Source organism: Hydrogenophaga sp. (genome assembly GCF_031426985.1).
Lineage (GTDB): Bacteria > Pseudomonadota > Gammaproteobacteria > Burkholderiales > Burkholderiaceae_C > Hydrogenophaga.
In genome coordinates this window covers 56247-110541 of the sequence record NZ_JASJOY010000014.1, presented here as the reverse complement: position 1 = coordinate 110541, position 54295 = coordinate 56247, and the positions used below count along the sequence as shown (strand labels likewise).

Genomic DNA, 54295 nt, shown 5'->3' with positions numbered 1-54295 from the left:
AAGCCACCCATACCCCCAGTCTCTAACCAGAGGCTGGGGGTTTGGGCTTTCTGGAAACCGGTTTGTTGAGCGACGGGATGAGCAGCTGAATCAGCCCAAGAATCATGGCGGCCGCTTGGCTTAAGTCAGACCTCCGCCGAGAAGGACTGAATGACGAGTTGCCGATAGCGGTTTGCTGTTGGCGCAGACCGAAAGCTGAGCTGCCGAGGCGATTGGGTCGCGCAGGTTATTTCGAACGCCGGGTCTTCGCGGACGTACGGAACGCGACCGCCATGTCGAAGGCCTGCCGGGTGAACCCGAGGACATGGGCAAACTCGCCGTCATCGAGGCTGCGAGCATGGTCGTTGGCGCGGTAGATGTTGGCCAGTTCGCGCTCGCGTCCGGCTTGCACGACCAGCTTGCCCAGGCCGAGCTGTTCCAGCGTCGCCCAGAGGTCCGGCTTGTAGGCGCGGGTCAGTCGCATCATGGCGGTGACCGGGTCATCTCGACCCAACACCGCAGCCAGACGCAGGACGAGTTCGAAGGGCAGGGCGACGACGCCACCTTCGGCGCTCTCGAGCACTGCGGGGTCGCGCAGGTCCAGCGCCTGGCTGACGTCTTGCAGGGTCAGACCTGCGGATTCACGCATCCGGCGCAGCACGATGCCCGCCTCGTGGATCGTCGCGCGCTGCTGTGGATCTTCGGTGCGAGCACCCACGGCGGCGACCGCCAGGTCGGCGGCAGGGCCTGCCATCGCAACCATCGAGTCGGTCCAGCTCCTTAACTGACGCGCCAGCGTCAGCAGACTGCCCACACCAGGGATCTCGGTGAGGCGCGCCGGAGGTGTCGCCTTCGTCGTGCTGCGGCGAGCGCGACTGCCGGTATTTCGGGTCTTGGTGCTGGTTTTGTTCACGGGCATGGCTGGTTCCTGTTTCAGGCCGCTGGCTGGACATGGGTGTGGTGGTGGCGCTCGCCCCGCTGCGAGACGCTCTTGAGAGTGGCTTTCCCCGAGTGAGCGGCTGAGTTCGACGCCGTCATCGTTTGCCATCGCGTGGACTTAGTGTCCTGCGGATCGCAGAGGGATCGAATGCGATCGCCCTTGCGTTGATCAGGCCCATTGACCGGATATCGAGCGTCTCGGTGCTGCGGAAGCAACCCTTGAACAGAACCTGCGGCCGTTCGCTCGACGCCTCAGTGGCGCGACGCGCAAGGTCTGGCAGTCCAACGTTCGAGGCACTCGGACGATCGGTGCGAAGGTCCGTGACGTTCCCGCCCACTAGGCAGTTGATGACGAAACTGCTGAGTTCGACGCGTGACGGGTTCATCCGGACCGCTTCCTGCACGCCGACGATCCTGCCGCTCGTCTTTGAGCGGGGCGTCTGAACCAAGCTCGAATGGGCCATCGTGCTTCTCCTTTGGTGCGATTTCGCAGTGGCAAGGGGCGGCTGGGTTTGCGACACCCAGTGTGTCGACCGCTACCACGACTGGAAATGATCGAACCGGACAAACTCGGGTTCAAAACGGACAATGACAGCGTTCGCAACCCAATCGTTCGCCCTGCACCAGGGGTTTCTACGGAGCGAATTTTCTCTGTAATTTGTGCGTCGGATTCACTCAGGGTTCGTCCTATTTGCATCCGCCGTGACTGCGCTCAGCATTTGATATGTTTTCGGACATATGGGAGTCAAGTCATGACAGACATCGCCACCGCCGCTGCTGTTCCCTCGCGTCGGTTCGCCATCCGATCGTCCGATGCCGTGGCGGCCATATCACTGGCAGAGAAGCGCTTCTCTCCGTCCAAGATCGCGATGCTTCTGGAGGTGGCGTCCGAGTTCGGCGCGCGGCCGGAATCCGTGCTGGCGCAGACCGGTCTTGACGCAGTGGCGGTTGCGAATCCATTTACGCTGACCTCCTCGCTGCAGTTTCTGACGGCGGCACGCAACGCCCTCCGACACTGTGCGGCCGACGATATCGGCCTTCGGGTGGGCGGTCGCCTACGTGTGTCGAGCTATGGCATGTACGGCTACGCGCTTTTGTGCTCGGAATCGATGGGGCGGGCGTTCGACACGGCCGTCAAATACCACCAGCTGGCCAACGGGATGATGTCGATCCATTGGGTCGAAACGGATGGGGTGGCGTCATGGTCGTTTCCCGACCATCGAATGATCGATTTGCCCGATATGGACTTGAGGCTGTACCGTTTTCTGCTCGATCTGCAGTTCGCGGTCCACATCACGGTGACCAAGGACGTCATGGGTTCATGGTGCGTTCCGGCCAGGGCGTCCTTCTCGGGGCCGGAACCGACGCATGCGGCTGCGCTGTCCGAGATGCTGGAGTGTCCGATCGCATTCAACCAGCCGCAGAACCTGCTGAGTTATCCGGCGGCGTGGCTCACCCGGGCCCCGCAACTGGCCAATCCGATCACGGCGGCCCAGGTGTCCACGCAGTGCGCGCGCCTGCTCGAAGAGTTCCGGTGGCAGGCCGGCATCACGCGGCGCGTGTACCACGAACTGACGCGCACGCCAGGACATTTCCCGGAGATCGAGGCGATTGCGGAGAGTCTGTGCATGACCTCGCGTACGCTGCGGCGCAAGCTGGAACTGGAAAACACCTCCTACAGCGAGCTGCTGACCAGTGTGCGCAAGGCCCTGGCGATCGACTACCTGATGACGACCGTGCTCAGCACCGAGGACGTGGCATTGACCCTCGGGTTCAGCGACGCGGTGAGTTTCCGGCATGCGTTCAAGCGCTGGACCGGATCGACGCCGAACGAGTATCGGCGTGAACGGACCGCCTCGGGCAAGTCGAAGGTCGCCAGGTACTGACCCGAAGCCGCATGCGAGGGCCGAGGCCATTCGGCCGTGGCACCTCCTTGGCTCGGGGTGGATCACGTCCCCCTGGGTTGTCGAAGGACCCCTGTGATCGCGGCGGCGAGCTCAGGCCGCTCCTTGCGCCCGCAGCATCTGCTCGGCCCCGAGGTTGAACAGCGCCGAACCCACCAGGTTCTGCCCGCCGTCACAGACGACGACACAGCCGGTGATGAACGAGGCCAGCGGCGAGGCCAGGAAAACGGCGGTCTGCCCGATGTCGTCGACCGTGCCCATGCGGCGCAGCGGCACAGCTTCGAGGAATTTGTCCTTCTGCACGGGGTCGGTCAGGCGCTTCAAGCCTTCGGTGCCTTCAATCGGCCCAGGCACGATGGAGTTGGCGCGCACCCCGTAGCGGCCCCATTCGATGGCCAGGTTCTTCATCAGCATGTCGATGCCTGCCTTGGCCGCGCCGACATGGGCCTGGAAGGCATGGGGCATGTAGGCCATGCCGGCCGAGATGTAGATCAGGCTGCCGCGGGTCTGTTGCAGTTGCGCAAAGGCGCCGCGCGAGGCGTTGAACGAGCCGATCAGGTCGATGTCGATCACGGTCTTGAAGCCGTTCGGGGACAGCTTCTCGGCCGGCGCGAGAAAGTTGCCGGCCGCTCCGCTAACCAACACATGCATGGGGCCCAGTTCATCCTGGCTGCGGGCAAAAGCCGCGTCCAGCGCGGCAGCGTCGCGCACATCGGCGGCCACGGCGCAGACCTTGGCGCCGACCGGGTCCGCGATGGCGCGCAGCTCGACGGCCGCAGCATCGAGCTTCTCCTGCGTGCGGCCGCAAATGGCCACGTTGGCCCCCAGGGCCGCGAAGTTCTTCGCTACGCCCAGGTTGATGCCACTGCCACCCCCGGTGACAAACACGGTCTTGTCGCGGAACAGGTCACGCGGCAGCAGTTGATTGACGAGCATGGTTCAAATTCCTCGGGGTTGACTCAAAGGGAGCCTCGCGCAGGGGGCCCGTGACGGCATTCCCTGCGCAAAGGGCCGATCAGCATCGCGCCAACGTCAGGCCGGCTTCATCGGCGCACGAGCTCCAGCACGGGGCCCACGCGTGCACGCGCCACGTCGGCCGCATGGAAGGGCAGCACGGGCCATTCCTTGCGGGAGAACAGGCGCAGCTGGTCGGTGGCGTGCGGCGACGCCGGGTCGGTGGACTGGCCGTAGGTCAGCAGGCCCTGCGCCACCGGTCCCCGGTCGTCGAAGGTCACGGTCTGGATCCAGCTGCTGCCGTAGTCGATGCGCAGGCCGTCTTTCGAGACCCCGCCGGGCGCCAGGCGCCCGAGGTTGTTCAGCACGCCTTCGATCTCGTCGCCGCCGTGCAGCGCGATGGCCTCGTCGGTGATGGCCGGTCGCTGCACGCTGCCCAGCGTGGCGTCGAGCGCGAAGCCGGCGGTGCGGACCTTGTCCACGGCCTGGCCCAGGGTGGCCCAGACCTTGGCCGCGACCTCCGCGTCGGCCATGTTCAGCCCGTGCGGCGTGGCGACGGGCTGAGCCGGGTCGAAGGGCACGCGCCACAGGCGGGGGATGGCCAGCGCCGGCCGCCAGAACTCCCGGAACAGATGCGCCCCGCGGGAGTCGAGGTTGTTGTGCCGGTCCCAGGTGGCCAACGCGCCGCAGCCGTCGCGCGCCTGCGGCGTGGGCGCCGCGGCACAGGCGGCCAGCAGGTCGGGCAGCACCACCGACGAGATGAAGTGGCGGTTCTGAAACAACTGCTGTTGCACGCCCTGCGGCATGACCTTGCCGCGCGCGAGCAGCTGTGGAATCTCGGTCAGGCCGGCGCGGGTGCGCGGGCGGCGCACTTGCGCGTCGCCCACCAGCGGCGAGATGCCTTCGAAGCGTTGCCCCGGGTGCGTGTAGAAGAAGCTGTCGTTGCTGTTCTGCACCCAGTCGCTGCGCACGGCCACCGGCATGCGCGCGATGGGCGTCACGCCCGGTACCGGCGATGCGGTGTCGCGCTGCCAGTCGCAGTCGCTGCGCGAGCCGTCGAGCACCACCAGCCCCGCGGCGCCGAACAGGGCCGCCGCCGGTGCACTGGGTTTGCAACGCTGCAGCTGCGCGGCATCGACATCGGGCACCACGCTGGCGTCGGCATAGAGGGCGTGGCCCTGGCGGTCGACGGCCAGGGTGTTGACCCAGGGCAGGCCGGCGTTGGACATGGCTTGGCGCAGCCCGTCCACGCTGGCGGCGCCGGCGAAGCCCAGCCAGGTCTCGACCCAGCGCGAGTTGCCGGCGTTGGCGTCCTGCAGCGCGTAGGCCTTCTGACCCGTCCACGTCAGGCCGGCCTGCGGCACCACGAGCAAGGGCCCCCAGCGGGTCGACCAGACGGTGCGGGTGCTCTCCTGCACGCTGCCGTCGGCCTGGCGCACGTCGATGCGCAGGCGGCGCGACGTCATCTTCTCGGGCTGACCGTCCACCAGGTAGCTGGTCGGGTCGTTCGCGGCCAGGGTCAGCTCGCGGATCGTGAAGCGTTTGCCGGTGGACACCGTGTGCGTCCACGCGATGTCTTTGTTGAAGCCGATCTGCACCACGGCGCCATGCCCGAGCCCGACGCCCATCACGTCCAGCTGTCCCGGGACCGTCAGGTGCATTTGCCAGAAGCGGTTGACCCCGACCCAGGGGAAGTGCGGGTTGCCCAGCACCAGGCCGCTGCCGTTGGCCGTGCTGTCCTTGCCGAAGGCCCAGGCGTTGGACCCGAACGACGGGTCGAGCAGGCCGGCTTCGCGCATGGCCTGGGCGGCGGCGGCCAGGTCCACGGGGGGCTGGGCTGCGTCGCCGGTGACCGTGGTCGGCGGGGCGGCGCCGACCACCGCGTCGGCCAGCGCGCCGCTGGAGGCCAGCACCGCCAGGCCCTCCTGGATGCGGCGGTACTGCGCCAGCGTCATCGGCTGGACCCAGGGCTTGTCATTGCATGCTGCGGGCAGTTGCCCCGCGTGATCGGCCAGATAGCGGTTGTAGCCGGCCACGTAGCCGCGGGCCATGGCCTGCGCCTGCGGGCTGCGCGCGGCCCAGTGCCGGGACAGGGCCGCGTCGTCCATGTGCGCCGCGACGAAAAAATCGAGCACGGTGTTGGGCAGGTGGCGCAGGCCCAGCATGCCGGTGGCCTGGCCGCCAAACCAGCGTGAGCGCTCGCCACGCATCGTGACCAGGTGGTCGGCGGTCTGGCACACGTTGTCCTGCGCGTGCGCGTAGGCCACGCCGTAGGCGAGGGTCTCGAAGTCGGGCGCGCTGACGTGGGCCACCCCATGGGCGGTGCGCTGGATGGTGGCCCTGGGTGATGAAGGCCCACCCGTGGGTGTGGCACAAGCCGCGAGCAGCAGCGTCGCGGTCAGGATCGACAGTTTGGCGAGACGTGGAGGCATTTCTCTCTCGATGGGTGAGGTGGCCGGAGCGGTGCACCGCGTGAGCGGTCCCTGTCGGTGGGGCCGCGGGCCCTTGCCCTGCGGAAGGCATCAATATGCACGAGAGCCCCGCCGCGCAGGAAGTGCCGCGCCGGACACATCCATGCCCACTGCGGACACACGGCGGTCGCGGGCCCGTGAAGTCAGTGCTCGTGGACGTAGGTGCCCGGCGCCGCGCCCAGCGGCTTGTGCTTGCGCGAGCCGAGCTTGGTCGGCGCCTTGACGGTCTCACCGGACATGCCCTGGATCCACAGCCGCCAGTGCGGCCACCAGCTGCCTTCCTGCCGCGCGGGCTGGGCCGCCTCGGCCCACTGCATCGGGTCTTCCACGTTCGCGGGGGCGGCGAAGTAGTACGACTTGGGCACACCCGGTGGGTTGATCATGCTCTGCAGGTGGCCCGCGTTGGCCAGCACGAAGGTGGTCTTGGGGCCGAACAGCCGCGCCGTGCCGTAGCAGGCGCGCCAGGGCGTGATGTGGTCGGTGATGCCGGCGATCACATAGGCGCCCAGATCGACCTGGCGCATGTCGATGGGCAGCCCGCCAATCTCCAGGGTGCCCGGGTTCATGTACGGGTTCTTCTCGACCAGGTCGAGCAGGTCGCAGTGGTACTGGCCGGGCAGGCGGGTGGTGTCTGCGTTCCAGGCCAGCACGTCGTAGGCCGGCGGGCTGTTGCCCAGCAGGTAGTTGTTGACCCAGTAGTTCCAGATCAGGTCGTTGGGGCGCAGCCAGGCGAACATCGAGGCCATCTCCTCGCCGCTGACGATGCCCTTGCGGCGCGAGCGCGCCTTGGCCGCGCGGATGGTCGCGGGCGAGTTGAACAGCCCGAGCGTTGAATCCTCGATCGCCGCTTCGGAATTGAGCACGCACACGGCCCAGGTGGTGTTGGCGACCTTCTTTTCGCCCTGGGCCGCCAGCCAGCCCAGGTAGGCCGCCAGCGTCATGCCGCCCGAGCACGAGCCCCACATGTTGACGTCGGGGCTGCCGGTGATCTGGCAGGCCACGTCGACCGCGGCGTCCAGCGCCATCACGTAGTCTTCCAGGCCCCAGTGGCGCTGTTCGACGGTGGGGTTGCGCCAGCTCACGACGAACAGCTGGATGCCCGAATCGGTGGCCCACTTCACCAGGCTCTTGTCGGGTGACAGGTCCATGGCGTAGTACTTGTTGACCTGCGGCGGTGACATGACCAGCGGCCGGCGGTGCACGTCGGGCGTGGTCGGCGCGAACTGCAGCAGCTCGAACATCTCGTGCCGGTACACCACCTGTCCCGCTGACGCGGCCATGTTCTCGCCCACTTTGAACGACTGGGCGTCGACCATCGACGGCATCATGTTGTTGTGCCGCATGTCGTGCACGAAGTTCTTCAGGCCTTTGACGAGGTTGTCGCCGCCGGTGTCGAGGATCTTTCGGACCGCGGCCGGATTGCCCAGCAGCCAGTTGCTGGGCGCCAGCGCGTCGGTCACCAGGGACGCGAAAAATTGCGCGCGACCCTTCTCGATCTTGTCGAGTTCGGATGCGTCGATGAAGTGCGACAGCTCCTTTTGCGTCGTCAGGTAAGCCTGCATCAGCCGCGTGTAGAGCGCATTGGTCTTCCACGCCGGGTCGGCGAAGCGTCGGTCCTTGGGTTCGGGGGCCAGGGCCGATTTGCCCTGCATCACCTGCGCCAGTTCCTTGAGGTAGCGGCCGTATTGCAGCGAGGCTTTTTTCGGCGTGGCGGCCACGGCCTTGAGCAGCGACTTCGCAGCGCCGGCCACGTCGCGGCGGGACAGGCCGAGCAAGGGGTTGATCGCCAGCGTGTTGTGGCTGGCTTCGGCGACCAGTTCCGTCAGGTCCCCGGCCACGGCCATGGCGGTGCCTGCGGCGCCGGCGGCCGTGTCCTTGAGGGCCTTGGCCGCGCTGCGCCCCGAGCGCAGGGTGCTGGAGGCCGACGCGGCCGCTGTCTTGCGCGCCGGCGACCGGCTCTTGGTCGCGGCCGTGCGCCGTGCGGGCGGCGGGGTGGCCTTGCTGGGTGCTTGCTTGGTTGCCATGGTGGGGTCCTTCGTGCGCTCAGCTCATCAGCATCGCCAGCGTGGTGGCGATCAGTGCCGGTTTGTCTTCGCCTTCGATCTCGACCGTGTTTTCGGTGGTCAGCAGCCAGCGGCCGCTGCCCTTGTCTTCGACGGCGACGACCTTGACGCGGTTGCGCACGCGCTTGCCGGCGCGCACCGGCGCCAGGAAGCGCACCTTCTCGAGCCCGTAGTTGACGACCTGCTTGGCGTCGATTTGAGCGATCAAGGACTCGACGCTCATGGGCGCGAGCAGCGCCAGCGTCAGGTAGCCGTGCGCGATGGGGGCCTTGAACGGACTCTCCCGCGTGGCGCGCTCCACGTCGACATGGATCCACTGGTGGTCGTCGGTGCAATGGGCGAACTCGTTGATGCGCGGCTGATCGACGGTGATCCAGGACGAAACGCCGATCTCCTGGCCCACTTTGGCGGCCAGGTCGGCGGGTTTGTTGCGTGAGGTGTTCATCAGTTGTCTCCTGTTGTTTTGGGGCGGATGCAAGGCTCAGGGCCGGCCGAGAAACTCGTTGATCGCGCGCGCGCACTCTTCGGGCCGCGTCATCAGAAACAGGTGCCCGCAGTCGAACACCTTGAGCTCACTGCGCGGAATCATCTTGTGCAGCAGCTTGGCGTTGATGAGCGGAATCAGCGGATCGTCGTCGCCGGCCATGACCAGCGTCGGCTGCTCCAGGCGGTGCAACCAGTGCACGCTGGTCCAGCCCGCGGCCGCGGCGATCTGCAGGTAGTAACCCAGGCGCGACTGCCACTTGATGTGTTTGAAGTGTTTGGAGGCCAGTTCGGGGTCGCGGCGGTAGTCGCCGCCGTAGATGTCGCCGCTGATCGACTTGGCGTAGCTCTTGCTCATGTAGCGGCGCGGCGTCGCCATCTTCCACAGCACCGAGGGGTGCGCGGGCACCATGAACATGCCGGTGGCGGTGGCGCACAGGATGAGGCGGCGGCAGTGCGCCGCCTGGCTGTGGGCAAACTGCTGCGCCGCCGCGCCGCCCCAGGACACGCCCAGCACGTCGGCCTGCGCGTGGCCGTAGTGGTCCAGCACACCGGCGGCGAGCCCGGCGATGCCACGCAGGCGGTAGGGCAGTGCCGGCAGTGGCGAGTGGCCGACGCCGGGGATGTCGAAGGTGATGACTTCGCGCTCGGGCATCCAGGCGGCGATCGGGCCCAGCAGCTCGATGTTGCCGCCGATGCCGTTGAACAGCAGCAGCGGGACGCTGCCCGCCCGCCCGCCACCTCGACCGGCCTGGCGGCCGACACGCACCAGTTGCCCGCCAACGTGGACCATCTCGATCGAGAACGGATGGTCGCCGTGGTGGAAAGCCGCGACGGTGTCGGCGGATGCGTCGGGGGCATGGTGGCCCTGGGCGTGGGTTGCTGGCATCGAGATAGGGGTGCTGTGGCGTATGGGGTGGGGGGTCAGCGCATCAGGAGCTGGGCCAGCGCGCGGTAGGCCGGCAGCGACGTGGGGTCGATCTGGGCGTTGGCCGCGGCCGGGTGGCTGGCAAAGCGCGCGATCACCATCTCGGCCTTCGGGTCGATGTAGATGGTCTGGCCGTGGATGCCGCGTGCCGCAAAGACACCGTCCTCGCCGGGCGACACCCACCACATGTCGCGGTAGCTCCAGCCAGGCAGCGTGCCGTAGCCGGCCTGGGCAAAGTCGGCCTTGTTGCCGCCGCCGCGGATCCCGTCCACCACCGCCTTGGGCACGATCTGCTGGCCGTTGAAGCGCCCGCCCAGGCGCATCATTTCGCCGAACCGCGCCATGTCGCGCAGCGTGGCGTTGAAGCCGCCACCGGCGAATTCGTAGCCGGTGCTGTCGACCAGCATGTAGGCATCGTGTTCGGCGCCCAGCTTGCTCCAGATGCGGTCGGCCAGCAGACGGCCCACCGGCTGGCCGCTGGCGCGCGCGATCAGCCAGCCCAGCACGTCGGAGTTGACGGTCTTGTAGGCGAAGGCCTGGCCGTGCTCGCCTTCCTTCTTCAGCGTCAACAGGAACTGCTGAAAACTCTGTGGGCCGGCGTAACCCGGCGGGCGCGGAAACACGCCGCCGGCGCGCGCATGGTCCCAGACCTCGGCCTTGGGGTCGGCGTAGTTCTCCGAGTACTGCACGCCGACGGTCATGTCCAGCACCTGGCGCACCGTGGCGTCGCCGTAGGCGGTGTCTTTCAGCTCCGGCACGTACTGCGTGACCAGGGCGTTCGGGTCGAGCTTGCCTTCGGCCACCAGCATCGCGCCCAGGGTGCCGAAGAACGACTTGGTCACCGACATGGCCATGTGCGGCTGACCCGGGTTCATCACGCCGAAATAGCGCTCGTACACGACGCGCCCCTGGTGCAGCACGACGATGCCGTCGGTGTAGTTGGCCTGCAGCGATTGCGCCCAGGTCATGGTGTCGCTGCGTCCCAGCGGCTGGAAGCTGATGCTGTCAATGTCGCTGCGCTCGGCGCGCGGCAGCATCGCCACGGCGCCATCGCCCCGCGAGACATTGGTCGTGGGCATCAACTGGCGGAAGTTGGCGAAGGACCAGCGCAGTTGCGGGAAGCGGTAGTGCGACATGTCCGCCCAGCGGACCAGCTTGTCGGCCGGCGGCGGAGAGCCGACCATCCAGCCCAGCTGGGCGGGGTCGGAATCGGCTGCGCTCAACGGCGGCTTCGGTGCCTGGGCGTAAGCCAGCTGTGTGGCGAGGAGGGGGGCGACGGCCGCGCAGATCAGGCGATGCTTCATGAGATTTTCTGTGGTTGACGGATGAACGGCAATGAGGTGCGGGCAGCGCAGCGCCAGCCCGTGGCGCCCGGCCCGAAGCCGGGGCCAGGCTGCGATCAGGCCAGGTCGCGCAGTTCGCGCCGCAGGATCTTGCCGACCACGCTCTTGGGCAGCGCGTCGACGAAGCGCACGATCCTGGGCAGCTTGTAGCCCGTCATGCCGGTGCGGCAATGCGCAATCACCTCGGCCTCGGTCACCGTGGCGCCGGGCATGCGCACAACGAACAGCTTCACGGCCTCGCCGCTCTTCTCGTCGGGCACGCCCACGCAGGCGCACTCGGCCACGCCAGGGCAGCCGCTGGCCACGGCCTCTACGTCGTTCGGGTAGACGTTGAAGCCCGAGACGATGACCATGTCCTTCTTGCGGTCGACGATCTTGAGGAAGCCACGCTCGTCGAACTGGCCCACGTCACCGGTGCGGAAGTAGCCGTCGGCGGTGAAGGCCGAGGCGTTGGCCTCGGGCTGGTTCCAGTAGCCGCTCATCACCTGCGGACCCTTGACGCAGATTTCGCCGGCCTCGCCGATGCTGACCTCGTGGCCATCGTCATCGAGCAGCTTGATGTCGGTGGACGGCACCGGCAGGCCCGTGGTGCCGCTGAATTCGTTGATGAAGGCCGGGTTGAACGACACCACCGGCGAGGTCTCCGACAGCCCGTAGCCCTCACGGATGAACTGGCCGGTGATGGCCTTCCAGCGCTCGGATGTCGCACCCACCACAGCGGCCCCGCCGCCGCCGGCCAGGCGCAGCCGCGACCAGTCCACGGCCTTCAGGCCCGGGTGCATGGTCAGGCCGTTGTAGAGCGTGTTCACGCCCACGAACACGGAGGGGCGCGCGGCCTGGATCGTGTCGACGAAGGCATCCATGTCCCGCGGGTTGGCCACCAGCCAGTTCTCGGCACCGACCGAGAAGTAGCTGATGAAGTTCACCATCAGCGCGAGGATGTGGTACAGCGGAATGGCCGTGATCACCACCTCCTGCGTCGGGCGCATGGCCTCGGGCATCACGGCCTTGAACTGCTCGGTGTTGGCCACCAGGTTGCGGTGCGACAGCGTGGCGCCCTTGGACGGGCCGGTGGTGCCGCCGGTGTACTGCAGGAACAGCGTGTCGCCGCCCGTGATCGCCACGGGGCGGCGGGTGAGGTCCGCGCCTTCGGCCAGGGCCTGTGTGAAGGGCACGGGTGCGCTCAGGCGCACATCCACCGCCGGGCTGGGCAGGGCCTTGGCCAGGCCATCACCCGGGTTGACGGTGATGACCGAAGTGATGCCCGTGGAGGCGACCACCTCAGCCAGCGTGGCGGTGGAGCCGCTGAAGATGACGATGGTTTTGCTGCCCGAATCGTTGAGCTGATGCTCCAGTTCGCGCGGCGTGTACAGCGGATTGACGTTCACCTGCACCGCACCGGCGCGGATGATGCCCAGCAATGCGATCGGGAAGGCGGCCAGGTTGGGCATCATCACGGCGACGCGGTCGCCTTTCTGGACGCCCAGCCGGTGCTGCAGGTAGGCACAGAAGTCCGCCGAGAGTTTGTCCACCTGCGCGTAGGTCAGGGATTGGCCGAAAGACTGGAACGCCACCTTGTCGGCGTAGCGCTGCATGGCTTCCTCCAGCATCTCCGTGACGCTCGCGTAGCGGTCCGGATCGATCTCTGCCGGAATCGACCCATACGATTTCACCCAATGCCTGGCGGCCATGCTTGTCTCCTTTTAAGTTCGAATGTCGGGCACTCTTTTTGGGTGCCAAACTGGTTAGAACTATCGAGTGAAGCGGTGGCGCCGTAAATGATCGCGGAGGCCTTGTTTGGTATCAAAAAGGCCACGTACAAGGGGCTTACCCTGAGTACTTTAGGCCAGGTCAAGGAAGGGGAGGGCAGGCGGCTGTGAGGGAAAACCGCGCCGGGTCGCGCTTGTTGATGCGGGTTTTTGCTGTTAGAAGTCTTCGGGTTTCCGACAGTTGACTTCAAAAACCGCTGGGTCGTTAGCGACAAGGAGTGAAAGTGCGCACCTTCCTTTCAGGGGATGGCCTGGAAATTCACAAGCTGTTGGCTGCGACCCGAGGCGCGCCCAGAGAACATGTCGATGCGCAAGTGTTTCAGGTGGCGTGTGTTGACATCAACTCGGACGGGTTCTTGGCGCAAGTGAGGGCCTGGGCCCATGGCGCCGGCGCGCAGGCCAGTGAGTCTCAGCTCGTCCTCTGCGTTCAAGTCTTGCTGCAGTCCAGGACCATGCCGGGTGTGGCGGGTGAACTGCTCAGTCCAGTCGATCCCATCTCGGACACCCAGTTGCTGGGACGCGTCGCCGCATTTGCTGAGGAAGTTCAGCTCAGTGCTCTGCTGTTCTTGGCAGACGCCTTGCGCAAAGGGCAACCAGCGGATGCGCTGCATCTCGTCCGCATCGCGCTCGATGACCGGTTCGCGCCCGTGTTGTCCTGCAAACTGCCTGGGCCTGCACCGGCGATGGTGGGTCTGTTCTTGATGGCGCTGCAGGCCGGGGTCGAGTCCGGTCGCGTGAAGGAGCTGATTCGTCTGCACCGCCTCTCTCCGGACGCAGCCGATTCGCTGAACTGGCCTTGGCCGGTTCGCATTCACACGCTGGGCCGGTTTTCTGTGCTGTGCGACAACGAGCCCCTGGAGTTCTCCAGCAAATCTCCGCGCAAGGCGCTGGAACTGCTGCAATCGTTGATCGCCAACGGTGGCCGGGAGGTTTCGCCTCTGTTGATCATCCGCAACCTCTGGCCCGATGAGGCCGGCGGAGACATGAAGAACCTGTTCGACAACACCTTGCACCGGCTGAGAAAACTGATGGGGCCTGTGGAGGTGATCAAGTTGCGCAACGGCAAATTGACGCTGGACCCCGCCACCTGCTGGGTCGATGCGTGGGCCTTCCAGCGCCTGACGGGCGCCATTCTGACGGCCGGGACGCCGACCGATGCGACGCAGATCGTGGCTTTGCAGCGCGACGCGATGGCTGCCTTGCGGCTGTATTCGGGTCATTTCCTGCAATCGGAGGGGGATGATTCGCCCTGGGTGCTGGCCTATCGCGACCGCGTCAAGAGCCGTTACTTGCGCATGGTGTGGGCGTTGGGAACCCGGTTCGAGCAACTCGGCCAGTGGCACCTGTCCATCGAGATCTACGAGCGCGCGCTGGAGGTGGACAACCTCATCGAGTCGCTTTACCGCCAGTTGATGTTGTGTCACCAGCAACTGGGTGAGCACGCCGAGGTCCTGCGGGTGTACCGGCGCTGTCGGGAGTTGCTCTCGATCGTGCTGGGTTTGGCGCCTTCCGAGCGAACGGAAACCATTCGCCAGGCTTCATTGCGCGCCGACCGGGGGCGTACCACGGTCTAGGCGTCTGCGCGGCAGAAGGAGCATCGGCTGCAACACGCGACAAACCGGTCTCCTGTGATGCCCCCTCCTGCGCCCAGGGGGCCGCCCTGGGCTTGTCGGTCGCACCACACGATCCTCGGCTTTCGCGCGTGTCGCTTCGATGCCTTCTGCCGCGCAGGCGCCTGGGGACCTCCCCGATTCAATGAATGAACTGGCGATCTTCGGGATCGCTACGTCATCCCTAAGCACCCGCTCCCTACGATGCCCAGCAGGGATCTGTCGCTGGCGCAGAGGTGCTTCTGGGCCCCATGAAAAATCGCGATCCGCGCTGCAGATCCTGGATTTGCCGATGCTCGGGCGTTCTGCCGGGTACTTGAAGTGCTGTGCAACGACGCCTGCATGACCGCAAGCGACAGCGCACACAACCGGAGAAGCTCATGGACACGCCCGTCAACCGCAGCCGTATCGAGTCCGTCTGGCACCAAATCGGGTTGGCAAGAGCTTTGCGGCCCTCGACGCTGTGGTCCCGGCTGCAGGATGGTTACGGGCGCTTGATGCGACCGGCCAGCACCGTTTACCACGCCGCTCCGGTACCGCCGACCAAACACGGGCGCAGGCCGCAGGTCCTCCATATGGCGCGCGGGCGCACCCGCAGCCGGGCTCGCCCATTTGGCCTGGAGGTCATGGAGCCCCGGTTGCTGCTCTCGGCCGATGTCAGCGCCCTGGGCGTCTTGCAGGTGGTCGGCACGGAAAACGACGATGAGGTGGTGCTGACCCGGACCTTGACCGGTCTGGACGTGACCATCGGGGGCAACCTGGCCGGTTCGTTCTTGAGCAGTTCGTACCAGAGCATCGAAATCGATGCACTGGGCGGGCAGGACGCCATCCGCTTCGAGGGCGACATCGACCTCGCCAACCATGCCTTGTCGGCCCAGGGCGAAGAGATCACGGTGGCCGGCTCCATCATGGGCGCCTCGTCGGTCACCTTGACGGCACGCAGCGACACCCTGGCCACGATCACGGTGCAGGGCGACATTCAAGCCTCGGGTGCGGTGCAGCTGTCTGCCCAGTCCGGCGCCACCGAAACCATCACCAGCTTCACCAGCCACGCGGCAACGTCCATCGCCACGGTCAGCATCACCGGCGCCGGCACCACCGTGCAGGGCGAGACGCTCGACATCACCGCGCACAACCGTGCGGTCATCACGGCCCTGTTCGATGCGGCGGCTTTCACCCAGTCCAACCTGCTCATCACGCAGGACAACACCACGGCGGTGAGCGTGGGTGATGGCGTCACGCTGGACGGGGCGAGCGGGGTGATCGTCGAGTCGCTGGACGACAGCTGGGTCCAGATCGAGCTCGACAGCACCGGCATCGACGTATCCGGTGGGATCGAGATCGAACTCGACTTTGCGCTGCTGTCTTCCCACGTGGTGCTCACCCGCAGCACCACCGTGGCGCTCGACGAGGGCAGCACGGCCGTGAGCGATGGCCTGGTGGCGCTGAGCGCACGCAACGACCTGGCCGCGCGCGCGGACGTGGCGCCAGAAGACCTGTTCAGCGTGTCCAACCGGGTGCTCGGCGGCCTGGTGGGGCAGGCCCGCAACACCGTCACCGACGTGGCCGAAGCCAGCGTCACCGGTGCCACCGTGAACGCTGCGCTCTCGGTGTTGGCGAGCAACGCCGGTGTGTACACCGCCCTGGGCCGGGTGGCTTCGAACACGCTGGACGGCAACACCCTGGCCACCATCGCCGCGGAGAGCGCCATCACGGCCAGCGGCTCGGTGTCGGTGGCCGCCATCGACAGCGCCCATCTCACGGCCGAGGCCACGCCGGTGCTGCTCGATGCCCAGATGGTGGTGGGTGAAATCGGCCTGCAGGCGGGCGTGGCGCGCAACAGCGTGGCGCGCGAGGTCACGGCCTCCCTGGACAACGCCGTGGTGAGCGCCACCAACGGCGACATCACGGTGGACGCCGATGCGGCGCGCCGCTTGCGGGCCACCGCTTCGGGCGTGGAGCTTTCGGACGCCGCGCTGCTGGGCGGGTCCGCCTTCGGTGCGCTGGAACTTGGCGGTGTGTATGCCGAGAACCGGGCCCTCGGCGACATCACGGCGGCGGCCGCCCACAGCGAACTCGATACCCTGGGCAGCGGTGAGGTGCGCGTGGAGGCCACCGACACCTCCCTGATCGATGCCCAGGCTGGCTTGAGCGGTGTTGCCACGACCACGGGCATCGGCTTCGTGGCCGGAGGCATCAGCGCCGGCGTGGCCGTGGCGTTCAACGCCATGGGCTGGAACATCGATGCGGACGAACAGACGCTGGAAACGCTGATCGGCACCAGTTTCGGCGCGGCTGCGGAAGACCCGCTGGACGTGACCGCGTCCCTGTTCAACACCCGTGTCAACGCCGTCGGCAACGTCACGGTGCAGGCCGACGCCGGGGCCCGTCTCGACGCCACCGTCAGCAACGCCAACACCGCCACCGGCGCCGGCCTGTTCGGCGCGCTCAGTGCGGGCGCCAGCGGCATTCTCACCAGCAACTTCGTCAGCGGATCGGCCCAGGCCTCGGTCACCAACACGGACGCCATCGACGACACGGTGGACATCACGGTCCAGGGAAACCTCATCGTCCGGGCCAGCGACACGACGCTGGTTGCCGCCAACACCCGGCTCGTGTCCAGCGCCGCCAGCACCTCCGACGGCGGTGCCAACGTGCTCAACGACCTGCTGGCCAGCCGGGCGCACGACCACACCAGCCTGGACGGATCGGTGGCACTGGCCTTCGGCGACCGTGTGCTGGTGGACGAGGGCCACACCGCCGGGGGCGAGACCGGTCGCGCCTACCAATACATGGGCACCGCCGGCCCGCTGGACCTGGGCCAGCAGGACTACAGCAACGCCGACTGGTGGAAAGAGATCCTGGAGACGCAGCTCATTCCAGAGGGCTACAACCTCGCCAACTCCAGCTCGGTGGCCATCGGTGGTCTGGTGGTGCGCAACGACCTGCGCACCGAGGTGCTGGCCCTGCTGGACCAGGTGGTCGCGCAGATCACCGACGGCGACATGGCCGTGACCGCCTTGCAGGCGGCGACGATCTCTTCGGTGGCCGACGCCGAGGCCAGCGCGTCCGGCGGCAGCGCCTACGGCACCGGTACGGTGATCGCCGCCAGCGGACTGATCGCGACCAACATGGTGCGCAGCCAGGCCGATGCCCGGGCCAGCAACAGCCGTCTCAAGCTGGAGAAGAGCCCGGCCGGCCCCGCCGGCACCGGTCAGCTCACCATCGACGCCAGCAACCACTCCAGCATCACCGCGCGCGTGCACAACGCGGTGACCACGGGCGACACCGGTGTCGGCGTCACGCTGGCCTTCAACACCCTGGGCTGGGAAGCACAGAACCTGCTCTACCAGACGGTGGATGCCCTCGTGTCCACCGACATCGCGCAGGAAGACAAGGCGGGCGCGCGGGCCGAACTGCTCAACACCACGGTCACCACGCATGGGGGGGTGGTGGTCACGGCCGAGATGGCCGCCCTGATCGACGCCACCGTCGACAACCAGGCCACCTCGACCGCCAGTGCCATCTATGGCGCCACCGGCCTGTCGGTGAGCGCGCTGCTGGCCAGCAACATGGTCAGCACCGAAACCCTGGCCACGGTCGGCGACGCGAGCGATGCCACCCGGGGCAGCACCATCACGGCCGGCGGCGCCATCGAGGTGCTGGCCACCGAGAGCAGTTCGGTCAAGTCCGGGGCCGAGATGCTGGCCAAGGGCTCCACCAGCAACGACGGCGGCGCCAGCCTGATCAACAACCTGGCCCGTGCACTGCTCAACGAGTACCGCTACACCTCGCGCTCGGGCACGCAGACCCTCCATCCGGACGACATGGTGCGTGTGGCGTCGGACAGCACCCTGGGCGTGCCGGGCGCGCTGTACGCGTACCAGGGCAGCGGCCCGATGCCCATCGATCTGGGCACGGAAGACTTCCGCAGCGGCGACTGGCTGCGCGTGGACGAACGCAACATCGTGCCGGCCCTGGGCAACGTGTCGAACTCCGATTCGATCGCCATCGGCGGCCTGGTGGTGCGCAACGACGTGCGCGGCGGCGTCAGCGCCACCGTGGCCGACAGCACCCTCACGGGGGCCGCCATCGGCATCCAGGCCCTGGGTCAGGCCGTCATCACGGCCAGCACGCTCAGCGCGGCCGAGGCCTCGGGTGGCAGCCTCTACGGCAGCGGCACCGTCATTGCGGGCAACGGCAGTGCCGTGACCAACCTCGTGCTCGGTGGCGCCGATGCACTGGCCCTGCGCAGCGCGCTCACCAGCGAGCTGGGCGATGTGACGGTCACGGCCGAGAACACCGCGCAGATCGACGCGACCCTGCTGAGCAAAACCAGCAGTGGCGACACGGCCGTGGGCGTGATGCTGGCCTTCAACAGCGTGGGCTGGACCTCGCAGAACCTGCTGATGAATGCGCTGGACGCGCTCATCGGGCGCCCGGTCGACTCCTACGACGCGCCGCGCGCCGATGTGGGTGTGCTGGCGCACGGCACACGCGTGCTGGCCGCCAATGGCAACGTGTACGAATACCTGGGGCCCACCGTCTCCGGTCAGACCCTGGGTGAGACGTTCTACAGCACCGCGCCCGCCAGCTGGAGCCTGGTGGCTGCAGGCCAGCAGGTCGAGACCTTCGACCTGCGCGCCGACGACGTGGGCAAGCTCAAGACCGGAGACCGCGTGCTGGCCGACGACGGCAAGGTCTACCGCTACCTGGGCGACACCGTCACCGTGTCGGCGCTGGGCGCCGACTTCCAGATCAGCGACGCGGCGCAATGGGACGAGGTGGTGTCGCCCTATGGCAACGAACTGCCCGCCACCACCCGTGCCCGCCTGCTCGACACCCTGGTCAACAGCGCCGGCGACGTGATCGTCGACGCCGTGGGCGAAGCGCAGATCAACGCCACCGTGAGCAACGCCGCCAGCTCGGCCGCCTCGGCCCTGGTCAACGCCACCGGCAAGTCGATCGGTGGCATCCTTTCGAGCAACAAGGTCAGCAGCGCCGCCGAGGCGTCCATCTCCTACGCCGAAACCTTCACCCACCCGGTGAACGCCGATGTGCGGGCCGCGGGCAGCGTTGCCGTGACGGCGCTGGACAACGCGGGCATCTACGCCAACACCCGGCTGGTGTCCGACTCGGTCACGGCCAACGACGGCGGCGTGGGCATCCTCAGCGGCGAGATCGACGCCCGCCTGCCGGTGGACCACCTCAGCGACGACCCGAATGCGCCCCTGGTGTTCGGTGACCGCGTGCAACTGATCGAAGGCTACGGCGACCAGGACCACAGCAGCGATGACGGCGAGCAAGCCGTTTCAACCGGCCAGCGGGTGCTGGTCGAAGCGGGCCACACCGCCAGCACCTTCGACTCGGCCTCGGGCGTGCGCCTGTTGCGCTACGGCGACGTGGTGCAACTCGCCGACGACCATGCCGACCCGTCCCGTGGCGACGCGGGCGCGAGCTACCGGTTCGTCGCGCCCGGCACCCGTGGCCAGCGCACCGATCTGCAGACCGAGGACTACACCGACACCTCGCGCTGGGTGCGCATCGGCGGCGAGGCCGACACGCTGTACGAGTACCTGGGCAGCGACGCCACGCTCGACCTGGCCCTGCAGGACTTCACCGACGAGACCCTGTGGCGGGTCATCTCCGGCAGCGCGGGCGAGATCTACCAGTACATGGGCCAGGCCGCCACGGTGAATCTCTTGCAGGCCGACTTTGGTGACGACACGCTCTGGAAGCGGGTCCCCGAGTCCCAGGTCATTCCCTCGGGGCTGAACATCACGTCGTCCGACTCGGTGGGGGTCGGCGGCGTGGTGGTGCTCAACGACGTGCGCAGCACGGTGCTGGCCCAGGTGAACCGGGCCGAGGTGAGCGCCGCATCGGTCGAAGACACCCAGGCCGCCGTCACCGTGACCGCCAGCGTGGCGGCCGTGATCCGGGCCGACACCGACGCGGCGCTGTCCTCGTCGGGCGGCAATGTGTTTGGCAAAGGGACCTCTCTGGCTCTGGGCGGCGTGCTCGCCACCAACCTGGTGCTCAGCGCCGCCGATGCGCTGGTCAGCAACAGCGTGCTGGAGACCACGGGCGCGACCGGTGGCGACATCGCCGTGTCGGCCGAAAACCTGTCGCAGATCGACGCCCTCACCAGCGTGGTGGCCACCTCGGGTGCCCAGACCGCGGCCTTCCTGCTGGCCTTCAACACCGTGGGCTGGGAAGCGCAGAACCTGCTCTACAACACCCTGGACGCGCTGCTCGGCACGTCGCTCTTTGCGGACGAACGCGCCGCGAGCGTGCATGCCACCCTGCTCGACACGCAGGTGCGCGCCAGCGGCGACGTCCAGCTGACCGCCGACAACGCCGCGCAGATCTTTGCGCGGGTGACCAATGACGCCACCTCCTACCCCAGCGCCTTTTTCGGCGCAACCGGTCAGAGCGTGAGTGGCGTGCTCGCCAGCAACCTGGTCAACAGCAGCGCGACCGCGCGCATCGCCTTCACCGACGGCTACACCCACCCCGTGCTGGGCGACCTGATCGTGGGTGGCCACCTGCTGGTGGAGGCGCTGGACGACGCCTCCGTGGACGCCGAGACCCGCCTGTCGGCCGAGGTGTCGCCCACCAACGACGGCGCCACCGGCCTGTTCAACAACGCGGCCAGTGCCTTCCTCGACGACTACCAGTACACCACCGCGTCGGGGCTGCAGGACCTGAAATTCGGCGACAAGGTGTATGTGAGTTTCGGTGCCTTCGACGCGGACTTCGAGAACGATGGCGAGACCGAACAACTCGTCGTTCTGGCGGCGGGCGACGTGGTCGAACTCAGCGCCGACTACGCCGGTGACGGCGGCACGGCCGAGAGCCGGTACCGCTTCATCGGCACGGTCAATGGGGCCGATGTCGACCTGGCCACCGAAGATTTCACCGACACCACCCGCTGGGTCGAGGTGGGTGGTTCGTACCAGTGGATGGGCTCCGATGCGCTGGGCGAGGGTGTCGACCTGACCCAGCTCACGCTGGACGACTTCACCGACTACGGGCTGTGGAAACGCCTCAACCCGGCCAACCTCATCACCGACTCCACCACCTACGCGGCGCTGTCCGTGCTCAGTGCCGCACAGAAAAAGGCCACTGGACGCGACCCCAGCCTGGCCGGCGCATCCAGCAGCCTGTACGGTCTGATCGACCGCAACGACGTGCGCAGCGAGGTGCTGGCCAGCATCGACGCGGCCGTGATGCACATCGGAGGTGACCTCACGGTGCAGGCGCTGGAGAGCGCCACCATCCACGCGCTGGACGACAGCTACGTGGTGCCCTGGGACGGGGTGGGTGGCGTCATTGCCACCAACCTCGTGCTCAGTGCGTCCAACGCCACCGTCACCAACAGCGACGTGGACGCGGGCGGCAGCGTGCTGATCGACGCCGAGAACCTGTCGGCCATCGACGCCGAGGTCACGAGCAAGGTCGAGGCCTGGGGCGCCAAGACCGCGGTGGTGGCGTTCAACACGATCGGCTGGCAGTCGCAGAACGTGCTTTTCAATGCGGTGGATGCCTTGATCGGTGACCCGCTGATTTCCGACGCTTTCAACGGCGAGCAGCCGGCCGAGGTGCAGGCCTACGCGCGGGACACCCGCATCGTCGCCGGGGGCGACGTGACCCTGGACGCCCGCTCCACCGCCCAGATCAGCTCGTATGTGGGCAACGACAACGAGATCGTGGCCGAGGTGGACATCATCATCCCGGGGGCCATGGAAGATGCCGAGGCGGTGGCCGGTGGCGGCCTTCTGGCCAGCAACAAGGTCAGCAGCTTTGCCAAGGCCTTCATCGAGTTCACGGGCGCCAGTGCCGGCACCGTGCAGGCGGGTGGCGCGGTGACCGTGCAGGCGCAGGACGAAGCCGGCATCGATGCCCGTTCCGTGGTGGCGCAACTGGCTGTGGCGAGCAACACGCTCGCTGGCGTGGTCGACCAGATCCAGGCTCTGGTGCCGGGTGACTTCGACTACACCACCGAGTCGGGCACGGTGGCGGTGGCCTCCGGCACGCAGGTGAAGGTCGGCCCCGACTTCGACCCCCTGCGCGGCGAGGCCGGTGCGGTCTACCGCTTCATCGGGTCGACCGGTGGCGAACGGGCGCTGTCGGCGCAGAACTACAAAGACCCGCTGGTGTGGGAGAAGCTCGTCGGCGGGGCCGACAACCTGGAAGACCTGTACCCCGGCATTGGCAACCTGACCGAGTCCAATGCCACGGCGGTGGGCATCCTCGTGGTGATGAACGACGTGCGCAGTGGCGTGGACGCCTACCTCCGCAACGCCGTTGTGACCGCGGCCCAGCCCATGGTGTGGGACCACAGCGCGCCGGCCTCGGGTGCCCTGGCGATCGAGATCGAGACCGGCCAGCGCGTGCGGGCCAGCGATGGCCGGGTGTTTGAATACCTGGGCGGGTCCGACAGCGCATTCGCACTGGAAGACACCGGCTTTGACGATGCGGACCTGTGGCGCCGGGTCGAGGCGGTGAACGTCAACGCCTTCGAGAATGCCTTCATCCAGGCCACGGCCGAGGCCAGCGTGGAAGCCTCGGGGGGCAGTTTCCTGGGCGACGGCTCGGTGCTGGCCGTCAATGGCCAGATCGTCACCAACGTGGTGCTCAGCCACGCCACCGCCGACATCACCGACAGCGACATCACCACGGCCGACGGTGGCAGCGTGTCGGTGCTGGCGGACAACCAGTCCACCATCGACGCCACCCTCCTGGCCAGCACCAGCACCGGAGAAACCGGGGTCGGTGTATCGCTGGCCTTCAACACCATCGGCTGGCAGTCGCAGAACTTCCTGTTCAACGCGCTGGACACCATCATCGGCCGCCCGATCGACCAGTACGACCACGAGAGCACCGAGACGGTGGATGCGCTGGCGGTGGGGGACCGCGTCAAGGACCTGGACAGCGGCAACATCTACTGGTACGCCGGCAGCGGCGAGAGCGAGCAGCAGTACACGCTCTACAGCACGCCCGCGACGCTGGCGGCAGGCGATCGGGTGCGCCTCGATGCCGACGTGCTGGGTGCCGACGGTGTCACCGTGCTGGCCGAGGCCGGCCTGTACGAATACACCGGCGCCAACCTGTCCGATGAGGCGGGCATCGATCTGCGCGCGCTGTTCAGCGCCACGGCGTTCGACAGCGCCGACTGGGCGCTGCAGGACCCGGTGCCGATCCACCTCGCCACCGACCTCCTGGCCAACCCGGATCGCTGGAAGCTGGTCACCAACCCGTTCGCCAACGAACAACCCGCGCGGGTGCTGGCCCACATCACCGACAGCACCCTGGACCTGGACGGGGACCTGACGGTCAACGCCACCTCGCAGGCCTTGGTCAATGCCACGGTGAGCAACGTCGCCCAGTCCAACGCCTCGGCGCTGTACGGCGCCAAAGGCCAGAGCGTGGGGGCGGTCGTCGCCAGCAACAAGGTCAGCAGCGACGCGCAGGCCTACATCCGCGGTGACGACAGCCTCACCATCGACGCAGGTGCGGTCAACGTGGGGTCCCAGGACGTGTCGGGCATCTACGCCAACGTCAAGCTGGTGTCTGCGTCGATGACCACCAACGACGGCGGTGCCGCCGTGCTGCAGGAGACGATCAACGACTTCATCGCCGCCGATCACCAGAGCGGTGACGGCACCGTGCAACTGGTCTTTGGCGACCGCGTGCGCCTGGCCGACGATTACGGGGACCCCGACTTCAGCAGCGAGGACAGTGGCGTCCTGCTGACCCAGGGCAAGCGGGTTGAGGTGGCCGATGGCTTTGACGCGACGCGCTACACCAACGAGTCCGGCAAGCGACTGCTGGTCACAGGCGACAAGGTGCAGCTCACCGACGACTACGACGACGCGGGCCTGAGCACCCGGGGCGACAAGACGGTCACCCTGAGCAGTGGGCAGTTTGTCAAGCTGGAGGCCGACTACACCGTCACGGCGGCCGACGGCGATACCCAGCTCGTGGCGCTGGGCACGGGCGACTTCGTCCAGCGCGCGGTGATGGGCGAACCCGATTCCGAAGCCGACGGCCAGGTGCTGAGCTCGGCGATCTACCGCTACCTGGGCGGGGCCGGCAGCGTCGACCTGGAACTCGAGGACTACGACGACACCGCCCGCTGGGCCCGCGTGCAGGGCGACGTGGGGACGGTCTACGCTTACCGCGGCGCCAGTGGCGCAGTCGATCTTGCGGCCCAGGACTTCACCGATGGCCAGTGGCAGACCGTGGCCGGCGGCGTCTACCGCTACGTGGGCGTCGGCGGTGCCGGCTTGCGGCTGGATCTGGCCGCTCAGGACTACGGCGACACCACGAAGTGGGTGCGCCTGGGCGGTGAAGCCGGCGTGGTCTACGAGTACCTGGGCAGCACGGCGGTGGCCGACACCGATCTGGGCCTGGTCGACTACACCGACAGCCAGCTCTGGAAAAAAATCGGCGGCACCGGTGCCATCTATGAATGGATGGGCACCGACACCAGCGTGGACCTGGCCAGCACGGACTACAGCAATCTCGACTTCTGGAAAGAGGTGCTCGTCACCAAGATCATTCCGAGCGGCTACAACATCAGCGACTCCGACTCCATCGGGGTGGGCGCGCTCATCGTGCTCAACGACGTGCGCAGCGACGTCGACGCCGAGGTGTCGGATGTGAAACTCACGGCCGACAGCCTGTCGGTCACCGCGGACCAGATCGCCGTCATCCGCGCCACCGCCGACAGCGCGGCCAGCGCGTCGGGCGGCAGTGCCCTCGGCGCGGGCAATGTGGTCGCCGTCAGCGGCGTGATCGCCACCAACCTGATCCTGAGCAACGCGCAGTCGCTGCTGGACAGCAGCACCGTCACCCTCACCGCAGACCTGGCCGTGACGGCCTCCAACGCCTCGCTGATCGAGGCGGTGAACCTGAACTCGACCACCAGCGGCGACAAAGGTGTGGGTGTGACCCTGGCCTTCAACACCGTGGGCTGGGAGCCACAGAACGTGCTGTTCAACGCGATCGACACCCTGGTCGGTCCGTTCGATCACGACCACCGCTCCGACGAGATCCTGGAAGACGGCATCTCCAGCGGTGCGCTGGTGCAGGACGTGGACGGCGCCGATGCCGTCTACCGCTACCTCGGCGACACGACCGCCAGCCGCGTGGACCTGAACACCGCCAATTTCAATGACCCGCTCGTGTGGGAGCGCACCCTCAAGGTGTTTGCGGCCGAGCGCCCGGCGCTCACGCATGCCACGGTGCGCGATACCGTGCTGTCGGTGGGGGGTGACCTCACGGTCGGTGCCGTGACCGAAGCCTCGATCGACTCGATCGTGAGCAACGAAGCCACATCGGCCGCCGTGGCGCTGACGGGGGCCAATGCCACGGCCGTGGGGGTGGTGCTGGCCAAGAACATGGTCAGCAGCGACACCCGCGCCCACCTGGAGAACATCACCGGGCTGGCCGATCCGGCGGCCAACCACGTGGGCGGTAGCCTCACGGTGACCGCCGACGACGCGGCCCTGATCAACGCCGAGACCACGGTCAAGGCCATTGCCTCGGTGGTCAACGACTACGGCATCAGCATCGCCACCAACCTGCTGCGCACCTTGATTGCCGACTACCAGTTCACCTCGAACTCCGGCGAACAGGCGCTGGACAAGGGCGCGCTGGTGCGCGTGGCCAGCGACTACGGCACCACGCCAGAGCAGATGGCCCTGCGAGGCCAGATCGTGCAGTACCAGGGGGGCCCAGCCAGCGTGGACCTGAGTTCCGCCGACTTCAGCAGTGCCAGTTGGTTGGTGCGCACCGTGGCGGGTCAGGACCTGAACACGGCGCTGGATTTTGTGCTCGATCTGATCCCCAGCAACCTGGGCGGTGGTGTTTCGACCGCCGCGGGTGCGCTGGTGGCCCGCAACGACGTGCGTGGCCTGGCCGACGCCCGCGTGAACGATGCCACGCTGCGCGTGCAGGACGCGTTCACGGTCAGCGCGCTGGAGACCGCGTCCATCCACGCCGCCCACCAGAGCGTGGTGCAGACCAAGGGCGGGACCGCCACCAACATCAACGGCGTGATTGCCGCCAACCTGGTGCTGAGCGAAGCCAACGCCATCGTCGAAGACAGCAACGTGCTCACCCGCGCGGGCGACATCGTGGTCGATGCCGAAAACATCTCGACGATCGACGCGACCACCACCAGCAGCCTCACGGCCAAGGGCACCAACGTCGGCGTCACGCTGGCCTTCAACACCATCGGCTACACCTCGCAGAACCTGCTGTTCGACCTGGCCGACGCCTTGTTCGGTCTGGGGCTGGCCGACGAACAGCCGGCCCAGGTGCGCGCCCAGATCCTGGACAGCACGGTGGCTTCGGGGGACGACCTGTCGGTGACGGCCGCGTCCGACGCGTCGATCACGGCCACGGTGGAGAACAGCGTCACCACCATTGCCAAGGCACTGTTCACCACCAGCGCCACCCAGAGCATTTCCGTGGGGGCGGTGGTGGCGCTCAACCGGGTCGCCACCCAGGTGCGTGCCGGCATCGACGGTGTGGACCCCAACGGACTGACCGGCGCGCAGGACCCGGTCAACACGGTGAACGCCCAGGGCCACATCACCATCGACGGCACCGACTCGGCCGTCATCGACGCCGAGGTGCAGGTCAGCGCGCTGGCCGTGGCGGCCACCCCCGCCGGCGACAAGACCTCGATCTCGGTCGGCCTGAGCGTGGCCCGCAACGAGGTGTTGACCGACATGCTCGTGGGCATCTCCGATGTGTCGCAGGTCACCGCCACGGGGGGCTCGGTCCGGGTGGGCGCGCACGAGGCGGCCTCCATCGACGCCATCTCCACCGCGACCTCCATTGCGCTGTCGCTGTCGCTGGCGGGCAGCAGCAGCACGGCCTTCAGCGGCGGCGGCGCCACCGCCGTCAACACCATCAAGGGCGGCGCCCAGTCCTTCATCCGCGATACCCGCGTCACGGCCACCAAGGCGGCCATCGACCCCGCGGCGAGCACCGGTGCGATCGAGGTGATCACCGTCAACAGCGCCGAGATCGACGCGCTGGTGCGTGCCATAGCGGCCAGTGCCGCGCTCACCTTCAAGGGGTCCGGCACGGCCGTGGCCATCGGCGTCTCGGTCGCGCGCAACCTCATCGGCTGGAACGAGTTCGGCGGCGCCGACCCGCTGGCCGTCAAGGCCTACGTGGCCGACACCGACGACGACGGCGACACCTGGCTGCTGGCCGATCGTGGTATCCGGGTGTCGTCCACCTCCAGCAACCGCATAGACGCCACCGTGCAGGCCGCGGCACTGGCGCTGTCCATCTCCGCCAAGTCGGCCATCGCGGCCACTGGCGCCGGCCTGTGGACCGACAACCGCATCGCCAGCGACATCCACGCCTACATCGACGGCGCCACGCGCGTGCAAAGCGATGGCGCGCTGAGCGTCACGGCGCAGGACACCTCGACCATCGATGCCGACGCCATGGCCGCCGCCATCTCGGCCTCGCTCTCGGGCAAGAACGCCATTTCGGTGGCCATCGGCCTGTCGCTGGCGGAAAACGACATCCGCAACAGCATCCGGGCCCACATCAGCGACGTGGACGCGGTGGACACCCACGGCGGCGCGGTCACCATCAGCGCCACCGACAGCGCCGCCATCAACGCCACGTCGACGGCGGTGGCGGTTTCCATCGGTGCCTCGGGCAAGCTGGGGGTGGCGTTCGCGGGCGGTGGGTCCGTGGCGACCAACACCATCCTGACCTCCACCCGGGCCTTCCTGGCCGACAGCGTGCTCGGTGCCGGCACCGACTCGGTGGGCGCAGTCGACATCGACGCGGTGAGCACCGCCACCGTGGACGCGCGCGTGCTGGCGGTCTCGGCGGCGGTGGCTTTCGGGGGCAAGGCCGGCGTGGGCGTGGCGCTCGGTGTGTCCGTGGCGCGCAACTTCATCGGCTGGTCGATCGACACCGATGCGGTGGCCGACTACCGCACCGAAGACGGCCTGCCCGCAGGCGACGCCCTGTCCGCGGGCGAGACGGTCAAGCTCAGCGAAGGCGCGCGTGCGGGCGACGTGTACGAATACCTGGGCGAGACCCTCGTTCAGCCCACGGCCAACCTCGAATCGAACGGCGTCAGGGACCTCGCAGCCGGCGACCTGGTGCAGGTCACCGCGGACCACACGGGTGAGGGCGGCACGCTGGGCGCGGTGTACCGCTACCTGGGCGGCACGGTGCCGATCGCATCGAGCGGCACCGGCGCCGATGACTCGCTCAACGATGACCGCGTCAACCTGACCACGGAAAACTACGAGGACAGCACCCGCTGGGCACTGGCCAGCACCGACCTGCGCACCCTCGACTACTCGGACCGGCGCGTCTGGCGCCAGGTCAACCTGGCCGCGCCGGTCGATGACGACGGAAAGTCCAGCTCACAGGTGCGGGCCTACGTCGAGAACACCAGCATCGACGCCACCGGCGACATCACGGTGGACGCCGAGGCCGCGCGCAGCGTTGAGGCGCTGGTCGTCGCCGGCGCGGTGGCCGTGGGCGGTGGCGGCAAGGCCGGCATCGGTGCCAGCGGCGCGGGCGTTTACACCGAAAACCGCATCCGCACCGATATCGAGGCCTTCATCCACGGCGATGGCGCGCTGGGCATCACCGGCGCGAGCCTCGCGCTGGATGCGCGCGACGATTCATCGATCATGGCCACGGCCGGCGCCGCGTCGCTGGCCGCCGGGCTCGGCGGTGGCCTCGGGCTGGCGGTGTCGGTGGGCATTTCGCTCGCACGCAACGAGATCGACAACCAGATCGCGGCCTTCATCGAAGACGCCGATACCGGCATCACAACCACGGCGGGCGAGATCTCCATCGTCGCCACCGAAGCCGCCTCCATCGGCGCGTTTTCGCTGGCCGCATCACTGGCCGTCGGCATCGGTGGCAAGGCCGGTATCGCGGTCAGCGGCGCCGGGGCCTGGTCGAGCAACACCATCCTGAGCGACGTCAGCGCGCACATCACCAACAGCCGCGTCGAGAGCGCCACGGGCGTGACGATCGATGCCAGCTCCACCACCAGCATCGACGCCACGGTCCTGGCGGCCTCGGTGGCGCTGGCCGGTGGCGGCGTGGCCGGCGTTGGCGCCGCCATCGGTCTGTCGATCGCGGACAACCGCATCGGCGATGCCGGTGATGCGTCGGAGGTGCTGGCCTACATCAACGATTCCACCGTGAACGCGAAGAATGGCGCGCTGGAGATCAGCGCCGACGGCAACCAGACCATCGAGGCGCTGGTGGTGGCCGGTTCGGCCGCCGTGGCGGCGTCGGGCGTCGCCGGCATCGGTATCGGTGGTGCCGGCGTCAGCGCCACCAACCTCATCGTTCAGCACATCAAGGCCTTCATCGACGGCGATGACAACGACAGCAATGTCACGGTGTCCGGCATCCACGCCGACAGCATCGCCATCGATGCCTTCGACAGCTCGGTCATCCTGGCCGATGCGGCGGCCGCTTCGCTGGCGGCGTCCTTCGCCGGCGTGGCCGGCCTCTCGCTGTCGATCGGCGTGTCGGTGGCGCGCAACGAGATCCGCAACGTGGTGGAAGCCGGCATGCGCAATGCCCGCCAGGTGGTCTCGCGCGAAGGTGACGTGCGCATCCACGCCGGTACCGTGGAAGACCCGACCGGGTTCCCCAGCCGGTACGGCGCCAACGATGTGGTCGCGCTGGTGAAAGGCGACACCGTCACCAGCGGTGGTGTGGTCTACCGCTTCCGGGGGGAAGACCAGCCCTTCGCCCCCGACTTCCTGTCCACGGACGGCGTCCAGCAGCTCCGCCACGGCGATCTGGTGGGCGTGGCCGACGACGACAACGAGGTGCTGCTCTACCGCTACAACAACACCGCAGCGACCTCGACGCCTGTGTCGCTCGACCTGGGCGCGCAGACCTACCCGTCGGCCCACTGGGTGCTGGTGAAGCAGCCGTCCACTTACAACACCAACGGTGGCGAAACCGATCTGGAGACCGGCGACATCGTCGAGGTGGGGCGTGGCTACACCGTCATTCGCAGCAGCGAAGAGAGCGGCGTGGACCTGGTCTCGGGCAAGACCTTTGTCACCTTGAGCGAGAACTTCGAGCCCGAGGAGGGGGTGCGCGACGGCATCGAAGGCGCGACCTACCAGTACATCGGTGCAGCGCCGATGGCCAACGTGGACCTGGGTGACCAGGACTACACCGACACGACGCGGTGGCGCCTGGGCGGCCCGGCCGACAACGCGTTTGGCGAAGGGGGGGTGTTCTACCGCTTCAAGGGCGCCGACATCGACGACCTGGACCTCGGCCTGGAGGATTACACCGATACCGCCCGCTGGGAAAAGATCACCCGCAACCTGGCGACCGAGGATTTCAGCGATGCCTCGCGCTGGATGAGCACCTCGGCCATCACCGCGCTGTCGGTGGCCGCGTCGCTGGGCGTGGGCATCGGTGGCGTGGCGGGCTACGCCGTGAGCGGCGCGGGCGCCGTGGCGACCAACGTCATCCTCACCCACACCTACGCCTACATCGACAACAGCACGGTGCAGGCCCTGCAGGGCGACGTCGACCTGGACGCCACCAACACCGCCAGCATCGACGCGATCATCATCTCGGCCTCGGCCGCCATCGGTGCCGGGGGTGTGGCCGGGTTGGGCGCCTCCATCGGCGTGGCGGTGGCGCGCAACTACATCGGCTGGGACACCAGCGTCTCCAGCGGCCTGGCGGCCGAGGTGGACTTCTCCACCGGTGACGCCAGCCGTGACCGCTTCTCCGCATCGAATCCGCTGGAAACCGGCGACCTGGTGCGCGTGGACTCGGGTGCCCGCGCCGGCGACGTTTACCGCTACATCGGCACCACCGTCGATCCGCGGTTCGCCAGCAACCAGGGCACGGTCACGGTCTCTGAAGACGATGTCGTCGAGGTGTCACCGAACTACACCCACGACACCGACGACGGCGACACCGTCGCCAACGGCAAGATCGGTGGGCTCTACCAATACATCGGCACCAGCAGCATCGCCGTCAACCTGAACACCGAGGACTACCTGGACGGCGATCGCTGGCAGTACGTGGGGTCGACCCGGATGTCCGAGCAGGACTTCGGCAACGAAGACCTCTGGCAGCAGGCCAACCTGGGCAATGCCCGGGCCCAGACCCGCGCCTATGTGGACGACAGCAGCATCACGGCGGGTGGTGCGCTCACGCAGACCGCGATCGCCGATGCCGCCATCAACGCCATCGTCTTTGCGGGTTCGGCCGCCATCAGCGGTGGCGGTGTGGCCGGCGTGGGCGTCAGCGGTGCCGGTGTCTACGCGGCCAACCGCATCGCCAACGATGTGGGCGCCTTCATCCGCGGTGACGGCAGCACGGGCATCGACGTGGGCAGTGTGGCGCTGCTCGCCCAGGACAGCTCCCGCATCCAGGCGCTGACAGGCGCCGCCTCGATTGCCGCGTCCTTTTCCGGCGTGGCCGCGGTCTCGGTGTCCCTGGGCGTGGCCGTGGCCAGCAACACCATCACCAACCAGGTGCACGCCTTCATCGAAGACGCCGATCAGGGCGTGACCGCACGCACGGGTGAGGTCGGCATCGAGGCGCGAGAACTGGCCCGGGTCGACGCCGTCGTGGTGGCGGCTTCGGTGGCACTGGCCGGCGGCTTGGTGGGCGTGTCCATCAGTGGCGCGGGCGCCGTGGCCGACAACGTCATTTCCAACGACGTGCAGAGCTACATCGATGGCAGCATCGTCACGACCCAGGCACCGAACGACCACACTTCCGACCAGTTGCTGAACTCGCTCGTCACCGGCAAGCGGGTGCTGGTGGTTGAAGGGGCCACCGGTCTGCTGGGCACCGGCACGGTGGGCTCGGTGTACGAATACATCGGCCCGACACGCGGATCGGTCACCCAGCCGGTGGGCTTGCGCGGGGAAAACTACGCCGACGCCTCGCTCTGGAGGAAGCTGTCCATCCCCAGCAAGGACGTGATTGTCCAGGCGTTCAACGACGCCGCCATCACGTCCGTCAGCGGCGCCATTGCGGGTGCCGTGTCGGGCGGCGTCGTGGCGGTTGCCGGCGCGGTGGGCCTCACGCTGGCAGACAACTTCATCGGCGACCACAGCATCCGCGTGTTCGACGTGACGTCCAACTCGTTCAAGTCGGTGTCCACATCGAACACGGCCAAGGCCCGCATCCAGGACTCGACCGTGCACGCGGCGGGCGATGTGCAGGTGCTGGCCGACGCCACCGAACGCATCGAGGGCGATGCCTTCGCCGGCTCGGTGGCGATCGCCATCGGCATTGGCGGTGCAGTGGCCGGTGCCGGGGTTCAGATCCGCAACACCTTCGGCACCGACACACACGCCTCGGTCGTTGACAGCGAACTGGTGGCGAACGGCAACATCGACGTGCTGGCCACGTCGGACAGCGAGATGGCGCGCTCGGCCGCGGTGGGCGTGGCCCTCTCGGGCAGCCTGGTGGGGCTGTCGGTTGCGGTTTCCCTGGCCGAGAACACCATTGCCAACGACGTGCGCGCCTGGATCGACGGTGACGCCGGCGACATCGTGCTGGCCGCTGGCGACATCACGGTGGACGCGGATGCCACCGCGCGCATTGCCGATGTCGAGGCGGTCACCGTGTCCGTGTCGCTCGGCCTGGTCGCCGTCAGCGGTGGCGGCCTGCGCATGGACAACACGATCGACAACACGGTGGTGGCGTCGCTGACTGGTGGCATGGACGTGATGGCGCTGGGCGATGTGCGGGTCTCTGCGGTTGATGACGCCTTCCTTGAGGGGGACGCCACCAATGTGACGCTGGCCATCGGCCTGGGCGCCGCCATTGGCGTGTCGGACGTGCTCAATGCGATCACCAGCGAGGTGTCGGCCAGCGTGATGGGCGCCAGCAGCACCGACCGGCTGGACCTCTGGGCCGACAACCTCAGCGTGTCGGCGCTGGCCGATGCCGATATCGACAGGACCAAGACGGTGGGTGTGGCTGCTTCGCTGCTGGGCGTTGCCGTCAACCTGGCCGACGCCACGGTGTCCACGCGCGCCTCGGCCCTGGTCGGCCAGGCCCATGTGAGCGTGGCCAACGACCTGGTCATCACGGCCAGCGGCGTCAACCAGGCCGATGCCTCGGCGGTGGGCGGCGCATTCGGTGCCATTGCGGCCGGCGCCATGGTGTCGGCGGTGCGCATCGGTGGCGACCACGCGGTGGACGTGATCGCCGGCGTGGGCGACCACACCAGCATTCAAGCCGGTGGCGTGACCATCGGGTCGGCTGCCAGCAACATCCTGACGGGCAACTCCCAGGCCGCCGCCGGCGGCCTCATCTCCGGGGCCGGCGCCGAAACCACCATCACCAACGACACCGTGTCGCTGGCCAAAATCGGCGAGGACGTGACCATCACCAGTGGCAGCCTGGTGGTCACCTCCATCCATGGCCAGACGTTCAATGCCACCGCCGACGCGGTCTCCTTCGGCCTGGCGTTCGGGGCCGGCGCGGCCATCACCAACACCATGAACACGCGCGCCGATGTCGATATCGGCGTGGGCGGCGGTGCGGCCACCCATCTGACCGCCGACTCGATCTTCATCAAGGCGGTCAACGCCTTCCAGAAGCCGGCGCTGGACGATGGTGACTACAACCTCAACTCCGGATCGGCCGGCGCTTTCGGCCTGTCCATCCTCAAGAGCAGCACCATCCTCAACTCGGACGCGGTGGTCGACATCGGCGCGGGCACGTCCATCACGGCCTTGGGCAGCAACGACCAGCGCGGTCAGATCGAGATCGAGGCGGCCAATACCGGCGCGGCCTTCGACAAGCTGCGCCTGGAAAGCGTCACGGGCTTTTCGTTGGCCATCGGCCTGTCGGAGATCCTCTTCACCGGCAACGCCGAGGTCAACGTCACCGGCGCGGCGATCGAGAACAAGACCGGCGACGTGGCGATGGCCACCAGCAGCAACGTCCAGGTGCGGCCCAGCGCCAACCTGTTTGTGGGCTCGGCCTTTGCCAGCGCGGTGGGCGTGAACGTGACCAGCATCAACACCGCCAACAACAGCGTGACGGTGACCGACAGCACCATCAAGGCCAGCGACGTCAATCTCACCGCCGGGCGCAACACCGATGGCATTTCCAACCAGCTCTTCACCTCGGCCAACGCCGAGATTCTCACGATCTCGCTCTTCCCCTCGATCGTCGTGCCCGTGGTCAACGCCGACATCAACGAAGCCAACCGGGTCAATGTGAGGGGCACCACACGCATCCAGACGCTGCAGGACGTGATCCTGTCGGCCAACAAGGGCATTGGCCAGGAGCGCGCGGACACCAGCGGCCTGGCGCTTTCGCTGTCGCTGATTCCTTTCGGCTTCCCGGTGCCCGACGGCGCCGATGACAACAGCCTCAACGAGGTCAACATCGACGCCACCGCGCTGATCGAGGCCGGCCTGAACAACAAGACCGTGGTGCGGGCACTGCCGGTCACCATCAACGGTCTGGAACGGACCGACCTGCTGGGCAATCCCATCACGGCGCGCCTGAACAGCACCAGCGACGTGGCCGGCGTGGGGCGGCGCCTGAGCGACGCCGAGCTGGCGCTCCTCGTACCTGCCTTGCCGGCGGGCCTGAAGTACGAATACGCGTGGCTCGACGTCAACGAAATCGCCTTCCGCCTGACGCAGAGCAGCTTCATCCAGGTGGCTGCCGGGGCCAACACGGGCGGAGAGGTCGGGGCTTATTACCGGTTCCGGCCGGCGGTGGGGGCCGACGGCATCGACCTCGTGCTGGAAAACGAAAACTACGGCGACACCTTGCGCTGGGAGAAGGTCACGCAAGCGCTGAGCCCCGACGAGCTCAACCGCGCCTACCGCAGCGATGTCACCACCGCGCTGCGCGACTCGGCGCAAGGCAAGTTCTATGTGATCAAGCCGGTGGAACTGGCCAAGCCTTCCGTGACCTACGCCAATGTGGGCAACCTGCTGCTGAGCCAGCGCGAGGAACTGGTGTCGTGGATCACCAACCACCGGGGGGACGCCGAGGCGCTGGCGCGCTACCAGGTGCAGCTCGATGCGATCGACGAGACGCTGGAGAAGCTGGGGCTGACCGACTACATCACCCCGGTGGCCACCAACGCCGTGGTGTTCGACGTGGCCGGCGCGAAACGCTACCAGCACATCGCGATCGCCACCGGCTACGTGCTCACCACGGAAGATTTCAGCGACACCGCCCGCTGGCAGCTGCTGGGCGGCACCACGGCCCAGGCCGGGGACATCCTGAGCACCACCCAGGTGGGCACGCGCGTGGTCCAGCGCGAACTCGATTCGCTGTTCCTCAACATCCCCGACATCTACGCCGCGCCGGGATCGATCTACATCGAACGCGACGCGCTCGACGATGCCGAGGAGGCGCTGGCCAGGGCGGTCTACGAAGGCCTGGTGGACGCCGGTCGCCTGATCGCGCGTTCCGGTGCGTCGATCGACGTTTTCAACGCCACACCGCTGACCACCGTGTTCGGGGACGCGATCATCCGCGACAACAAGCGGGTTCAGGTGGTCGATGGCGTGTACACGGTGTTCGAGCCGGGCAACGCCTGGCTCAACACCTACAAGCTGACCAACAACCAGGACTCGACACCGCCGCAGATCCGCATCGTGCAGGACGCGTTCCCGATCGCCGCTTACGGATTCGACGCCGACCTGGCGCGCGCGCTGGGCAGTCTGGACCAGGACATGTACCTGGCGGGCGACGTGATCAACGAAAACGGCGGCCTGGTGGTGAACAACTTTGAGGGCAGCGTCATCGTCTCGGGCACGCTGCGCGCCGAGACGGTGTCGATCACCGCCTTCCGCGATTTCTCGCTCAACAGCGAAGGCTGGTTCCACACCAACAAGGACCCGCGCCAGTACATCAACTACGACGCGATGCGGGCGCTGGCCCAGCAGTCGATCGGCATCAACGCGCTGGCCGAGCTGATGGCGGCCCTGGGCTTCAACTTCAGCGGACTGTCCACCGACTACGACAACGCCCTGGCCACGCCCGACATCCCGTCGTCGTCCGTGCCCGGGCTCACCGCCGCCATCAACGCGGACAACTCGCGCATCCTGGCGCAGGGCAAGATCACCATCACCGCGCGCTTCCTCAACATCAACGGGCTGGTGCAGAGCGGGGTGGACACGATCGAGCTCGACATCGACGCCGACTTCGCGCCCGGCAACCGCACGGTCAACTTCACCGACGACGACGGCATCGTGTTGCCGGGCATCCACTTTGGCGGCGACGTGCCAGTGGACGGTTACTTCGACGCCAGCCGCGGGGCCATCGTGCTCGAAGAGATCTCGCCGCAAGGCGGCGAGATCGTGGTGGCGGGCCAGATCCTGAGCACCGGCCACGGCATGCTGCGCGTGGCCAACGGCTACACCAATGTGCTGATCAACAACCACAGCGGTTACGACCTGATCCTGGACCGCATCGACACCACGACCGACCGCAAGGGCAAGATCACCATCGTCGACACGGCTCGCCTGACCAAGGACGTGTACGAGGTGTCGGCCGGCCGTGTGGTGCACACGCCCTACCAGGGCGTCGTCGCGACGCAGCCGATCAGCGCCGACGGTGTGGTCTCGGCCATCGTGTACACGCCGCTGGCCAGCACCAACGAGGGCACGGTGGGCGCTGGCATTGAAGCGACCTACATGCCTCGCGAGGGCCTGCACTACGTCTGGTCCGAAGGCCAGTCGTTGCAGCGCACCATCATCACCAAGTACGAGCAGAAGAGCTTCAACCTGCTCGGCGACAACGCGCTGGCCGACTGGCTGGTGGGCGACAACAGCTGGACCAGCCGCGACACCTTCTATACCGACAAGCAGCCCCTGCTGGAATCGGAGACGCTGGAGCTCGAAGGCACGAGCGGCCTGCCGGCCTATGCCGACGAGAGCGCCTACACCATCCGCTACGTGCAGGTGAGCGAAGGCGAGCTCGACGCAACGAAGAACGTGACCAAGGTGTTCGTCGGTGGCAGCATCCGCTACGGCACGGGAGGCACCTGGTACAAGTACGTCGGTGAGAATGCGCTGCTGTACCTGCCCACGCAGACCTACACCGACACCAGCCTCTGGGCACCCCTGACCGAGGCCGAGCTGGCGCAGATCCAGCTGGGCGACTCGGACGACGTGGACGACATCGCCGTCCTCAACCGCACGCTCAACCAGTATTACCAGAGCTACATCAACTACTCGGTCGACGCCGAAGTGTGGACCGAGGGCGGCGGCTGGATGCGCTACAAGACCGTGCACACCGAGATCACCGAGATCGCCGGTCTCAAGGACATCTACACCCACACGCTCAAGGCCGACTACCCGATCAGCCTCGATTTCCTGCAGGGCCCGACCTCGCCCTACATCAACGTCCAGACCCAGGGCAACCTCTACCTCAACGGCGACATCGAGTCGCCGGTGCACGGTGCGATCAACCTGCGCTCCCTGACCGGATCGATCATCGGCGCCGAGGGCATCGCCATCTACGGCGCCACCCCCGAGGTGCACGCCGGCCCGGGTGTCGAAGACATCATCCGGCTCAACATCGAGGGCAACAAGCTGCCCGTGGACACGCCGCACAAGCAGGGCATGGACGAGTTGACCCTGCGGCGCGGCGATTTTGTCGAACGCGCCGACGGGCTCTACCAGTTCACCGGCAACGGGGCGGTGCTGCAGCAAGACGGCGCCACCGTGCAGGTGGGCCGCAACGCCGTGACCCTGCTCATGAGCCAGCAGGACCTGAGCGACCAGCGCAACTGGCTCAAGGTGGCCGACAAGGGCCTGATCGCCACCGCCGGCGGTGACATCACGGTCCATGCGGTGTCGCTCAACAACATCAGCAGCCGTTTCAAGATCGCCGAGGTCCACTCCAGTCTGGGCGACGTGCTGATCAATGCCCCCCACGGGATCTACGCGGCGTCGGCCGCCGCCCAGATCACGGGTGAGCACGTGGAGCTGGACGCCGCCGCCGGGTACATCGGCAGCAGCACCTTGCTGCTGCGCGTGGACAGCGACATCGATGGCGTGGCCGCCACCGGCGGTTTGTCGGCACGCGCGCAGGACGACATCTTCATCACCGAGGACAACGCCGGGCGCAGTGCCGGCCACCTCAAGCTGGTGCAGGCCGTGAGCTGGACCGGTACCGCATCGGTGGCCTCTACCGATGGCAACGTGCACCTGCAGACCGGCGACGGCAGCATCCTCGATGGCATGGTTGAGCTGTTCCGCCCCGGCGAGGCCGGCACCACGCTCACGCGGGACATGCTCTCCGAGCAGATGAAGCTCGATCTCGACGCGGGCCTGTTCTCGCTCGACGCGGCCAGCTTCGCGGTGTCCCCGGGTCTGATGCGCTACCTGTTCCCGCAGACCGAGTTCCTGGGGCAGATGCCGCCGATCAACGCCGATGAGAACCCCAACATCGTCGGGGCCTACGTGACGCTGGTGGCCGGTGGCCTGGACGGCGGCGTGGGCCGCGCGTCGGGCCGCCAGTCGATCGTTCTGTCAGGCAACTGGGCCGACCTGAGCGACGCTGAAAAATCGACCCTGGCCAACGCCACGGCGGACGACGTGATCGGCGCGCAGTACGCGACGTACCGTTACGTGGGCGCGGGGGCGACCGGCGTGGACCTGTCCGACGCCGACTTCAACACCGGTGACTGGGTGCGCATCACGGCCGATGTGGTGTCCCGGCTGGACCGCACCACGGCCGACATGGTGACCCTGACCCAAGGTCAGCGGGTGCTGGTGCAGTACTCGGCCAGCGAATACGGCCTGTACACCTTCAACGGCATCAACGATGGCGCCGGGCCGTTCCTGGTGAACCTGGCAACGGAAAACTTCCTGCTGGGCGGCCGCTGGACGGCGGTGGAGGCCCACCATGCCACCGACGACCTGGGCCTCCAGACCCTGAGCGCCGATCAGATCGTGCAGGACAAGCGCCACATTGATGTGTTGACCTTGCAGCTGTTCGACGATGTGGACATCGAGGCCGCGGGCGACCTGTCGGTGGACGCGGGCGCTGCCGTGGTGATCGACACCACGGGCGATTTCAACATCGACCACATCCTGGTCGATGGCGACCTGCGCATCCGCGCGGCTGGCAGCCTGCTCGACAGTGGCGACACCACCGAAAAGGCGGCCATCAGCGTCTGCGGTGATCTGGTCATGATTGCAGGCCTGTCCATCCAGGGCGCGTCCAGTGGCACGGCGCTGCGCCTGCAGACCGCTCCCGACAGCCTGCTCAACGTCGATGTGCTGGGTGACCTGCGCCTGGTGCAGGTGGCCGCCGACATCGAGGTCAGCGATTTCGATGCCGCCGTGCTGGGCGTCACCCGCCTGGACATCAACGACCTGATCGCCTTCCGCATCGACGCGGGCGGCGTGGCCGAGATCGAGGTGAAGGAGGGCGACCTGTACCTGGGCCGCGTGGCGGCGGGCGGTGCGGTCGAACTGCGTGCGCAGAGCGACATCCTGGACTTCTACGACGACGCGGGCGACACGGTGGTCAACGTCTACACCGAAAACGCAGCGGCGGATGTGTTCTTCTACACCGCGACCGGCCACGTCGGCAGCGCCACCAACTTCGTCGACGTGCAGATCCTGCTGGCCGACCTCAATGGTGACGTGGCGCACGACAGCTTTGTCAACAGCGTGATCGACCTCAATGTCGGCCACTACACCTCGCGGGACGGCAACGTGACACTGACCGTGAGCGGTCAGGCCAACATCGGCCTGATCACCGCGCTGGGCAACGAGGTCGCCGACCCGGCCACTTCGCTGGGCGACGGTCTGGTGACGATCCTGGCCACCGGCGCCATCGTGGATCGCCGAGACGACGAGCTCGCCAACATCGTCGCCACGGGTGCGATCCTGGTGGCGGGCAGCCATGTGGGCGGTTCCGACAATCTCTTCGACACCCAGATCGCCCGCCTTGAGGCCGAATCGACCACCGGCGGCATCTGGCTGCGCAACACCGGCGATCTGGTCATCGGCGACATCAGCGCACGGGTCGGTATCCAGGCTCTGAACACAGTCCACATCGAGGGCCTGGGCTCGATCACCGTGAACGAGGCGATCGACAGCGTCAGCGGCCCCGTGTGGCTGGCCACCGGCAACGACATCACCGTCAATGCCGGCATCACCAGCGGCGGCGGAGCGGTCTCGCTGCTGGCCAACCGCAGCATCTTCTTCACCGAGCGGGGCTACATCGACACCGAATCGGGCAACAGCCTGGTCACGCTGAGCGCTGATGAAGACTTCAACGGCAGCGGCGGCATCACCATGGCCGACCGCTCGTATGTGGACGCCACCGACGGCAACATCGACGTGCGTTCCGCGCGCGACATCCTGCTGGCCCACCTGCGCACCAGCGCCCATGTGGTGGTGGTGTCGCGCCTGGGCGCGATCCTGGACAACGGCGACAGCGACCTGGAGATCCAGGCCCGCACGGCGCAGCTGATCGCGCAGGGCGACATCGGCCGCGACGCGAACGAGCTGGAGGTGGATGTCGCGTTCCTAGAAGGCAGCAGCACCGGGGGGGGCATCTTTATCGACGACGAAGCGGGTGTCGTGCTCGGCATCATCGGCCTGGCCGGCGCGCCCACGTCGTTCAACGCCATGCTCAAGGGCCTGAAGGCCCGCAACGACATCCGGGTGACCAGCACCGGCTTCATGCGGGTGCAGGAAGACGTGGAGTCCACCGACGCCACGGTTGAGCTGCACGCCATCGACTCGGCGGCCATGACCGTGCTGCCGTGGCTCGACGGCGGCCCGGGCATCACCTCGGCCGGCAACGATGGCAGCGACGCCGATGAAGACCTGACGGTCGAGAACGGCGCCGACGTCCTGGGTGCGACGCGCGTGACCCTGCTGGCCGGCGACGACATGCTCATCGGCCTCGGTTCTCTCGTCACCACCGACGCCGACGGCGCGACCCACGTGGACGACACCGTGGTGCTGCGCATCGACCACACCGATGCCGACCAGGCGACCGGCACGGACGCCAACGGCAACGCCTTCAACACCGGCGCCCGCGTGGACCTGCTGGGCAGCGTGGCCACCACCCGTTTGCTGGTGACCGGTGCGGCCGACGACGACTTTTTCTACTTCAACCCGCAGGCGCTCAGCGGCCACGTGCAGGTGCTCGGCAGCCTGGACGGCGCCGCGCACGACACCGACTGGTTCGTGATGGACCACCTGCCGACCGTGGCGGGTGTGCACGACCGCCCGAACCATGACCCGGTCTCGGGTTCGGCGGCGGTGCTCGACACCATCGACCTCGACGGTCGGGGCGGCACCGATCATTACGTGGTCAACGTGGCCGATGCGGGCGCGGCCTACCTGGTGAACGTGAAGGACAGCGGTGGACCTGCGGATGGCACCGATACGCTGCGCCTCCATGCCCTGAACGTGGTGGGCACCGGTGCTTTCGACTGGGACCACCCCCAGCAGGGCAGCACCGACCCGGCGCGCCACGACGTGTTCCTGCTGCGCCAGAACTTCGTGGCCCACCTCACGCCGGTGGGCGACGGCACCTTCGGGCCGTCGGTGCAGCGCGTCAACTACGACGGCAGTGTCAATGGCCGCCTGCTGGTCAGCGGTGGCGCCGGCGACGACGCGTTCTACGTGGACGACAACAGCGCCATCACCACGCTGGACGGTGGCCTGGGCAAGGACCTGTTCCAGATCGGTCAGGTGTTCGGCAGCAATCCCAACGGGCACGTCTATGCCAACGGCGAAGCCGATGCGCGCGAGGTGGCCACCGACACCCAGAACATCGACCTCACCTCCAGCGGGGACGACATCGAGCTGCTGCAGATCACGCGCGGCTGGCTCAGCCAGGGCATCACGCACGCGCTCACCGCGTTCGGTGGCGAGGGCGGCGACACCTTCAACGTCTACAGCAACAAGGCGGTGCTGCGCATGGAAGGCGAGTCGGGCAACGACGTGTTCGTGATCCGGGCCTTCATCGCCGAGGACGACATCATTGCCGAGGGTGGCGACGATGACGACCAGTTTGAATACAACATCAACGCGCCGGTCGGCATCAACGGTGGCCTGGGCTTTGACACCGTGGTGGTGATCGGCACCGAGCGGTCGGATGCTTTCATCGTCACGTCCGAGGGCATTTTCGGCGCGGGCCTGAACGTCAAGGTGGACGGGGTCGAGGAGTCGATCGAGGTCGATGGCCTGGAAGGCGACGACCATTTCTACGTACTCAGCACGCGCGACAACGTGGTGACCACCGTGATCGGTGGCCTCGGCAGCGACAGCTTCATCATCACCGGCGATGTGACGCGCGACGTGGTGAGCCAGAACCTCGAAGGTCTCAGCGGCGTGGTCAACCATGGCGCGCAGAGCAGCGGCGACAGCGCCTACGACAAGCTGCTGGTGGACGGCATCGCGGTGACGGTGGCCACCCAGAACCAGGGCAAGGTCATCATCAACCAGGACCTGGACGCCACCTCGCCCGGCTATACGCGGGTGATCGAAGACAGTGGCGACCAGGACGGCTACTGGGTTTCGCTGTTCCGCCCCTTGGGCCTGGATGGCGGCACCGTGGCCTGGATGACGGTCTCGGCCGCCAGTGCCTCCAGCTACGACCGCCGCCTGCCCACGCGCAGCGGTGCGCCGCACGCCGACGAGGCCGAGTCGGTGCTGATCTCCATCGACGGGGGCGCCACCTGGCAGACCTCGGCCGTGCTCACCTTCATCGCCGACACCTGGGACGTGGCCCAGCGCGTGCTGGTGAAGGCCGCGCACGACGACGCCATCGAAGGCGAGCGCAAGGTCATGATCAGCCACAGCCTGCGGGTGGAAACCGACCCGGCGGCCGATGCGGCCGCCCAGGCCATCGCCGCGTCCTACGACGGGATCGCCATCGCCAACGTCGAGGTCCAAGTGCTGGACGACGACCTGGGCACGCTGCTGATCGAGCCCTTGGGCACCAGCGGTGCGGTGGACAACCGCACCGCCGTGCTGGAAGGCGGACCGGTGTTCGACAGCGCCGGCGCCCTGGTGGGCAACAGCGCCATCGACGACACCTACCGGGTGCGCCTGTCGGTGGCGCCCACCGCCGAGGTCAGCGTCCATCTGGGCTTCGATGCCACGCAACTGGCCGTGTTCAACGCGGCGGGCCAGCAGATCAGCTCCCTGAGCTTCAACAGCAGCAACTGGAACGACTGGGTCACGCTGACCGTCAAGGCGGTCAACACCGACACGGCGTTGACCGGGCGCGAGAACGCGCAGACCGAAACCATCCAGCACAGCTTTGTGTCGGGCGACGCGGTGTACGCCAGCGCCCAGGCGGTGGATCTGGACGTGCGCGTGCTCGACAACGACAGCGCGGGTGTGCTGGTGACCGAATCGAACGGTGCCACCCGGCTGGTCAAGGGCGTTTCGGGCGATGACTACACGCTGCGCCTGGTCACCGAACCCACCGCACCGGTGACGGTCAACGTGTTCGGCGACGGACAGACCCGTGTTGTCAGCGCCCTGCTGGATGGTGTGAACCGCCTGGTGACGGCCAACGTGGGCCAGCCGGTGAACGTCGTGGTGACCGTGGGCAGCAACACCACCGTGAACGAAGGCGTGCCGGTCACGCGCGACACCATCAGCCGCGCCGATGGTCGCAGCTGGGTCGATGACGGCTACCGCGTGGGCAGCCTGTTCAGCCTGGACGGTGGCGCCACGCTCTACAAGGTCAACAGCGTGCTCACCGAAACCGACGAGCTCACGGGTGCCGTGCTGTCGTCGACCCTGGTGCTCACGCTGGACAGCGAGGTGCCGGTGCTCGCGGGCGGCGTGCCGCATGCCTTCCAGCGCACGGCCTACGCCGTCACCTTCACCGCCGACAACTGGTGGCAGGAGGTCACGATCGCGCTGGAAGCCGACGTGAACTACGTGGCCGACCCGGCCGATCAGTTCCTGCGCAACGAGCCCGTGCGTCAGCACCTGGTGGGGGCGATCTCGGGTCCGCTGGTCATCGAAGGCAATGTGGCCGAGGGCAAGGACCGCTCGCTCAAGGTGGCGGTGATGCTGCCCACGGAGCGCACCGCACCACCGAAAGACATCTCGGTCAACACGGACGAGGGCCAGCAGGCCGACCGCCTGCAGGTGTTCAACGATTCGAGCACCGCCGACGACACCGGCTGGATGACCGCGGTGGACGCCGCCGCGGTTGCGCAGCTGGCCGACATCATCCGGCTCAGCGACAACGCCATCAATCTTTCGGGCCTGGGCATGCGGCCGGTGAGCAACGCCAACCCCGCCTCCAGCCCGCTGACGGTGGACATCAGTGAAAACCAGGACGGCAGCGGCAACATCCTCGTGCCCGGTGGCATCACCTTCGATGACATCGAGATCACCGAGGTGCTGCTGGGCCAGGGCAACGACCACTTCAACATCAGCGCCACCAGCCGTGGCACGCCGGGCGCGCAGGACAAGGTGGTCACGGTGGTGCACGGTGGCGGCAACGCGCTGCTGGCCGATGGAAGCATCGGTGGCGACCACGTGGTGGTCAGCGGCAACGCGGGTGGCGCCGACTCGCCGCTGGTGGTCTTCGGCGACACCTCGCAGGACGGCAGCCGCTACGACGCGCGCCCCGACCTGGGCCTCTTCACCGGCAACGCCACCTTCTTCGGCCTGCACGGCAACGACGTGATCGACGCCAGCGCATCGCTGCTGGGTCTGACGATCTACGGTGGACGTGGCAACGACACCCTCATCGGCAGCCAGGGCGACGACCAGCTGGCCGGTGGTTCGGGCGACGACACGGTCCGCGCCGAGGGCGGCAACGACCACGTCTACGGCGACTCGGGCTTCAACATCGACATCTCGGTCAGCAAACTCGCGGGCTCCGACGCCGCCATCGTGCCGCGGCTGCTGACCGTGCCCACGGTCAACACCAGCCCTCTGCTCACGGCGGACGCGGTCATCGTGCCGGTGGCCGGCGTGGCGCGCACCACCTCGACCATCCTGGCCGGCGAAGACCGCCTCCACGGCGGTCTGGGTGACGACATCGTCTTTGGCGACCACGGTGAGATCCGCCAGGCCGACGGGGTCATGCGGCTGGTGAACAACGCTGGCGTGGTCTTCGTGGGGACGGTGGAAGCCGCCAACGGCCGCAACGACGTGATCGAGGGCAACGAAGGCCAGGATCTGCTGTTGTCCGGCAACGGCGCCGACGCGGTGGACGGCGGCACCGGCCGCGACCTGATCTTCGGCGACCTGGGCCTGATGGACTTTGTGGTGGCCGACGGCCAGTTCGACGACATCGACCGCATCGAGAGCACCGACTTCAACCTGGGCGGCAACGACCAGATCCTGGGGGGGGCGGACTCCGACATCGTCCTGGGCGGGTTCGGCGCGGATTTCATCGACGCGGGCCAGGGCGACAACAACATCGTCTTCGGCGACCACGGTCGTGTCCGTTCGGCGCGCGATCACGGTGGCGTCGACCTGACGGACCGGCTGGACGACCACCCGATCTCGCTGGGCCTGATCGAGACCATCGCGCCCGCCGTGGGCGGAAACGACACGATCATCACGGGGACCGGGCGCGACATCGTGCTGGGCGGTCTGGGCGACGACACCGTGTTTGCGTATGGTGCGGTGCTGTCTGGCGGTGTCTGGGTGGCCGCATCGGCTTCGGTGGCCGCGCTCGACCGCAACAACCTCGTGCTGGCCGACCTGGGCCATATCGACTACCTGAGCAGCACCGACGCGGGCGACGATGCGCGCGACATCGACACGGTCCGCTCCACCGAGCTTGGCCTGGGCGGCCACGACCGCGTGTTCGTGGGCGACGACAACGACATCGTCATCGGCGGATCGGGCTCCGACCAGATCACCGACGGTGCGGGCTCGGCCATCCTGATCGCCGACAGCGGCCTGATCACCTCGCGCGACGGTTACGACCCGCTGGCACCGTTCTCCGCCCACCCGCTGCTGCTGGGCTGCATCGAGACCCTGTACTCGGCGGCCGATGGTGGCGACACCATCGTGTCGGGCAACGAGGGCAGCCTGATCTTCGGCGGCTCGGGCGAGGACGTGATCTTTGCCGGTGGCGGCGATGACCTGGTGTTTGGCGAGTACGGCGAGGTCTGCGCCGGCGAAGAAATCGACACCGACTGCCTGCCGTTCCGCTTCCGCGACGCCAGCGGCAACGTGTCGGGCGGCGACTTCCACTACACGGCGCTCGACACCCAGGTGGGCGGCCAGCAGAACGACCTGATCTTCGGCGAGGGTGGCAACGACATCGTGATGGGCCAGCAGGGCGACGACGTGCTGTACGGCGGTGACGGCGACGACATCGTCATCGGCGGCAGCAACGTGGCCGGAGCCCTGGACGGTCACGACCGCATCGACGGTGGCGGCGGGCACGACGCCATCGCCGGTGACAACGCCAGCATTTGCTACCGCCCCGACGCACTGGACGTGCGCATGCGCGCGCTCGACGGCACACTGCTCTACGGCGTCACGCCGAACCTCGACGACGGGCAACTGCTCATCGGTGTGAGCGACGAGGGCAATGCCATCGACCCGCTCGACCCGTTTGCCAACGCCATGAACGACCCCCGTCATGCCGAGCGGGTCTGGGCCAATGGCGTGCTGGTCCAGCCGGGCCACGCGTCCTACCACATCGAGCTGCTCGACCACAGCGACACCACCCTGGCCGGGCGCTACGGCAACGACGCCATCGCCGGCGGATCGGGCGAGGACGAGATCTTCGGCCAGCTGGGCAACGACGTGATCCAGGGCGACGGCACCATCGGGGTGGGCAACATGGCCCACCTGGGCGCGGCCCAGCTCAGCCTGACCCGAACCGACGGCATGACCTTCGACCTCGACGGCTACCACCTGGTGGGCGCCAACCGCGGCACGGTGGTCTTCGATCTCGCCAGCTTGGGCTTCACCATGGACCCGCAGGCGGCGCTGACGATCGCCGCCAGCTTCGAGGGCCGGTTCGACGGTGACGACTACATCGAGGGCAACGGCGGCAACGACGTGATCTTCGGCAACCGGGGCCAGGACGACATCGTGGGCGGCAGCTCCGACCTGTTCGGTCTGGCATCCGCCGCGGATCGACCGGACGGCAGCGACCTGCTGTTTGGCGGAGCAGGCACCGATCTGGCGCGCACCCACAACGGCGATGCCGGCCTGGGCGGCCACGCCCAGGATGCGGACACGCTGATCGGCGACAACGGCCGCATTCTGCGCATCGTGGGCGTCAACGGGGCGCAGGGCACCGCGGCCGGCATCGCCAGCTCGGGGGGCTTCCTCAACTACAACCACGACACCTTCGGCAACGCCGCCGACGCCGACCCCAGCACCTACGACCGCGTGATCGTGCGCGGTGTGGGCTTCCTCGACTACCACGAGGGTGGCATCGACGTGAGCGCCGCCGCCGCCGATGACAGGGGGGGCGCCGACGAACTGCACGGTGAGTCGGGCGACGACATGCTGCACGGCATGAAAGGCGACGACGTGCTGTACGGCGAAGGCCAGGACGACGACCTGATCGGTGGCTACGGCAACGACTGGATCAGCGGCGGCAACGGCGCGGACGGCGTGATCGGCGATGACGGCCGCATCATGACCAGCCGCAACGCCACCGCCTACGGCGAGGCGCTGTTCGGCGTGCAGGCCCTGGCGGCTGACAACGGAGACACCCGCACCTTCAACGGCAACATGATGGACGAGTGGATCGCCACGCCGGGCTCGATCCAGCAGGCGCGGGTCAATGTGGGGGGCGAGCTGAAGAAGGCGATCAACCTCACGCCCTTTGCCTTCGACACCTCTTTCGATGGCCAGCGGGACGAGTTCGTCACCCTGGACCGCAAGACCGTGGACGATCAGGGCCTGCCCGGGGCGCACAACGCGGACGACATCATCTTCGGCGGCCTGGGCGACGACTGGCTGCACGGTGGTTCGGGCGACGACGCCATCTCCGGCGGCGAGGCGCTCGATGTGGCCTACACCCAGGCCTATGACGCCTCGGGTCGTCTGGTGGCCACCTTCAGCGACTACCAGCACCCCTTCAACCCGGTCGATGTGCTGCGCTACAACCCCGAGGACACGGACGGCTGGCATTTCGACAGCACCCGCCGCTCGGGCGAGTTTGCCCTCTACGACGAGTACGACCCGCGCCGCGCGATCGAGCTCAACGCCGATGGCACGGTCAACAAGACCGGCACAGGCCTGCCCTGGTTCCTGAGCTTTTCCACCACCGAAGGAACCCCCGTTCCGGGCGGCACGCTCAACACCAACGGCCAGCAGTCGACCAGCTACGGGCCGAGCTTCAACGACGGCAACGACCGGATCTTTGGCGACACCGGCAACGACTGGCTGGTGGGCGGCACCGGGCGCGACAACCTGTACGGCGGCTTCGGCAACGACCTGATGAACGCCGACGATGAACCCGCCACGGCCGAGACGCCCGACACCCAGCCGAGCTTTGAAGACCGGGCCTTCGGCGGTGCGGGACGCGACATCCTGATCGGCAACACCGGCGGTGATCGGCTGATCGACTGGGTCGGTGAGTTCAATGCCTATATCGTGCCGTTCGCGCCGTTCGGCATGGCCACGGTGAGCCGCACGCTGCAGCCCCAGCTGGCCGAGTTCCTGTACACGCTGAGCGAGAGTGACGGTGCCGATCCGACCCGCGTGGGCGACCTCATGCTCGACGCCAGTCAGGCCGTGCGCAACGGCGAGCCGGCCGGTGAGCTGGGTCTGATCCGCCAGCAGGACTTCGCCTGGCAGAGCCAGACCGGCGCGCCGACCGATCCGCAGGCGGGCAACATCCCGGGCGGCCCACGCGACGTGCTGCGCAGCGCCAACTTCAACGACGGCCAGTTGCAGGCCCTGGCACCCGACAGCGGCACCTGGGAGGTCAGCAGCGGCACCTTGCAGGTGAGCGCCAAGTCGAACAAGTCCGACGCGGTGGCGGTGTTCAACGTGGGGGATGCGTTGCCGTCCTATTACGAGGTGCAGGCTTCGATCAAGACCTTCAAGCCCACCCAGGGCTGGAACGCCAACAGCTACGTCATCTTCGACTACCAGAGTGCCACCAACTTCAAGTTCGCCGGCATCAACGTCTCGACCAACAAGATCGAGATGGGCCAGCGCACCGAAGCCGGCTGGGCGGTGCTTAAGCAGGCCAGCTTCCCGGGCAGCATCAAGGTCGACACCTGGTACAACCTGACGCTGGCCATCAACGGCCTGAACGCCACGCTGCTGGTCAACAACACCCAGGTGTTCAGCCACACGTACCAGGCCACGGAGATCGACGGCTGGAGCTACGGACTGAACTGGGGCCTGGTGGGCTTCGGATCGAACAAGGCCCGCGGGGCAATGGACAACATGGCGGTGCAGGTGCTGCCGCCGTTGGCCACCGTCATCGAGACCGAAGACTTCAACGACGGCGCGGCCAGCGTGCTCGACACCACAGCGGGCGCCTTCAGCGGCAGCTGGAGCATGGCCAACGGCCAGCTGGCGGCTGCTCCGGCCGGTGCGGGCTTCACCTCGGTGCAACTGTTGGACTGGGCGGGCGTGACCCGCTTGCAAGGCGGCTCCATCCTCGACATCAGCGCCACCCTGCGCACCAGTGGCCGTGCGGGCATGGTGTTCGACCACTACAGCGACACCGACTTCAAGTTCGCCGCGATCGACGTCGCCAACCAGCGCCTGGTCATCGGCCACCGCACGGCTTCGGGCTGGGCCATCGACGCCTCCATCGCCCGCAGCGGCCTGTTGTCCACCGTGGACTATCAGCTCGGCGTGTCCATCAAGGGCTCGACCGTGAGCCTGACGCTGGACGGGCAGACCCTGCTGGGCCATGCCTTCAACGCGGTGGCGGTGGATGGACGCTTTGGCCTGCATGCCTCGGACGCCGGGGCCAGTTTTGACGCCATCACCCTGCGCACCAACGACGCCGCCGTCGGGCAGGCCACGCAGCTCGCCACGGCTTCCGGGGGCGATTTCCTGATGGCGGCGTCGCAAGGCGCTGGCGCCAGGGGCGCGCAGCTCGCGCAGTTGCAGGTCGAGACCCTGCTGCAGCAGTCCCTGCAGCGCATGGGCACCTCACTGGACGCTGCGGCCATCGCGGCCCTGGGCGCGGTCACGGTGCGCATCGACGAACTGGAGGGCGCCCAGCTCGGCTGTTTCGACGATGGCGTCATCGTGATCGATGTCGATGCCGCCGGGCATGGCTGGTTCGTCGACCCGACCGCGCTGGACGACGGGGAGTTTGGCCCCGATGGAGTGGCCCGCACCGGCGTTGCCGCACAGCGCATGGATCTGCTGTCGGTGCTGGCACACGAGCTGTCCCACGGACTGGGCATGGCGCACAGCGAAGAGGGCCTGATGGACGATCAATTGGCCGTCGGCGAACGTTCGCTGCCGCTGCGGACGTCGTTCCATACGCCCCCGTCAGCCACGGGCACGGCGTCGGCAAGGCCGACGCTGCCGGACGAGACTGCGCCGCTCATGCCACCCCAGGCAGGTGCCAGCGCTGCGGAGGGGCCCGTGATCAACTGGGCGGCAACGCCAGGTGTGGCCTTGCCGCCGCCGGCGGCTTCCAGGATGCCATCCTGGGTGCGCGATTTCGTTGAAAACCTGGGCCGCCGCTCGAATGACCTGGGTCCGAACGCCGACCTTCGGGTGCAATTGCCGGTGAGCAGTCCGCTGACCGAGGAGGTCGACCTGCTGTGAAGGCGTCCCGACCATGACGGCGACCGACGCCGCAACAGCCCGCGGCTGTGACCGTCTGCTGCAAGCCATTGCGCAGCGCGGCATCGCGCACGGCATCGAGGACTCGCTGAAGTTCTCGACGAGCGACGGTCTGGTGGCGGGGCGGCTGCTGGTGGGGGTGCATGCGGTGGACATGCCCTGGGCCGGTTTTCTGGCACTGGTGCAGGAACTCGGACTGCCCCCCGGGCACGCGGAAGGTCTGCAGGGGGCATTCGCACGTTCGAACGCGTTGGGCTTTGCGGTCGAGGACCGGGGCCCGCGCACCCTGTGGAAGGTGTACCTCGAATTCTGGGATGAAGTGCGCGTGGCCGTGCGTGCCAGTGGATCGCGGGAACCCCGCGAGATGCACCTCGGCCTGAAGTGGGAGGAGGGGCCTGCGCAACGTGTGGAGCGTGCGCATTACACCTGCCACCCCCTGCTCACGCACGAGGACATCCTGGACCGGCTGAAGGCCCTGTACGGTGGCGACCGTGCCCTGCCGGGCTACGCCGCTGCGCGGCAGCTCGTCAAGGCGTGTGCGAGGCGCTGGCCAGCCTTGCCGTTGATCTACCTGGAGGCCGGCGAAGAGGGCAACCAGCGCCGCTCGTTCGACCTGAACTTCTACCGGACCGAACTGCGCATGCCGGATGCGATCGGGCATCTGCAGGCCGCGGGGGAGGGCCTTGGCATTGATGCGCAGGCGCTGGCTGCGTCACTGGCCCGCTTGGGCGATGCCCGCCTGGGCCATGTGTCGGGCGGCTTCGACCGGCGGGGTGTCGAGTTCATGAGCCTGTACGCGGAACGCCAGCCGCTGGCGGCGAGCATGTCCGGGCCGAAGTCCTGATCTCGGGACCTAGGGGCGCTGAGCCGTTGCCAGGTTTGCGATGCCGGGGAAGTCCACCTGGCAGCGCAGGCCGGCCGGGATCTTGCCATTCGGATTGGGCAGCTCCAGTTGCACGCCGTAGGTGCCGCTGGCTGCGTCGAAGACGCGGTCCACCACCTTGACCTTGGCGTCGTATGCCTGCCCGGCTTCGGTCTTCACCCGCGCGCTGGTGCCCTGCTTGAGTTTGCCAAAGGTGGCCAGTGGCAGCACCACTTCCACGTGCAGCGGGTCCATGCGGGCCAGCTTCAGGATGGGCTTGCGTCCGTTGCCCGCCTCGGCCAGGTCGCCAGGGTTGAGCATGCGCTCGACCACCACGCCGTTGAACGGGCTGCGCAGGGTCTTCTGGTTCAGCAGGTCCATCGAACGCTTCAGTTCCAGACGCGCCAGTTCCTGGTTCTCCAGGGCTTCTTTGTGTTCGGCCTCGGCCAGCTTGCGCTCGGTCTCGGCCTCGTCACGTGCCTGGGCCGACAAGAAGTTGCCCCCGTGCAGTTCGTCAGAACGCTTGGTCTTGCGCTGGGCGTAATCCATGCGGTTCTTCGACGCGACGAGGCGCCCTTCGGCGGTGGCGCGAAAGCGTGCCACCGCCAGGGCCGAGCGCTCCAGCGCGGTATCCAGTTCCACCACGGCCTGACCGGCCTTCACGTCGTCGCCGCGCTGGACATGGATGCGGTGGATCAGACCCTCCACGGCGCTGCGGATCTCCACCGTTTGCGACGGCTCCAGCAGACAGTCGAAGCTGGCGGCGGTGCCTTGCAATGGCAGGGCCAGCAGGCAGGCGGCGGTCAGCAGGCGAGGGCGGGGGGTCATGGTTGTCTCCCGGAAAATGACAGCAGCTGGTCGAGTTGCTGGTCTTGCTTGAGGGTCTGCACCCGAACCTGGGCCTGCAGGCGCTGGGCGCGTGCCTGCGCGAGCCGGCGCAGGACCTGGACGAGGGTGGGGGGGAGGGCGCTTCCGGCGGCGAGCCTGGCCCGTGCCAGCCGCGTGGGCCAGGGGACATGCAGGGTGAAGATTTCGTCCTCCAGGGACACCAGGGTCGAGCAGCTGCCCGGGTCGCCCTGGCGGGCGCAGCGGCCAAACAGCTGGCGGTCGACGCGCCGCGACTCGTGGTACTCGGTCAGCACCACATGCAGCCCGCCACGCTGGATCACGTCATCATCGAGCAGGATGTCGGTGCCCCGGCCCGCCATGTTGGTCGCCACCGTGATGCGCCCCGCGTGACCCGCCTGGGCGATCACCTCGGCCTCGATCGTGTCCTGCTTGGCGTTGAGGAGGGCGTGTGGCAGGCCTCGCTCGTGCAGCACCGCACTGATTTCTTCGGACGCCTTGACCGAGCGTGTGCCGATCAGAACGGGTCGGCCACCGACCTGCGCGATGTGCTGCACCTCAGCGGCCACCGCCTGCCATTTTTCGGCGGTGGTGAGGAACACGCGCGCGGGGGCCATCACCCGCCGTGACGGCTTGTTCAGCGGGATCGGAACCACCGAGAGCCCATAGACCGCGTTGAGCTCGCCCGCCACCTCCTTCGCCGTGCCCGTCATGCCGCCGAGCACGAGGTAGCGGCGGAACAGCCCTTGGTAGGTGATGCGGGCGAGCGTGCGGCGCTCGTCGGTGAGATTCACCCCTTCCTTGGTCTCGATCAGCTGGTGCAGGCCGCGCTCCCAGCTGCGGTCGGGCAGGATGCGGCCGGTGGACTCGTCGACGATCTGGACCTTGCCTTCGGCCACCACGTAGTGTTCGTCGCGGCGGAAAAAGTGCAGTGCGCTCAAGGCCTGGCACACCAGCTCCTCGCGCCCGCGGGCCGAGGTCCAGATGCCGGGCAGGTCCTGCGCGTACGCGTCCACCCGGTCCATGCCCTGGTCGGTGAGCACGACGCGGTGGGCCGCCTGTTCGATCACACAGTCGGTGCCGGGCTGCAGCTCTTGCGCCAGCGCCAGGGCTTGCTTGCAGTTTTCGGCCAGCGCCTCTCCAGGCGCGGTGGCCGAGAGGATCAAGGGGGTGCGGGCCTCGTCGATGAAGACGCTGTCGGCCTCGTCGACGATGGCAAAGTGCAGGCCGCGAAGGACCAGTCCGGTGCCAGCGCGCGCGCCACCCAGGCGCTCCAGCGAGAGGTGCAGCGGGCTCTGGCGCACCCCGAGTTCCACGCGGTCGCGCAGGTAGTCAAACGCGATCTCCTTGTTGGTGCAGTAGGTGATGGGCCGGGCA

Annotated in this window: 15 protein-coding genes (1 of these 15 running past the window's edge); 4 read left to right on the top strand and 11 right to left on the bottom strand. The window is 67.6% G+C overall.

Translation table 11 applies throughout. From position 1 onward, the window contains the following. Nucleotides 1-226 precede the first annotated feature (226 nt). Together RMP09_RS02220 and RMP09_RS02215 are read right to left on the bottom strand one after the other, a co-directional pair. The gene (locus RMP09_RS02220) at nucleotides 227-898 is read right to left on the bottom strand and encodes a helix-turn-helix transcriptional regulator (protein ID WP_310564375.1); all 672 of its coding nucleotides are present in this window, start codon (nucleotides 896-898) and stop codon (nucleotides 227-229) included. Nucleotides 899-1013: 115 nt separating this feature from the next. Continuing rightward, a complete protein-coding gene (locus RMP09_RS02215; protein WP_310564374.1) occupies nucleotides 1014-1382 on the bottom strand; it encodes a hypothetical protein in 369 nt (122 codons plus the stop codon). A 288-nt stretch (nucleotides 1383-1670) separates the two neighbouring features. Here RMP09_RS02215 and RMP09_RS02210 point away from each other — a divergent pair, with 288 nt between their 5' ends. Then, entirely contained in the window at nucleotides 1671-2804 is a 1134-nt protein-coding gene (locus RMP09_RS02210) for an AraC family transcriptional regulator (protein ID WP_310564373.1), read from the top strand. A 111-nt stretch (nucleotides 2805-2915) separates the two neighbouring features. On the opposite strand, the gene RMP09_RS02205 is transcribed toward RMP09_RS02210, so the two are convergent. The 7 genes from RMP09_RS02205 to RMP09_RS02175 all read right to left on the bottom strand — a co-directional run bounded on the left by RMP09_RS02205 (nucleotide 2916) and on the right by RMP09_RS02175 (nucleotide 12755). Beyond that, nucleotides 2916-3758: an SDR family oxidoreductase gene (locus tag RMP09_RS02205; RefSeq protein ID WP_310564372.1), complete on the bottom strand. Its 843-nt coding sequence runs from the start codon at nucleotides 3756-3758 to the stop codon at nucleotides 2916-2918. A 107-nt stretch (nucleotides 3759-3865) separates the two neighbouring features. Then, nucleotides 3866-6208 carry a penicillin acylase family protein gene (locus tag RMP09_RS02200; protein WP_310564371.1) on the bottom strand — a complete coding sequence of 781 codons (2343 nt, stop codon included), beginning with the start codon at nucleotides 6206-6208 and terminating at the stop codon, nucleotides 3866-3868. A gap of 182 nt (nucleotides 6209-6390) precedes the next feature. Continuing rightward, nucleotides 6391-8271: an alpha/beta fold hydrolase gene (locus tag RMP09_RS02195; protein WP_310564370.1), complete on the bottom strand. Its 1881-nt coding sequence runs from the start codon at nucleotides 8269-8271 to the stop codon at nucleotides 6391-6393. Nucleotides 8272-8290: 19 nt separating this feature from the next. Then, the gene (locus RMP09_RS02190; protein ID WP_310564369.1) at nucleotides 8291-8755 is read right to left on the bottom strand and encodes a MaoC family dehydratase; all 465 of its coding nucleotides are present in this window, start codon (nucleotides 8753-8755) and stop codon (nucleotides 8291-8293) included. A gap of 36 nt (nucleotides 8756-8791) precedes the next feature. Then, a complete protein-coding gene (phaZ, locus tag RMP09_RS02185; RefSeq protein ID WP_310564368.1) occupies nucleotides 8792-9682 on the bottom strand; it encodes a poly(3-hydroxyalkanoate) depolymerase in 891 nt (296 codons plus the stop codon). A 35-nt stretch (nucleotides 9683-9717) separates the two neighbouring features. After that, nucleotides 9718-11025: a serine hydrolase domain-containing protein gene (locus tag RMP09_RS02180; RefSeq protein WP_409559672.1), complete on the bottom strand. Its 1308-nt coding sequence runs from the start codon at nucleotides 11023-11025 to the stop codon at nucleotides 9718-9720. Nucleotides 11026-11120: 95 nt separating this feature from the next. Then, nucleotides 11121-12755: an AMP-binding protein gene (locus RMP09_RS02175; protein WP_310564367.1), complete on the bottom strand. Its 1635-nt coding sequence runs from the start codon at nucleotides 12753-12755 to the stop codon at nucleotides 11121-11123. A gap of 296 nt (nucleotides 12756-13051) precedes the next feature. Here RMP09_RS02175 and RMP09_RS02170 point away from each other — a divergent pair, with 296 nt between their 5' ends. The 3 genes from RMP09_RS02170 to RMP09_RS02160 all read left to right on the top strand — a co-directional run bounded on the left by RMP09_RS02170 (nucleotide 13052) and on the right by RMP09_RS02160 (nucleotide 52054). After that, the gene (locus RMP09_RS02170; protein WP_310564366.1) at nucleotides 13052-14407 is read left to right on the top strand and encodes a BTAD domain-containing putative transcriptional regulator; all 1356 of its coding nucleotides are present in this window, start codon (nucleotides 13052-13054) and stop codon (nucleotides 14405-14407) included. 416 nt (nucleotides 14408-14823) lie between these two features. Further along, entirely contained in the window at nucleotides 14824-51192 is a 36369-nt protein-coding gene (locus RMP09_RS02165; RefSeq protein WP_310564365.1) for an LEPR-XLL domain-containing protein, read from the top strand. A 13-nt stretch (nucleotides 51193-51205) separates the two neighbouring features. Beyond that, a complete protein-coding gene (locus RMP09_RS02160) occupies nucleotides 51206-52054 on the top strand; it encodes a hypothetical protein (RefSeq protein WP_310564364.1) in 849 nt (282 codons plus the stop codon). 9 nt (nucleotides 52055-52063) lie between these two features. On the opposite strand, the gene RMP09_RS02155 is transcribed toward RMP09_RS02160, so the two are convergent. Both RMP09_RS02155 and RMP09_RS02150 read right to left on the bottom strand, forming a co-directional pair. Next, nucleotides 52064-52900, bottom strand: a complete 837-nt coding sequence (locus tag RMP09_RS02155; RefSeq protein ID WP_310564363.1) for an efflux RND transporter periplasmic adaptor subunit — start codon at nucleotides 52898-52900, stop codon at nucleotides 52064-52066. After that, a protein-coding gene (locus RMP09_RS02150) for a preprotein translocase subunit SecA (RefSeq protein WP_310564362.1) crosses the window boundary here: on the bottom strand, nucleotides 52897-54295 show its 3' portion. Its footprint extends 602 nt past the window's final position; only the last 1399 of its 2001 coding nucleotides appear in the window; its start codon lies beyond the right edge, outside the window; the stop codon is at nucleotides 52897-52899. Before RMP09_RS02150 ends, RMP09_RS02155 begins: the two co-directional genes overlap by 4 nt.

Excerpts from the sequence above, each read along its gene's own strand:
- RMP09_RS02220 (WP_310564375.1), bottom strand. The coding sequence starts at position 898 with ATGCCCGTGAACAAAACCAGCACCAAGACCCGAAATACCGGCAGTCGC.
- RMP09_RS02215 (WP_310564374.1), bottom strand. The coding sequence starts at position 1,382 with ATGGCCCATTCGAGCTTGGTTCAGACGCCCCGCTCAAAGACGAGCGGC.
- RMP09_RS02210 (WP_310564373.1), top strand. The coding sequence starts at position 1,671 with ATGACAGACATCGCCACCGCCGCTGCTGTTCCCTCGCGTCGGTTCGCC.
- RMP09_RS02205 (WP_310564372.1), bottom strand. The coding sequence starts at position 3,758 with ATGCTCGTCAATCAACTGCTGCCGCGTGACCTGTTCCGCGACAAGACC.
- RMP09_RS02200 (WP_310564371.1), bottom strand. The coding sequence starts at position 6,208 with ATGCCTCCACGTCTCGCCAAACTGTCGATCCTGACCGCGACGCTGCTG.
- RMP09_RS02195 (WP_310564370.1), bottom strand. The coding sequence starts at position 8,271 with ATGGCAACCAAGCAAGCACCCAGCAAGGCCACCCCGCCGCCCGCACGG.
- RMP09_RS02190 (WP_310564369.1), bottom strand. The coding sequence starts at position 8,755 with ATGAACACCTCACGCAACAAACCCGCCGACCTGGCCGCCAAAGTGGGC.
- phaZ (WP_310564368.1), bottom strand. The coding sequence starts at position 9,682 with ATGCCAGCAACCCACGCCCAGGGCCACCATGCCCCCGACGCATCCGCC.
- RMP09_RS02180 (WP_409559672.1), bottom strand. The coding sequence starts at position 11,025 with ATGAAGCATCGCCTGATCTGCGCGGCCGTCGCCCCCCTCCTCGCCACA.
- RMP09_RS02175 (WP_310564367.1), bottom strand. The coding sequence starts at position 12,755 with ATGGCCGCCAGGCATTGGGTGAAATCGTATGGGTCGATTCCGGCAGAG.
- RMP09_RS02165 (WP_310564365.1), top strand. The coding sequence starts at position 14,824 with ATGGACACGCCCGTCAACCGCAGCCGTATCGAGTCCGTCTGGCACCAA.
- RMP09_RS02160 (WP_310564364.1), top strand. The coding sequence starts at position 51,206 with ATGACGGCGACCGACGCCGCAACAGCCCGCGGCTGTGACCGTCTGCTG.
- RMP09_RS02155 (WP_310564363.1), bottom strand. The coding sequence starts at position 52,900 with ATGACCCCCCGCCCTCGCCTGCTGACCGCCGCCTGCCTGCTGGCCCTG.